59 protein-coding genes (1 of these 59 running past the window's edge) are annotated in these 54,062 nt (G+C 69.0%); 37 read left to right on the top strand and 22 right to left on the bottom strand.

The annotated features are described in order from the left end of the window. The 5 genes from V6M51_RS18140 to V6M51_RS18120 all read right to left on the bottom strand — a co-directional run. On the bottom strand, positions 1-1,018 hold the 5' end (the start) of the coding sequence (locus tag V6M51_RS18140; RefSeq protein WP_332769407.1) for a TonB-dependent receptor plug domain-containing protein. Its footprint begins 1,463 nt before the window's first position; only the first 1,018 of its 2,481 coding nucleotides appear in the window; the start codon lies at positions 1,016-1,018; its stop codon lies beyond the left edge, outside the window. 232 nt (positions 1,019-1,250) lie between these two features. Next, positions 1,251-1,838 (bottom strand): 50S ribosomal protein L9, encoded by a 588-nt coding sequence (gene rplI, locus V6M51_RS18135; protein ID WP_332769406.1) that lies wholly within the window; start codon positions 1,836-1,838, stop codon positions 1,251-1,253. A 13-nt stretch (positions 1,839-1,851) separates the two neighbouring features. Next, positions 1,852-2,118 (bottom strand): 30S ribosomal protein S18, encoded by a 267-nt coding sequence (rpsR, locus tag V6M51_RS18130; RefSeq protein ID WP_254833425.1) that lies wholly within the window; start codon positions 2,116-2,118, stop codon positions 1,852-1,854. Then, positions 2,118-2,522, bottom strand: coding sequence for a 30S ribosomal protein S6 (gene rpsF, locus V6M51_RS18125; RefSeq protein ID WP_332769405.1), 405 nt, complete (start codon positions 2,520-2,522; stop codon positions 2,118-2,120). The genes rpsR and rpsF overlap by 1 nt, the downstream gene beginning before the upstream one ends. A gap of 320 nt (positions 2,523-2,842) precedes the next feature. Continuing rightward, the gene (locus tag V6M51_RS18120) at positions 2,843-3,391 is read right to left on the bottom strand and encodes a peroxiredoxin (protein WP_332769404.1); all 549 of its coding nucleotides are present in this window, start codon (positions 3,389-3,391) and stop codon (positions 2,843-2,845) included. 228 nt (positions 3,392-3,619) lie between these two features. Between V6M51_RS18120 and cpaB the strand changes: the two genes are divergently transcribed. From cpaB to V6M51_RS18085, 7 genes are read left to right on the top strand one after another with little or no spacing between them, the layout of a single operon-like run. Beyond that, a complete protein-coding gene (gene cpaB / locus V6M51_RS18115) occupies positions 3,620-4,438 on the top strand; it encodes a Flp pilus assembly protein CpaB (RefSeq protein ID WP_332769403.1) in 819 nt (272 codons plus the stop codon). Beyond that, positions 4,438-5,772, top strand: a complete 1,335-nt coding sequence (locus V6M51_RS18110; RefSeq protein WP_332769401.1) for a type II and III secretion system protein family protein — start codon at positions 4,438-4,440, stop codon at positions 5,770-5,772. Before cpaB ends, V6M51_RS18110 begins: the two co-directional genes overlap by 1 nt. 31 nt (positions 5,773-5,803) lie before the next feature. Beyond that, positions 5,804-6,979 (top strand): AAA family ATPase, encoded by a 1,176-nt coding sequence (locus tag V6M51_RS18105; RefSeq protein ID WP_305676320.1) that lies wholly within the window; start codon positions 5,804-5,806, stop codon positions 6,977-6,979. Continuing rightward, positions 6,979-8,358, top strand: a complete 1,380-nt coding sequence (locus tag V6M51_RS18100; protein WP_332769400.1) for a CpaF family protein — start codon at positions 6,979-6,981, stop codon at positions 8,356-8,358. The genes V6M51_RS18105 and V6M51_RS18100 overlap by 1 nt, the downstream gene beginning before the upstream one ends. After that, complete coding sequence (locus tag V6M51_RS18095) at positions 8,358-9,317, top strand: type II secretion system F family protein (protein WP_332769399.1); 960 nt, start codon at positions 8,358-8,360, stop codon at positions 9,315-9,317. Before V6M51_RS18100 ends, V6M51_RS18095 begins: the two co-directional genes overlap by 1 nt. 2 nt (positions 9,318-9,319) lie before the next feature. After that, entirely contained in the window at positions 9,320-10,279 is a 960-nt protein-coding gene (locus V6M51_RS18090; protein ID WP_332769398.1) for a type II secretion system F family protein, read from the top strand. Between the two features lie 56 nt (positions 10,280-10,335). After that, positions 10,336-11,280: a phosphoribosylaminoimidazolesuccinocarboxamide synthase gene (locus tag V6M51_RS18085; RefSeq protein WP_332769396.1), complete on the top strand. Its 945-nt coding sequence runs from the start codon at positions 10,336-10,338 to the stop codon at positions 11,278-11,280. Positions 11,281-11,290: 10 nt separating this feature from the next. Here the strand turns inward: V6M51_RS18085 and V6M51_RS18080 are convergent, their stop codons facing one another. Both V6M51_RS18080 and V6M51_RS18075 read right to left on the bottom strand, forming a co-directional pair. Continuing rightward, positions 11,291-13,648 (bottom strand): TonB-dependent receptor, encoded by a 2,358-nt coding sequence (locus V6M51_RS18080; protein ID WP_332769394.1) that lies wholly within the window; start codon positions 13,646-13,648, stop codon positions 11,291-11,293. A 266-nt stretch (positions 13,649-13,914) separates the two neighbouring features. After that, a complete protein-coding gene (locus tag V6M51_RS18075; protein ID WP_332769392.1) occupies positions 13,915-15,036 on the bottom strand; it encodes a DUF3667 domain-containing protein in 1,122 nt (373 codons plus the stop codon). Between the two features lie 98 nt (positions 15,037-15,134). Here V6M51_RS18075 and V6M51_RS18070 point away from each other — a divergent pair, with 98 nt between their 5' ends. Beyond that, positions 15,135-15,713: a pyridoxamine 5'-phosphate oxidase family protein gene (locus V6M51_RS18070; RefSeq protein ID WP_332769390.1), complete on the top strand. Its 579-nt coding sequence runs from the start codon at positions 15,135-15,137 to the stop codon at positions 15,711-15,713. Positions 15,714-15,720: 7 nt separating this feature from the next. On the opposite strand, the gene V6M51_RS18065 is transcribed toward V6M51_RS18070, so the two are convergent. Beyond that, positions 15,721-15,996: a hypothetical protein gene (locus V6M51_RS18065; protein WP_305676328.1), complete on the bottom strand. Its 276-nt coding sequence runs from the start codon at positions 15,994-15,996 to the stop codon at positions 15,721-15,723. A 40-nt stretch (positions 15,997-16,036) separates the two neighbouring features. Beyond that, on the bottom strand, positions 16,037-16,252 hold the full coding sequence (locus tag V6M51_RS18060) for a DUF2188 domain-containing protein (RefSeq protein ID WP_254833411.1): 216 nt from the start codon (positions 16,250-16,252) through the stop codon (positions 16,037-16,039). A gap of 86 nt (positions 16,253-16,338) precedes the next feature. Between V6M51_RS18060 and V6M51_RS18055 the strand changes: the two genes are divergently transcribed. Continuing rightward, entirely contained in the window at positions 16,339-16,677 is a 339-nt protein-coding gene (locus tag V6M51_RS18055; protein WP_332769387.1) for a hypothetical protein, read from the top strand. Positions 16,678-16,766: 89 nt separating this feature from the next. After that, positions 16,767-17,825, top strand: coding sequence for a sensor histidine kinase (locus V6M51_RS18050; protein WP_332769386.1), 1,059 nt, complete (start codon positions 16,767-16,769; stop codon positions 17,823-17,825). An 18-nt stretch (positions 17,826-17,843) separates the two neighbouring features. On the opposite strand, the gene V6M51_RS18045 is transcribed toward V6M51_RS18050, so the two are convergent. Further along, the gene (locus V6M51_RS18045; protein ID WP_442957867.1) at positions 17,844-19,919 is read right to left on the bottom strand and encodes a prolyl oligopeptidase family serine peptidase; all 2,076 of its coding nucleotides are present in this window, start codon (positions 19,917-19,919) and stop codon (positions 17,844-17,846) included. A gap of 109 nt (positions 19,920-20,028) precedes the next feature. Between V6M51_RS18045 and V6M51_RS18040 the strand changes: the two genes are divergently transcribed. Genes V6M51_RS18040 through V6M51_RS18010 form a run of 7 tightly spaced genes read left to right on the top strand, consistent with a single transcriptional unit; the run spans position 20,029 to position 26,464 of the window. Further along, positions 20,029-20,439 carry a globin gene (locus tag V6M51_RS18040; RefSeq protein WP_332769384.1) on the top strand — a complete coding sequence of 137 codons (411 nt, stop codon included), beginning with the start codon at positions 20,029-20,031 and terminating at the stop codon, positions 20,437-20,439. A gap of 34 nt (positions 20,440-20,473) precedes the next feature. After that, positions 20,474-21,286 carry an acyl-CoA thioesterase domain-containing protein gene (locus V6M51_RS18035; RefSeq protein ID WP_332769382.1) on the top strand — a complete coding sequence of 271 codons (813 nt, stop codon included), beginning with the start codon at positions 20,474-20,476 and terminating at the stop codon, positions 21,284-21,286. Beyond that, positions 21,283-21,870 (top strand): histidine phosphatase family protein, encoded by a 588-nt coding sequence (locus tag V6M51_RS18030; protein ID WP_332769381.1) that lies wholly within the window; start codon positions 21,283-21,285, stop codon positions 21,868-21,870. The genes V6M51_RS18035 and V6M51_RS18030 overlap by 4 nt, the downstream gene beginning before the upstream one ends. A gap of 18 nt (positions 21,871-21,888) precedes the next feature. Then, positions 21,889-22,575: an ABC transporter ATP-binding protein gene (locus V6M51_RS18025; RefSeq protein ID WP_332769380.1), complete on the top strand. Its 687-nt coding sequence runs from the start codon at positions 21,889-21,891 to the stop codon at positions 22,573-22,575. Then, positions 22,565-25,096 carry an ABC transporter permease gene (locus tag V6M51_RS18020; protein WP_332769378.1) on the top strand — a complete coding sequence of 844 codons (2,532 nt, stop codon included), beginning with the start codon at positions 22,565-22,567 and terminating at the stop codon, positions 25,094-25,096. Before V6M51_RS18025 ends, V6M51_RS18020 begins: the two co-directional genes overlap by 11 nt. After that, a complete protein-coding gene (locus tag V6M51_RS18015; protein WP_332769376.1) occupies positions 25,096-26,178 on the top strand; it encodes a lipocalin-like domain-containing protein in 1,083 nt (360 codons plus the stop codon). The genes V6M51_RS18020 and V6M51_RS18015 overlap by 1 nt, the downstream gene beginning before the upstream one ends. Positions 26,179-26,200: 22 nt before the next feature. Further along, positions 26,201-26,464, top strand: coding sequence for a hypothetical protein (locus V6M51_RS18010; RefSeq protein ID WP_332769374.1), 264 nt, complete (start codon positions 26,201-26,203; stop codon positions 26,462-26,464). A 6-nt stretch (positions 26,465-26,470) separates the two neighbouring features. On the opposite strand, the gene V6M51_RS18005 is transcribed toward V6M51_RS18010, so the two are convergent. After that, a complete protein-coding gene (locus tag V6M51_RS18005) occupies positions 26,471-27,559 on the bottom strand; it encodes a zinc-binding dehydrogenase (protein WP_332769372.1) in 1,089 nt (362 codons plus the stop codon). A gap of 257 nt (positions 27,560-27,816) precedes the next feature. Between V6M51_RS18005 and fabD the strand changes: the two genes are divergently transcribed. The 9 genes from fabD (at position 27,817) to V6M51_RS17960 (ending at position 34,700) form a co-directional block, all read left to right on the top strand. Beyond that, positions 27,817-28,761, top strand: coding sequence for an ACP S-malonyltransferase (gene fabD / locus V6M51_RS18000; protein WP_332769370.1), 945 nt, complete (start codon positions 27,817-27,819; stop codon positions 28,759-28,761). Position 28,762: 1 nt separating this feature from the next. Then, positions 28,763-29,503 (top strand): 3-oxoacyl-[acyl-carrier-protein] reductase, encoded by a 741-nt coding sequence (gene fabG, locus V6M51_RS17995; protein WP_332769368.1) that lies wholly within the window; start codon positions 28,763-28,765, stop codon positions 29,501-29,503. A gap of 139 nt (positions 29,504-29,642) precedes the next feature. After that, positions 29,643-29,882 (top strand): acyl carrier protein, encoded by a 240-nt coding sequence (locus tag V6M51_RS17990; RefSeq protein ID WP_056019455.1) that lies wholly within the window; start codon positions 29,643-29,645, stop codon positions 29,880-29,882. Between the two features lie 76 nt (positions 29,883-29,958). Continuing rightward, the gene (gene fabF / locus V6M51_RS17985) at positions 29,959-31,242 is read left to right on the top strand and encodes a beta-ketoacyl-ACP synthase II (RefSeq protein WP_332769363.1); all 1,284 of its coding nucleotides are present in this window, start codon (positions 29,959-29,961) and stop codon (positions 31,240-31,242) included. Next, entirely contained in the window at positions 31,239-32,300 is a 1,062-nt protein-coding gene (gene mltG, locus V6M51_RS17980; RefSeq protein ID WP_332769361.1) for an endolytic transglycosylase MltG, read from the top strand. Before fabF ends, mltG begins: the two co-directional genes overlap by 4 nt. 2 nt (positions 32,301-32,302) lie before the next feature. Further along, positions 32,303-33,184, top strand: a complete 882-nt coding sequence (locus V6M51_RS17975) for a YicC/YloC family endoribonuclease (RefSeq protein WP_332769359.1) — start codon at positions 32,303-32,305, stop codon at positions 33,182-33,184. Further along, positions 33,174-33,827, top strand: coding sequence for a guanylate kinase (gene gmk / locus V6M51_RS17970; RefSeq protein WP_332769357.1), 654 nt, complete (start codon positions 33,174-33,176; stop codon positions 33,825-33,827). Before V6M51_RS17975 ends, gmk begins: the two co-directional genes overlap by 11 nt. Before the next feature lie 12 nt (positions 33,828-33,839). Further along, positions 33,840-34,280: an SRPBCC domain-containing protein gene (locus tag V6M51_RS17965; RefSeq protein WP_332769355.1), complete on the top strand. Its 441-nt coding sequence runs from the start codon at positions 33,840-33,842 to the stop codon at positions 34,278-34,280. Positions 34,281-34,334: 54 nt separating this feature from the next. Continuing rightward, positions 34,335-34,700, top strand: coding sequence for a YbaN family protein (locus V6M51_RS17960; RefSeq protein ID WP_332769354.1), 366 nt, complete (start codon positions 34,335-34,337; stop codon positions 34,698-34,700). On the opposite strand, the gene V6M51_RS17955 is transcribed toward V6M51_RS17960, so the two are convergent. Next, entirely contained in the window at positions 34,678-35,460 is a 783-nt protein-coding gene (locus V6M51_RS17955) for a TetR/AcrR family transcriptional regulator (RefSeq protein WP_332769352.1), read from the bottom strand. The genes V6M51_RS17960 and V6M51_RS17955 overlap by 23 nt on opposite strands. A 73-nt stretch (positions 35,461-35,533) precedes the next feature. On the opposite strand from V6M51_RS17955, the gene V6M51_RS17950 reads away from it, so the two are divergent. Genes V6M51_RS17950 through V6M51_RS17935 form a run of 4 tightly spaced genes read left to right on the top strand, consistent with a single transcriptional unit; the run spans position 35,534 to position 37,415 of the window. Then, a complete protein-coding gene (locus V6M51_RS17950; protein WP_332769351.1) occupies positions 35,534-36,232 on the top strand; it encodes a glutathione S-transferase family protein in 699 nt (232 codons plus the stop codon). Then, a complete protein-coding gene (locus V6M51_RS17945) occupies positions 36,225-36,407 on the top strand; it encodes a DUF3606 domain-containing protein (RefSeq protein WP_254833387.1) in 183 nt (60 codons plus the stop codon). The genes V6M51_RS17950 and V6M51_RS17945 overlap by 8 nt, the downstream gene beginning before the upstream one ends. A 25-nt stretch (positions 36,408-36,432) precedes the next feature. Beyond that, positions 36,433-37,209 (top strand): sulfite exporter TauE/SafE family protein, encoded by a 777-nt coding sequence (locus V6M51_RS17940; protein WP_332769524.1) that lies wholly within the window; start codon positions 36,433-36,435, stop codon positions 37,207-37,209. Continuing rightward, complete coding sequence (locus V6M51_RS17935; protein WP_332769349.1) at positions 37,206-37,415, top strand: hypothetical protein; 210 nt, start codon at positions 37,206-37,208, stop codon at positions 37,413-37,415. The genes V6M51_RS17940 and V6M51_RS17935 overlap by 4 nt, the downstream gene beginning before the upstream one ends. On the opposite strand, the gene rsmA is transcribed toward V6M51_RS17935, so the two are convergent. Then, positions 37,412-38,179, bottom strand: a complete 768-nt coding sequence (rsmA, locus tag V6M51_RS17930; RefSeq protein ID WP_332769523.1) for a 16S rRNA (adenine(1518)-N(6)/adenine(1519)-N(6))-dimethyltransferase RsmA — start codon at positions 38,177-38,179, stop codon at positions 37,412-37,414. The genes V6M51_RS17935 and rsmA overlap by 4 nt on opposite strands. A gap of 150 nt (positions 38,180-38,329) precedes the next feature. On the opposite strand from rsmA, the gene fliK reads away from it, so the two are divergent. Continuing rightward, complete coding sequence (fliK, locus tag V6M51_RS17925; protein ID WP_332769347.1) at positions 38,330-39,358, top strand: flagellar hook-length control protein FliK; 1,029 nt, start codon at positions 38,330-38,332, stop codon at positions 39,356-39,358. Then, a complete protein-coding gene (locus V6M51_RS17920; RefSeq protein ID WP_332769345.1) occupies positions 39,355-39,621 on the top strand; it encodes an EscU/YscU/HrcU family type III secretion system export apparatus switch protein in 267 nt (88 codons plus the stop codon). Before fliK ends, V6M51_RS17920 begins: the two co-directional genes overlap by 4 nt. Here V6M51_RS17920 and greA read toward each other — a convergent pair. The 4 genes from greA to V6M51_RS17900 all read right to left on the bottom strand — a co-directional run bounded on the left by greA (position 39,618) and on the right by V6M51_RS17900 (position 43,186). Further along, the gene (gene greA, locus V6M51_RS17915) at positions 39,618-40,097 is read right to left on the bottom strand and encodes a transcription elongation factor GreA (RefSeq protein ID WP_332769343.1); all 480 of its coding nucleotides are present in this window, start codon (positions 40,095-40,097) and stop codon (positions 39,618-39,620) included. The genes V6M51_RS17920 and greA overlap by 4 nt on opposite strands. Positions 40,098-40,177: 80 nt before the next feature. Continuing rightward, positions 40,178-40,933, bottom strand: a complete 756-nt coding sequence (locus V6M51_RS17910; RefSeq protein WP_332769342.1) for a hypothetical protein — start codon at positions 40,931-40,933, stop codon at positions 40,178-40,180. A gap of 79 nt (positions 40,934-41,012) precedes the next feature. Continuing rightward, complete coding sequence (locus V6M51_RS17905; protein WP_332769341.1) at positions 41,013-41,297, bottom strand: hypothetical protein; 285 nt, start codon at positions 41,295-41,297, stop codon at positions 41,013-41,015. Between the two features lie 65 nt (positions 41,298-41,362). Then, on the bottom strand, positions 41,363-43,186 hold the full coding sequence (locus V6M51_RS17900) for a DUF885 domain-containing protein (protein WP_332769340.1): 1,824 nt from the start codon (positions 43,184-43,186) through the stop codon (positions 41,363-41,365). A gap of 109 nt (positions 43,187-43,295) precedes the next feature. Here V6M51_RS17900 and V6M51_RS17895 point away from each other — a divergent pair, with 109 nt between their 5' ends. Further along, positions 43,296-43,694: a hypothetical protein gene (locus V6M51_RS17895; RefSeq protein WP_332769339.1), complete on the top strand. Its 399-nt coding sequence runs from the start codon at positions 43,296-43,298 to the stop codon at positions 43,692-43,694. On the opposite strand, the gene pdxA is transcribed toward V6M51_RS17895, so the two are convergent. The 5 genes from pdxA to lptF all read right to left on the bottom strand — a co-directional run bounded on the left by pdxA (position 43,691) and on the right by lptF (position 50,699). Next, positions 43,691-44,692, bottom strand: coding sequence for a 4-hydroxythreonine-4-phosphate dehydrogenase PdxA (gene pdxA, locus V6M51_RS17890; protein WP_332769337.1), 1,002 nt, complete (start codon positions 44,690-44,692; stop codon positions 43,691-43,693). The genes V6M51_RS17895 and pdxA overlap by 4 nt on opposite strands. Then, entirely contained in the window at positions 44,689-46,044 is a 1,356-nt protein-coding gene (locus tag V6M51_RS17885; RefSeq protein ID WP_332769335.1) for a peptidylprolyl isomerase, read from the bottom strand. Before V6M51_RS17885 ends, pdxA begins: the two co-directional genes overlap by 4 nt. A 67-nt stretch (positions 46,045-46,111) precedes the next feature. Next, positions 46,112-48,394, bottom strand: a complete 2,283-nt coding sequence (locus V6M51_RS17880; protein ID WP_332769333.1) for an LPS-assembly protein LptD — start codon at positions 48,392-48,394, stop codon at positions 46,112-46,114. Between the two features lie 59 nt (positions 48,395-48,453). Beyond that, positions 48,454-49,557: an LptF/LptG family permease gene (locus V6M51_RS17875; RefSeq protein ID WP_332769331.1), complete on the bottom strand. Its 1,104-nt coding sequence runs from the start codon at positions 49,555-49,557 to the stop codon at positions 48,454-48,456. Continuing rightward, a complete protein-coding gene (gene lptF / locus V6M51_RS17870; protein WP_332769330.1) occupies positions 49,554-50,699 on the bottom strand; it encodes an LPS export ABC transporter permease LptF in 1,146 nt (381 codons plus the stop codon). The genes V6M51_RS17875 and lptF overlap by 4 nt, the downstream gene beginning before the upstream one ends. 153 nt (positions 50,700-50,852) lie before the next feature. On the opposite strand from lptF, the gene V6M51_RS17865 reads away from it, so the two are divergent. The 4 genes from V6M51_RS17865 (at position 50,853) to V6M51_RS17850 (ending at position 53,996) form a co-directional block, all read left to right on the top strand. Then, positions 50,853-52,334 carry a leucyl aminopeptidase gene (locus V6M51_RS17865; protein ID WP_332769329.1) on the top strand — a complete coding sequence of 494 codons (1,482 nt, stop codon included), beginning with the start codon at positions 50,853-50,855 and terminating at the stop codon, positions 52,332-52,334. Positions 52,335-52,447: 113 nt separating this feature from the next. Further along, positions 52,448-52,870 carry an endonuclease domain-containing protein gene (locus V6M51_RS17860; protein WP_332769328.1) on the top strand — a complete coding sequence of 141 codons (423 nt, stop codon included), beginning with the start codon at positions 52,448-52,450 and terminating at the stop codon, positions 52,868-52,870. After that, complete coding sequence (locus V6M51_RS17855; protein ID WP_332769327.1) at positions 52,861-53,541, top strand: hypothetical protein; 681 nt, start codon at positions 52,861-52,863, stop codon at positions 53,539-53,541. The genes V6M51_RS17860 and V6M51_RS17855 overlap by 10 nt, the downstream gene beginning before the upstream one ends. After that, positions 53,538-53,996, top strand: coding sequence for a DNA polymerase III subunit chi (locus V6M51_RS17850; RefSeq protein WP_332769521.1), 459 nt, complete (start codon positions 53,538-53,540; stop codon positions 53,994-53,996). Before V6M51_RS17855 ends, V6M51_RS17850 begins: the two co-directional genes overlap by 4 nt. Positions 53,997-54,062: the final 66 nt, after the last annotated feature.

Raw genomic sequence — 54,062 nt, 5'->3', positions numbered from 1 at the left:
CGTTCGGGTAGATGGAAGTGATGTTACGGTCGTCGAGCGCGCGGCGGAAGAAGCCGGCCGAAAGCGCCTCGCGGTTCTGGTAGCTGGCCCAGCCATACAGGCTGGTGGTGTCGCTGACGTCGTATCCGGCGTTGGCGAACAGCGAGTACTGTTTGACGTCCGGCTCGCCGAACCAGGCGTTGTAGCGGTCGAAACTCGCCTCGCGCGGATCGAAGGCGCCGGCCACCAGGGGGTACTGCTGGCGCCAGTCGGGGGCGGTGCGGATGGTCTTGTTCTGGTCGAGGTACTCGGCGGCCAGGGTCAGGAAGCCGGACTCACCCAGGGGCAGGCCGATCCAGCCCGAGAGATTGATGGTCTCGCCATCGGTGCGGTCGTACTTGGCCTTGTCGGCCACGGTCCAGTTGGCGCCGGCCGGCGGTGACGCGACCAGGGTCTTCACGGTGGTGACTCGCGCGCCGTAGGTGGCCGTCAGCCCGCCGCCGCTGTTGGCTTCGCGCAGGCGCAGGTTCAGCACGCCGGCGATGGCGTCGGAGCCGTATTGCGCCGAGGCCCCGTCACGCAGCACCTCGATCGAGGAGACCATGGCCGAGGGGATGGTGTTCAGGTCGACCGACGAGGCGCCGCGGCCGATGGTGCCGTTCACGTTCACCAGCGAGGCCGAGTGGCGGCGCTTGGAGTTCACCAGGACCAGGGTCTGGTCGGGGGCGAGGCCGCGCAGGGTGGCCGGGCGGATGGTGTCGGTGCCGTCGGCCAGGCCAGGCCGCGGGAAGTTGAACGAGGGCAGGGACACCGAGAGCGCCTGATTGACCTCGGTCACGCCGAGCTGGTTCAGCTCGGCGGCGCTGATCACGTCGACGGGCGCGGCGGTGTCGAGCACGGTGCGGTTGGCCGCCCGGGTGCCGGTGACGATGAATTCCTCAAGCTCGGTCGCCGAGGCCGGTGTCTGGGCCATCGCTTGGCCGCCGGCGAACAGGGTCGCGGCGGAAGCCGTCGCGAGCAGGATATGTCGAGTGTTCATGAGTCCCCCAGGAATGCCCGCGGGTCCTTCGGCCTCGCGTCGGCGTCTAGGGTTTTGAAACTAGGGGTGTTTGCGCCCGTCCGGTATGGCAAAACTGTCACAAAACTACGCAAACGCAACACGTGGCTGCTCAGTTACTCGGCATCTAGGGGCCGGTATCCGTCCCGCGCAAAGAAAACGGCGCGGAACCCGGGGGTTCCGCGCCGCGGTCTTGGGTCTGGAAGGCGTCGACCTAGTGGTCGGCGCCGAAGTCCACGTCGTGCGAACCGGCGCCGCCGGCCGCCATGTCGGCGGCGGCTTCCTCGTCGGCGATCCGGTCTTCCTCGAACTGCGAGGTGATGACGTTCTCGCCGCGGGCTTGGCGTTCGGCCTCGTCCTGGCTGCGGGCGATGTTGATCGTCACCGTCACGACCACTTCGGCGTGCAGGCGGATCTTCACCGGGTGCATGCCCAGGGTCTTGATCGGCTTGTCGAGGGACACCATCGAGCGGTCAACCTTGCCACCGGCGCCGTTGACGATGTCGGCCACGTCGCGACCGCTGACCGAGCCGTAGAGCTGGCCGGTCTCGCCCGCCTGACGGATCAGGATGTAGGCCGTGCCGTCGAGGGACTCGCCGGCCTTGCCGGCCTGGTCCTTGGCCTTGAGGTTGCGCGCCTCGATATCGGCGCGCTGGGCGTCGAAGATCTTCTTGTTGGCGCTGGTGGCCCGCAGGGCCTTGTGGCGCGGCAGCAGGTAGTTGCGAGCGTAGCCGTCCTTGACGGTGACTTCGTCGCCCAGGCCGCCACGGCCTTCGACTCGTTCGAGCAGAATGACTTTCATGTGCCTGGCTCCCTTACTTCACGACATAGGGGAGGAGGGCCAGGAAGCGGGCGCGCTTGATGGCCTTGGCCAGTTCACGTTGCTTCTTGGCCGACACCGCGGTGATGCGCGAAGGCACGATCTTGCCGCGTTCGGAGACGTAACGCTGCAGCAGCTTCACGTCCTTGTAGTCGATCTTCGGGGCGTTGGCGCCGGAGAACGGGCAGACCTTGCGGCGGCGGAAGAAGGGACGGCGCGCGGCGCCGGCGGCCGCGGGGGCCGTTGCGGTTTCGTCAGTCATCAGAAGCCCCCTTCTTTCGGAGCAAAGCCGCCGTCCTTCGAGCCGAAGTCGTCGCGGCGCGGTTCGCGTTCACGATCACGGTCGCGACGGGCGAGAACCGGGGAGAGCTCCAGGTCGAGTTCGTCGACGCGGACGGTCAGGTGGCGCAGGACGTCTTCGTTCAGCGACAGCTGGCGCTCCATCTCCTTCACCGCCGGCGCCGGGGCGTCGATGGAGAGCAGGGAGTAGTGGCCCTTGCGGTTCTTCTTGATGCGATAGGTGAGGTTGCGAAGGCCCCAGTACTCGATCTTGGCGACGGATCCGCCGCCTTCTTCGATCAGGTGCTTCAGGGTGTCGTTGAGGGCTTCGGCTTGTTGCGGCGAGATATCCTGCCGCGAGATGACGACGTGCTCGTAGAGCGCCATGGTTTCCTTTTCCCATTTGGAGGGCGGCGCGTCCGGCGGCGGGTGACCGTCGGAAACGATGGATCTCAGGCGCGGCGGCCGGGAGTTTCCCGACCCTTTCGCGTTCCGGCTTGAGACCGCCTTCCGTGAAGAGGCGCGCTAGTACGGGAAAACCGCTGTTTCGGCAAGGGATTTCGCTCTTGTCCCTCCTCCTTGTGGGGAGGGACGGCGGCGCAGCCGCCAGGGTGGGGAAGCCCGGCGGCCTCATCGAAGCTTCGGAAAGCCCCACCCTCGACCGCTAACGCGGTCTGCCCTCCCCACAAGGGGGAGGGAGAAGGGCGCTATTTCTTAGGATGCTTCGCGCGCCAGGCCTTCACGGCCGTCATCGTCTCGGTGACGTGATCATTGGCGTTCAGGTTCGAATAGGCGTGCACCACCTCGCCGGCGGGTGAGATCACGTAGGAGGTGCGGTCCGACAGGCCGGGCCGGATGGCCAGCTTGGAGTCGTACTGGCCGGCGATCGCCGCATTGGGGTCGGCCGCGACCGGGAACTTGCCCGAGCACTTCTCGGTGTCGGCGGAGAAGGCGGCGAGCTTGTCGAGATTGCCCGATGTGACGCCGATCACGGTCGCGCCCTGGGCCTTGAAGCCATCGGTGGCCTCGGCGAACAGCCGGGCTTCCAGGTTGCAGCCGGCGGTGTCGGCGGCAGGGAAGAAGTACAGCACCACCGGCCCCTTCTTGCGCGCCTCGGCCAGGGAGAAGGTGATCGGCTTGCCGGCCTGATAGCCCTGGGCCGTGAAGTCCGGCGCCTTGGCGCCTTGCTTGAGCGCGGCGAGGGCCGGGGTGGCGGCGAGGGCGGTGAGCGCGGCGACGAGGGCGAGACGGTGCATGCGATTTTCTCCCAGTTGCCGGGATCATACGGCCGGCGGCCGGCTTTGTCTTCGTTGCGGGCGCGGGGATTTTCGTCCCCTGGCGCGCGCCAGCGCCTCGGCCAAGGTTGTTAACCTTTCTGAACATTCACTTACTTCGTTGAGGTTATCGCAATCGCTGCTCCGCTAACCCTCTGAATGTACGAAGCATCCAGGGGTGGGGCGTTGCGGGTAGTCACGATCGCAAGTTTGGGCGCTTCGGCGGCCCTCGGCCTCGGGGCCCTGGTGGTCGCCAAGGTGATGCTGCCGGCCCAGGGAAATGTCGCCCAGGCCTCGCCTCGGTCGCCGATGGCCAACGCCGTCTCGGTGGTCGTCGCCTCCCGCGCCATCAAGTACGGCGAGCGGCTGGACGCGGCGCGCCTGACCGTGGTGCGCATGCCGCGCGACGCCGCGCCGGCTGGAGCTTTCGCCACTGTGGCGCAGGTGCTGGCCCAGGATCACGGGGGCGCGCCGGTGGCGCTGACCCCGATCGCCATCCGCGAGGCGGTGCTGCCCGCCAAGCTTTCCGGCCCCGGCGCGCGGCCCTCGGTCGCCGCCGAGATCGCCGATGGACTTCGCGCCTATACGATCAAGGTCTCCGACGTCTCGGGCGTGGGCGGCCACGCCCTGCCGGGCGACCGGGTCGACGTGGTGCTGATGCGCGATCTGTCGACCGACGACACCCACAAGGTCATCCAGTCCGAGGTGGTCATCCAGAACGCCCGCGTCCTCGGGGTCGACCTCAACGCCGATCCCACCTCCAACAAGCCGGCCAGTCCGAACACCGCCACCCTCGAGGTGAGCGTCAAGGACGCCCAGAAGCTGGCGGTCGCCGCCAGTCTCGGCGAGCTGTCCCTGGCCCTGCGCGCCTCCGGCCAGGCCGCGATCGAGGCCATCGCCCCACTCTCGACGCGAGACGTCGTCGGCGGCGCCGCCCAAGGCGCGTCGAGCGCGGCCCGTCCGCGCCGCGCGGCGGCCCCGTCCGCGCCGCGCTCGATCATCCAGATCGTTGAAGGAGAGGGCGCGTGATGCCGCGATCCAAGACCCCGGCCCGCGTGTTCTGCGCCGTGGCCGCCCTCCTGACGGCCGTCCCGGCCCCAGCCTCGGCCGCGGAGTCGTTCGTCAGCGAGTCAGCCCGCAGCCGCATCATCAACGTTCCTCGTAACAAGTCGCTGTCCTTCCGCCTGGACAGTCCGGCTTCCAAGATCGTGGTGGCCCAGCCCGAAACCGCCCAAATCGTCGCCACCACGGACCGCAGCTTCTATGTGCGCGGCAAGGCGCTGGGCTCCACGAACCTGCTGATCTACGGCGGCGGCGGCCAGCTGCAGGAAGTGATCGACGTGCGCGTCGGCTACGACGCCGAGTCGCTCGAGGCCGATCTCGCCGCGGCCCTGCCTGGCGAGGGCGTGCGGGTGCGCAACCTGGGAGAGGGCCTGCTGCTCACGGGGGAGGTTTCGACCACCGCCGCGGCCGCGCGCGCCAAGACCCTGGCCGACAAGTTCGCTCCCGAGGCGGTGACCACCGCCCTGACCGTCCGGGCCTCGCAGCAGGTGATCCTCGAGGTCCGCATCCTGGAGGCCAGCCGCTCGGCCCTGAAGGACGTGGGCTTCAACCTCACGGCGTCCAATGGGTCCTTCGCCCTGGCCACCGGCAATGGCCTCATCGGCAACACGGCGCCACAGGGGGCGCTGCGGCTCTCGGGCTCGATCGGGTCGGCCAATGTCGACCTGACCCTGGCGGCCCTGGAGGAGAAGGGCGTGATCCGCACGCTCGCCCGACCGAACCTGGTGGCCTTGTCCGGCCAGAAGGCGAGTTTCCTGGCCGGCGGTGAGTTCCCGTTCCCGGTGCCCGCCGGCCTCAACACGGTCAGCATCGAGTTCCGCGAGTTCGGGGTGAAGCTGAACTTCCTGCCGACCGTCCAGGACAACGGCCTGATCCGTCTGCAAGTGGCCCCCGAGGTCAGCCAGCTCGACCACAACAACAATCTGCGTATCCAGGGCTTCGAAATTCCCAGCCTGGTGGTCCGCCGCACCGACACCACCATCGAGCTTAAGGACGGCGAGGCTTTCGCGGTCGCCGGCCTGTTCCAGCAGGACTATGTCAACCAGGTCCGCCAACTTCCCGGCGTCGGCGAGGTGCCGGTTCTGGGGGCGCTGTTCCGCTCGGCGCGTTGGCGCCGCGCCGAGACCGAGCTGGTGATCATCGTCACGCCGAGACTGGCCACCGCCGCCGACCTGGCGCCCGCCAACCAGCCCGATCCCTTCACCGGGCAAGAGGCCAGCGCGATCGACCTGATCCTGGACGGCAAGGCCCTGGACCAGCCGATGACGGCGCCGGTCAGCGCCAAGTCGCCCCGCGGATGAGCCCTGTGCAGCCTGTAGCGAGACCTCGCGGATGACCCACTGGAGCCTGCTTGGCCGTCGCGTCCTGGCCATCGGGACGACCCTGGCGCCCCTGGCGCGCGGGCCGCTGTTCGGCGCGGCCTTCGAATTGGCCGGCGTGGAGCGGCTGGTCGACCTCCAGCCGGCCACGGTCGACCTGATCTTGATTGACGCGGACGCCGCCGACCCCGCGATCCTGGGCGAGGCCATAGCCGGCCTCGCGGCCATGGCCGGGGCGCCGCCGACCTTGCTCGTGGGCCAACGCCTGCCCGCCAACCTGGTTCGCGCTCTCATGCGGATCAAACACTCCGACGTGCTGGAGGAGCCATTCTCCGACGAGCAGCTGCAGGCGGCCGTCTACGGCCTGCTCGACGGCGCGGCGTCGGAACCGGCCCTGTCCTCCGGCCAGGGCTCGCGCTGCTGGGCGGTGGTCGGGGCGGTCGGAGGCGCCGGAGCCACGACGCTCGCCATCGAGATCGCCAGCGCGCTCGCCGGCCGGACCACCAAGGAGCAGGGGGTCTGCCTGATCGACCTGCACCTCGCCGATGGCGCGGCCTCTGCCTATCTGGCGGCCTCGCCGGCCATGGGCCTGGCCCAGTTCGGCCCCGCCGCCGAGCGGATGGACGCGGCCCTGCTCGCGGCCTTCACCACCCCGGTCGCCAAGGGCCTAGACCTGCTGGCCTGTCCGCGCGACCCGCTAGCCTTCGACCAGATCTCCCGCGAGGCGGTGCTGCGCATCCTCGAGATCGCGTGCGAGGCCTATGAGTTCGTGATCATCGACATGCCGCGCCATCGGCGATCCTGGTCGCTGGAGGTGCTGTCGGGCGCCGACGAAGTGCTGGTGATCTCCGAGCTCACCGTGCCGGCCCTGCTGGCGGCCCGGTCGCTGTCGGAGGAGATCGAGACGGCCCTGCCGGTGGGCCGCAAGACCCGCATCGTGCTGAACCGCCTGGCCGGCCGCATGTTCGGTCCCACGCCCTCGACGGCCGAGGCCGAGCGCGCCCTGGAGCGCAAGACCGAGGCCAGCATCAGCTCAGACTGGGAGGCCGCCGCCGCCTCGGTCAATCTGGGCGGGCCGATCAGCCAGTATCGGCCCAAGTCCAAGATCGTGCGGGACGTGGCCGTCCTCATCGACCGACTGCTGGGCGTGGCCGACCGCCGCGCCGGCTGGTCCCGGAGAGCCGCCTGATGGGCCGCTTCAACCTCACCCGTCCCGCGGCCCCGGTCGCGGCCGACCCGGATCTTCCCGAGCCGCCACCGCCGCGCCCCGAACCCTCCGCCCAGCGGGTCTCGGAAAACAAGATGCTGGACGTGAAGATGAAGCTTCACGCCCGGCTGATCGAGGAGCTGGACCTCTCGAAGCTGGAGAAGCTGGCCGACGGAGAGCTGCGCAGGCAGGTGATGTCCCTGGTCGCCGATTTCGCCCGCGACGAGCGCCTGGTGCTCAACACCGTCGAGTTGGAGGAACTGGGCGCCTCGGTGCACGACGAGATGGTGGGCCTTGGCCCCATCGAGCCGCTGCTCAAGGACGACAGCGTCAACGACATCCTGATCAACGGACCGTTCCAGGTCTATGTGGAGCGGCGCGGCGAGCTGGAGCCGACCCCCGTCAGGTTCCGTGACAACGACCACCTGCTGCGCATCGTCAACCGCATCGTCGCCGGCGTCGGTCGCCGGATCGACGAGAGCTCGCCCATGGTGGACGCCCGTCTGCCGGACGGCAGCCGGGTCAACGCCGCCATCTTCCCGGTGGCCATCGACGGCGCCTGCGTCTCGATCCGGAAGTTCTCCAAAAAGCCCTACACCCTGGAGAAGCTGGTTGATGTCGGGGCCATGCCCCAGTGCGTCGCCGACTTCCTGCACGGGGCGATCAAGGCGCGGGTCTCGACGGTGATCTCGGGCGGCACGGGGTCGGGCAAGACCACCATGCTCAACGCGCTTTCCGCCGCGATCAGCCACGGGGAGCGCCTGATCACCATCGAGGACGCCGCGGAACTGCAGATGCAGCAGCCCCACGTCGTGCGGATGGAGACCCGGCCGCCGAACATCGAGGGCAAGGGCGAGATCCGCCAGCGTGAATTGGTCAAGAACGCCCTGCGGATGCGGCCCGACCGGGTGATCCTGGGCGAGGTCCGCGGCGAGGAAGCTTTCGACATGCTCCAGGCCATGAACACCGGCCACGAGGGCTCGATGGCCACCATCCACGCCAACACCCCGCGCGACGCCATCACCCGCCTGGAGCAGATGGTCGCCATGTCCGGCATGCGGCTGACGCCCGAAAGCATGCGCGGCCAGATCGCCTCGGCCATCGGCATGATCGTCCAGGTGATGCGCCTGTCCGACGGCAAGCGGAAGGTGATGGCCGTCACCGAGATCACCGGCATGGAAGGCCAGGTGGTCCAGATGCAGGATATCTTCGTCTTCAATCGCACCCACACCACAGCCGACGGGATGGTGCATGGCGAGTTCCGCGCCACGGGCCTGCGCCCCAAGTGCCTGGACGAGATGATCCGCCGCGGTATCGCCTATGACGTGGCCTACTTCGATCCATCCCGGGCGCTGAGCTGATGGAAGTCGACGTTTCCTGGGTCTATCTGATCCTGGTGTTCGCCGCGGTTTTCGCCGCGGCCCAGGCGACCATCGGCCTGGTCCGTACCGCGCAGCAGAAGCGAAAGGTGAACCGCCGCTTGCTGATCGCCGAGCGCACCGCGGGCATCGCCGAGTTGGTGGTCGAGCTTCGCAAGCAGCGGGGCCTGAACGCCTCGGGCGACGCCAAGGGCGGCTGGGTCTGGCTGGGCGCCCTGATCGTCCGCTCCGGCGTGCCCTATGACGCCCGCCGCTGGCTTCTGGCGACCCTGGTCGCCGCCTTGGTCGGCGCGGCCCTGGGCTTCCTGGCGACCAAGAGCCTCATCGCCCTGCCGGTCGGCGCCGTGCTGGCAGGCGTGGGCGGGCCGATCATGTTCCTCAAGGTCATGGCCGGCCGCCGATCGAAGGCGCTGGGCGAGCAGCTGCCGCAAGGCCTGGAAATCATTGTCCGCAGCCTGGAGGCGGGCCATCCGGTGCCTACCGCCATCTCCCTGGTCGGCCGGGAGATGTCCGACCCCATCGGCTCGGAGTTCGGCATGGCCGCCGACGAGATCGCCTATGGCGCCACCCTGGAGCAGGCGGTCGAGCGCATGTCCGTGCGTTGCCAGCATCCTGACGTCGACCTGTTCGCCGCCACCGTGCGTCTGCAGGAACGGGCGGGGGGCAACCTGACGGGTCTCCTGAAGCTCAACGCCAATACGGTGCGCGAGCGCCAGCGGATGCGACTGAAGATCAAGGCGGCCACCTCCGAGGGCCGGGTCTCGGCCATGATCCTCAGCGCCGCGCCGCTCGTGGCCGGAGGCGCCATCACCGTCATGGCGCCGGACTTCTATGGCGACGTGATCGACGAGCCGGTGGTGCAGTTCGCCCTGGCCGGCTTCGCCGTCTGGCTGGGCATCGGCAACCTCGTCATGCGCAAGATGGTCGCGATGCGGATCTAGCCATGGACACGCTTCAGCTGCAGAATCTGATCACCGGTGTCGCCCTGGTCCTGCTCTCGGGCGCCGGGGTCGGCGGGCTGCTCGTGCTGGCCGGCGAGGTGCGGGTGCGCTCGCAGCGCCGCGCCCGGTTCGAGGGGCCGGACGGCGGGGCGCGGCCGGCCTCGCCGCACGGCGAGGTGCGCATCTTCGGCCACGTGATCGCCGGCGTGCGCCGCTTGGGCCAGCAAGCCGCCGTGAGCGACCCGTCCAAGGTCTCCGACGTGCGCATGCGGCTGATGCGGGCCGGCTACTTCAACCGGGACGCCGCCGTCTATTATCTGGGCGCCCGCGCCATTTCCCTGGCGCTCGCCACCATCGGCACGATCCTGCTGCTGCCGTTCGCCATGAAGGGCGGCGGCACGGGCCCCCTCAGCGTGGCCGGGGCGCTGTCGCTGGTCGCCCTGCTGGGGCCCGACCGGTTCCTGAAGATGCGCCAGAAGGACCGGGAGCTGGAATATTCCGACGGCTTTCCCGACCTGCTCGACCTGCTGGTCGCGTCGGTGGAGGCCGGCCTCTCCCTGGACGCCGCGGTGTCGCGGGTCTGCGACGAGCTCGCACGGCGCTATCCGCGCCTGACCGTCCACCTGCGGATGCTGACCCTGGAACTGCGGGCGGGCAAGTCGCGCAAGGAGGCCTGGCTGACCTTCGCCGATCGCTTGGGCATCGACGACGCCCGGGCGCTGGCCACCATGCTGCGCCAGGCCGAGGACATGGGCACCAGCCTGGGCGAGACGCTCACCATCTTCTCCACTGACATGCGCCAAAAGCGGATGCTGCGGGCCGAGGAGAAGGCCCTGGCCCTGCCGGTCAAGCTGACCATCCCGCTGATCCTGTTCATCTTCCCCTGCCTGCTCGGCGTGCTGCTGCTGCCCGCGGTGGTCCGCCTGTCCCAGACCTTCGGCAATGGCGGTCCGGTGAACTAGCACTTGTGGGCCGGGGCGGCCCCGGACGATAAGCTCGCCCGATGGATTCCTCCGCCTTGCGCCACGTCCTTCGCGACGCCGTCATCCCCGAACTGCCGAACGCCTATTTCGGCAAGGTGCGGGACAATTACGACCTGCCGGACGGCCGGCGGATCATCATCGCCTCGGACCGGCTGAGCGCCTTCGACAGGATCCTGGCGGCCATCCCCTATAAGGGCCAGGTCCTGACCCAGACCGCCCGGTTCTGGTTCGAGCAGACTGCCGATATCTGTCCCAATCACGTGCTCAGCTATCCCGATCCGAACGTGGTGGTCGGCAAGCGGCTGGACATCCTGCCGGTGGAGATCGTGGTTCGCGACTACCTGGCCGGAACCACCGGCACCTCGATCCTGACCCTTTACAAGCAGGGCCAGCGGGAGATGTACGGTCACCGCCTGCCGGACGGCCTCCGCGACAACCAGAAACTGCCTCGGCCGATCATCACGCCGACCTCCAAGGCCTTCGACGGGGGGCATGACGAGCCGCTGACGCCGGAGGCGATCGTGGCCCAGGGCCTGCTCACCCAGGCCCAGTGGGACCAGCTCTCGGCCTATGCCCTGGCTCTGTTCGCCCGTGGCCAGGAGATCGCCGCGCGGCGGGGCCTGATCCTGGTCGACACCAAGTACGAGTTCGGGACCGACGCCGAGGGGACCATCATCCTGGCCGACGAGATCCATACGCCCGACTCCAGCCGCTACTGGATCGCGGGGAGCTACGACCAGCGCTTCGCCGCCGGCCAGCGGCCGGAGAGCTTCGACAAGGACTTCGTCCGCGCCTGGGTGGCCGAGCGCTGTGATCCCTACAAGGACCCGATCCCGGAAATCCCGGCGGCGATGATCCTGGAGACGGCGGCGGTCTATATCCGCGCCTTCGAGACCATCACCGGCCAGGCGTTCGAAGCGCCGAAGGGCGACGAACCCGTCCTGGAACGGATCCGCCGCAACCTCGCGCAGTTCTTCTAGCCAGCGCCTCCTAGAACGTCTGGCGCAGGGTCACGCCCACCGTCCGCGGCTGGTTGGTCTGGTAGCCGTAGCGGGCGCGCAGGCCGCGTTCCCGGTCGATGGAGAGCATGGCCCGTTCGTCGGTGAGGTTCTGCACGAAGACGGCGGCCTCGAAATTGCCGAAGCGCGCGCCGCCGCGCAGATTCACCACCTGATAGTCCGGCAGTTCCAGCGGGAAGCTCAGGGTCGAAACCGTGGGCGCGCCGGTGGTGAACAGGGTGACGGTCCGCGGGTTGTTCTCCTGGTCGGAGATCTGGGTGAAGCGGTCGCCGACATACTGCCAGGTGAGGTTGGCGAAGGGGGTCCAGCCACCTTCCAGTTCGTGGGCGTAGTTCAGGCTGAAGGCGGCCTGGAACTTCGGCACGGTGGGCAGGCGGTTGCCGTCCCGCAGGCCCTGGATCGGGGCGCCGGTCGCGTCATTAACGCTCGACTTGAGCTTGGCGCTGTTCCAGGAGGCCGAGGCCGCCAGGTCGAAATCGTCGGTGAGCCGCATGGCGAACTCCGCCTCGAGGCCGCTGGACTTGGCCTTCGGAACGTTGACGATCACCCGCGACGAGCAGCTGCCGGCGTCGATGGTGGCCTGCAGGTTCTCGATGTCGGAATAGAAGGCCGCGAAGGTGAGCGACCCACGCCGTTCGGCGAATTCCGCCTTCATACCCGCCTCGTAGTTCCAGACGGTCTCGTTGTCGAAGCTGGGCTTGGAGAGCGCATTGAAGGTGGCGAAGTCGGCCGCGCTGCAGAGCGGGCGGTTCAGCGGATCGTTGATGCCGCCCAGCCGGAAGCCCTTGGAGGCCTGGGCGTTGAAGGTGATGTCGTCGGTGGCCTTGTAGGCGACGATGACCCGCGGGGCGAAGTCGTCGGCCTCGGTGCTGCCCGGCACGCCGATCGTGGTGTCGGCGAAGATGCCGTCGAAGGTGAGGATCCGGTTTTCCTCATAGCTGGCGTAGCGGACGCCGGCCGTGACATCCAAACGCTCGTTCACCGTCCAGGTGGCTTCCCCGAACACCGCGTACTGCTTCTGCTTGTAGGGCACGGTCGAATAGTAGAGCGCGTCCTTCGGCGCGCGAGCGCCCGCGGTCGGGATGCCGGTCGCCGCCTCGAAGCCGGCGACGTCCAGGATCTGGGAGTAGTCGCGGTCGACGTTGGAATAGAAGCCGCCGACCACCCACTGGAACGGACCGTCGCCATCGGAGGCCAGGCGGAGTTCCTGGGTGAACGACTTCACATTGGTTTCGTCATAGAGCGGCGCGTCCAGGGTGAAGACGGCTTCCGGCAGACCGATGGAGCCGCCGGTGATCGAGCCCGTGAGGGCGGTGGCGTCGCGCACCACCAGGACGTCGCGATCCTGGAAGGTGGAGATCGAGGTCAGGGCCACGCCGCCGAAGTCGTATCGGACGGTGACGTCGCCTAGCCGGAACTCGTCCTTGAACTTCTCCTGGAGCTGGGTGAACTGCTCGAGGTCGCCCAGCGTCACCTTCGGCCGGGTCGTGGTGTATTGGTTGCCCAGGTAGTTGTAGATATCGACGCGGTTGAAGCCGTCGACGTCGATGGTCTGATAGATGATCCTCGGCGTGATGGTGAGGTTCTCGGTCGGCTGGAACAGCAGCGAGGCCCGGAAGCCGAGGCGGCTGCCGCCGTTGACGTCTTCATTGACCGATCCGCCGGGCTGCACCGCGTCGATGAAGCCGGGGAAGTCCGTGGCGTAGCCGACGATGCGCAAGGCCGCCTGTTCGGTCAGGGGGATGTTGACCATGCCCTTCAGTTCGCCGCCGACCTCACCGTGCCTCACGCTGTTGACGGTGACTTCCGCCGCGCCTTGCATCTCGGCGGTGTTGGGCTGGTTGGTGATGTAACGCACCGTGCCCGACAGGGAGCCGGAGCCGTAGAGCGTCCCCTGCGGCCCGCGCAGCACCTCGACCCGGTTCAGATCGAACAGGTCGACGTCCGGGGTGAACAGCGACAGCGAGATCACCGACTCGTCGAGATAGACCCCAACCTGTTCCTTCACGCCGGGCTGGTCGCGGACGATCTGGCCGGCGGAAATCCCGCGGATGGCCACCTGGCTCTGGCCGGGGCCGAGGTTCTGCACCGTGAAGCCGGCGATGTTGCGCGACAGCTCCTCGATATTGGTCGCGCCGCGCTCGCGCATCTTGGCTTCGCTGAGCGCATTGATCGAGAACGGAACGTCGATCAGGGCTTCGTCGCGTTTCCGCGCGGTGACGATCACCTCTTCGATTTCGGTCTGGGCCATCGCGGCGGTCGCCGGCATGGCCATGATGATCGCGAGCAGGCTCGCCTGAGCCGCCGCGCGCTTGCGGTTGTACGCCATGGTCGTTTTCTCCCGTGTTCACCCCTGTCTCGGTGCGTCGCTGTGGATGCACGGCATGGGTGTTATGAGGGCAGGTAATCCTGCTGCGACGGGGACTGTCCAGCGTGATTCCGCCTTATGTGCCGCAGGGTGAAATCGTCCGAAGTGGGAGTATTTTGCGCTCGATTACGCCTGCGAAGCGTTGTCCCAGCGGGCGTTGGCGCCTTCCATCCTACGGCCGGGGACCATCCCGACCCCTGTGGCGCCAAAACCCCAGCGCGCCGCCATCAACCGGTGAAGCCCAGCATGATCACCGTGAACAGGAACAACAGCAGGGTCACGAAACAGAAATTCAGCAGCATGAAGGTCCGCCAAAGCGCGGAAAACACGCTCAGGCTGTAGGCGCCCTTGAGCTGGGCGAACATGTGCGCCGGGATGATGAACCACAGACCGACCGCCACCGCGCCACCGCCCGCCGAACCGCCCCAGCGGACGACCGCCGCCGCGACCATGGTCAGCATCGCCATGAAGGTCAGCGAATAGAGGACGAAGACCCCGTGGTCGTAGAAGGTGAAGCCCCGCTTCCACAGGAACAGCGCCGCCACGAAGGGCAGGGAGATCGGCACCAGCAGGAATGAGAATTTGTAGAAGGTCTGCTGGATCTTGTAGAGCGCCAGGGCCGGGTTCTCGAGCTTCTTCCGGAGTTTCTTGTCGAGCTCCTTGTTGCCGGTGTTGACCTTGAACTCCCCTGAAATTGTTTTGGCCCGGACCTCTTCCTCCCAGCCCCGGCCCCCGATCACCGAGAGCGGGGTGCTGTCCAGGGCGGTCACGGCCTCCTTGGTGTCGGCCACCAGTTCGCGGGCGTCCTTCACGGCGCCTTCCAGCTCCTTGCGCCTGTCCTTGGAGTCCCCGTCGTCTCCCGCCGGCGCCTTGGCGAGCGCCCCCTCGGCCTCGGTGAGACGGGCCTGATCGGCCGCAAGCCGGTTCGCCAGCGCCGTCCGCTGCAGCGCCATGTCGACCGGCAGTTCGGCCTTCACCGGCATGAAGCTCAGCAGCATGAACATGACGAAGACGGTGAACAGGAACATGGCCAGGGGCGAGACGTAGCGCGTGCGTTTGCCGAACACCCAGTCGCGGGTCAGCTTGCCGGGGTTGAAGACCAGTAGCGGCAGGGTCCGCCAGATGCGGCTGTCGAAGTGCATCACCCCGTGCAGCAGCTCTTCGCCCAGGTGCAGCAGGGTGCGGTGGACGTGGGTGGGCTGGCCGCAGTTCTGGCAGAAGCGTCCGGAGACCTCGGCGCCGCAGTCGGCGCAGGCCTTGGCATGTTCGCCGGCCTGGCCAGTCGGCTTTTCGATGGCCGCGCCAATCAAACCGCCCGTGGCCGCGCCGCCGACTGCATCCAATTCCATGGGCGACCCCCGTCACGAAAACGGTGGGATTGTTACAGGCGTTCGCCGCGCCGGCCAACGGGCGTAGGATGGCGTGGAGCCGGCGAGGAGAGGGTTTCATGTACCATCAGGGAAATCGCGATCTGCAGGACGCTTTCGGCAGCCGGGCCCTGGCCGACCGGCTGGAAGAGACCCTGCGCCGGACGACTTTCAACGAGGCTGACGGCGCCTTCATCGCGGCGCAAAGCTTCTTCTTCCTGGCCACGGCCGACACGGAAGGCCGGCCTGACTGCTCGTTCAAGGGCGGCCCTGCCGGCTTCGTCCAGGTGACCGCGCCGGACGAGCTGATCTTCCCGGACTATGACGGCAACGGGATGTTCAAGAGCCTCGGCAATATCGCCGCCAATCCCCATGTGGGCCTGCTGTTCATCGCCATGGGCGAGAAGCCGCAGCGTCTGCGGGTGAACGGGACGGCCAGCGTCTCGCACGATGACCCGCGCATCGCGGCCATCCCCGGCGCCCAACTTTTGGTAAGGGTCCGGCCAGCGGACATCTTCCCGAACTGCCCGCGCTACATCCCGTCGCTGCAGGTGATCGAGCCGTCGGTCTACACGCCGAAGGCCGACGCGCCGCCTGTCGAGCCGGCATGGAAGAGCTTCCAGGCCTTCGCCGACGTGGTGCCCCCGCGCCGGCGGTAGCGGCCGATCAGGCCGCGCCGAGGTCCAGCTTGCTGACGTCGACGCCGCCGGTCACGACCTTCACCTTCAGCAGGCGCATCTCGCCATTGGCGAAGCTCAGGTCGGACACCGGAATGCGGTTGTCGCGGCGGATGTTGGAGGCGTCCCGCAGGGTCAGGTGCAGGGTCATGTCGTCGCGCGAGGTGCCGGACTGTTCCGCGGCCTCGATCGCCTTGCGGAAGGTCTCCGCCATCGACTTCGGCGCCACGAAGGCGGGGCGCTGCAGCGGAATGTCTTGGCTCATGGTCTGGCTCATCGGGCTAGGTCTCGGTTGAAAGGGCGGGTCAGGCTGCAGCGAAGAAGCCGTGTTCGCCGGTGACCCGGACCTGGCAGGGCCGGCCAGCGTCCTGTGCGGCGCGCGCGCGGCGGTTGGCGGCGGCCTTGGCCTCTTCCTTGTCGATGGAGTGGTCGAAGTACTGGCCCTCGTGTTCCACGGCCCACTTGTCGTCATGGCGCGCCACGGTGAAGACGGCTCGGATGAAAGCGTCGCGGGTTGCCATGGGGGCTGCTCCTTGTCGAGACGGGCTTGTGGAATGGGGGTGCGACCGGCGGACAGCGCCGGCGCGAGAATCCACAGACCTCGAGTGTGACAAGTTATCTACAGGCAAAGGGCCTGAATGTCCGCCTTATTCTGGAAATTGCTCATTTTTTCGAAACTTTCGACGACTCTCGTTTTACGGGTTTCACCGTTCATCATGAGTCTTCGATGACGTATCGGCGGTCCGAAGACACCAGAGTCCCGGACCCGGGCCGTCCGAAGAATTTCCACTCAACCTTGGCTTTGTCCTGCCAGCCGCGCAAATATTGTCGCTCAATTACGCGCGCGCTGCTGGAGGCCACCAAGGCCGGGGCCGAGTTGATGGCCATCTTTTTCGTCGGCGAGGAGATGTTCTTCGGCGAGGAACGCCTGGGCGCGGCGGAATAGGCGCGGCTGCCTGGTCCGTCTGTGCTAAGGTGGCGCCCGCGTCCATGAAGGCTTTCGCCTCGCGAGCCTGTGGTCGCCAAGGGGCCAAAGTGGCCGTCATCGAAAATCGGTCCGTGGCCGCCGGCAACCTGGCCGGCGCGCTCATCGACACCTCGCCCGTTCCGCTGCTGTTGTTCGACGCCGAGGCGCGGGTCGTGCGCGCCAGCCCGTCGTTCTGCACAGGCTTCGACATCCTGGCGGATGGCGCGGAAGGCTCCACCCTGGCCGAATTGGGCGGAGGCGAATGGGACATCGCCCAACTGCACATCCTGCTGGAGAACGCCCTCACCGACGGGCCGGTGTTATCCGACTACGAGACCGATCTCGTCCGGCCCGACCTTCCCGCACGGCGGCTGATCGTCAACGTCCAGAACCTCACCCACGGCGACGCCGAGCGTCACCGGGTGCTCATGGTGGTCAACGACGTCACGGACGTCCGGCGGGTCGAGCACCTGAACGTCGCGTTGTTGCTGGAGAAGGACACCCTGCTGCGGGAGCGCGCGGTCCTGATGCAGGAGATGCAGCACCGAATCGCCAACAGCCTGCAGATCATCGCCAGCGTCCTGCTTCTGAAGGCCAGGACCGTGAAGTCCGAGGAAACCCGCCAGCACCTGCGCGACGCCCATGACCGGGTCATGTCGGTCGCCGCCGTACAGCAGCACCTGCAGGCGAGCCTGGGCGAGGTGGAGGTCGGACCCTACCTGACCAAACTGTGCGAGAGCCTGGCCTCATCGATGATCCGCGAGTCACGGCCGCTGACGCTGAGCGTGCGATCCGACGCCGCCACGGTCACCTCGCAAGAAGCCGTCAGCCTCGGCCTGATCGTCACCGAACTGGTGATCAACGCCCTGAAGCACGCCTTCCCGGACGGGCGGAAGGGGAAGGTGCTCGTCGACTATGAGCTGACCCAGCCCGGATGGACTCTGTCGGTCTCGGATGACGGGATCGGCAAGCCGCCGACCTCGCCCAATATACGCGTCGGCCTGGGCACCAGCGTCGTAGAGGCCCTGGGCAAGCAGCTTCGCGCCGAGGTGACGGCCTCGGACGCCGGGCCTGGCGCCAGGATCGCGCTGGTCAACATCGACCCATCGCCGTCCAACGACGACTGAGGACGCTGGGCGCGCCCTTCAGTCCATCAGCTGTTGCGTCAGGTAGGTGTATTCCAGGGCCTGGCGCTTGGCTGTTTCGTTGAGATTGGCCGCGGCGGCGTGACCGCCATCGATGTTCTCGTAATAGAGGTAGTCGTAACCCAGCGCCTTGAGGCGCGCGGCGGCCTTGCGGGCGTGGGCCGGGTGGACCCGGTCGTCCTTGGTCGAGGTCTCCAGGAACACCTTCGGATAGGGTTTGCCCTTGGCCAGGAGCTGGTAGGGCGAATAGGTGTCGATGACCTTGCGCTCTTCCGGATCGGCGGGATCGCCGTATTCGCCGACCCAGGACGCCCCGGCGCCGATGTGGGTGTAGCCGATCATGTCGAACAGCGGCACCTGCACGACGATGGCCTTATAGAGCTCCGGCCGCAGGGTGAGCGCCACGCCCATCAGTAGGCCGCCGTTGGAGCCGCCCATGATCCCCAGTTTGGCGGGGCTGGTGATCTTGCGCGCGATCAGATCCTCGGAGACGGCGAAGAAGTCGTCATAGACCCGCATGCGGTTCAGCTTCAGGCCCGCCTCGTGCCAGCGCGGTCCGAACTCGCCGCCGCCGCGGATGTTGGCGATCACATAGACCCCGCCGCGCTCCAGCCAGAGCTTGCCCACCGAGGCCGCGTAGCCCGGCGTCTGGGACACCTGGAAGCCGCCATAGGCGTAGAGCAGGGTGGGCGCCGATCCGTCGGGCTTCATGTCCTTGGGCCGGACCACGAAATAGGGGACCTTCGTGCCGTCCTTCGACGTCGCCCAGTGCTGTTCGACCAGGTGATTGGACGCGTCGAAGCGGGCCGGCAGGGTGCGCAGGGTCTCGGTGGTTCCGCTCGCCGCGTCGGCCAGGACCTGGGTCGAGGGCATGAGGAAGCTCGCCACGCCCAGCAGCAGCTTGTCGTCGCGATCGGAGGTCGAGGCGATGCCGACCGAGGCGTCCTTGGGCAGGGCGAGCTTGGTCGAGATCCAGCCCTTGGGGCCGTGACTGAAGCTGAGGATCCCGCCCTTCACATTGTCATAGAGAGCGACGACCAGGCGATTGCGGGTGGTGGCCACCTGTTCGATCGCCTGGCTCTGCGACGGCCGCAGGACCAAGGTCGGATGGGTGTTGGCCGGATCGATCTTGAGTTTCTGAAGGTCGAGCGCCAGCAGGTCGCCCGACTTCTCCCCATGCGTGGCCCAGTCCTGCTCCAGGGTCAGCAGCACCTGACCGTCGATCAGGCCCTGGATGGACGACTTGAGCGGGAAGGGCAGCTTCATCGCCCCGGCGTTCCCGAGCAGGTGATGCTCGGCGTTGAAGGTGTCGAGCGGCCGGAAGGCGATCAGGGCCTGCAGCTTGCCGTCGGCGTCGCGCAGGCCGATGGGCGAGACCCCGTAGCCGCCGTCTTCGGCCTTGCCGCGGAACACCTCGGTCGCGGCGGCGAGCGGCTGGCCGCGCTTCACCAGCTTGACGATGTAGGGATAGCCGGAGGTCGTGACCTCGCCCTTGGCCCACTCGGTGGCCACCGCCAGGGTGTCGACGTCGACCCAGGTGAAGCGGTGCTTGCCCTGCGGCAGGAAGAAGCCGTCCTTCACGAACTGGCCGGTCGCCGTGTCGAATTCACGGACCTCCACGGCGTCCTTGCCGCCGTCCGAGAGCGAGATCAGGCAGATGCGGTCGTCCGGCGCCAGGCAGGCCGCGCCCTTCCAGACCCAGTTCTTGCCCTCGGTCTTGGCGAGCGCGTCGAGGTCGAGGATCGTCTTCCAGCCAGGCTTGCCGGTCCGGTAACTGTCGAGGTCGGTCGAACGCCAGACCCCGCGGACGTGCTCGGCGTCCTGCCAATAGTTGCGCAGGCTCCCGTCGCCGGCGAAGCCCATGCCCGGGATGCGGTCCTTGGCCGTCGCGATGGCGAGCGCGTCGGCATAGAGTTTGGAATAGCGCGGATCGTTCTGCAGCAAGGGCAGGGAGCGATCGTTTTCGGCGCGCGCGAAGTCCATCGCTCTCGCGCCCTCGATCTCCTCCATATAGACGTACGGGTCGTTGGGATCGGGCAGGGCGAGCGCTGGGAAGGCTGACATGGTGCACAACATGGCGCTTGCGGCCAGCTTTCCAAGGAACGAAAGACGCATCAACGGTGCTTTCAAAGGCTGAAACTCGCGAACCGGGACCTTAGTCTGAGCAGATCGAGCCGCGCAAATCATGACCGACGAAACAAATCTCATCGCCTGGAGCCTCGAGGAGGTCGCCGAGCGCCACGGCGATCCGACAGCCGCCGTCTATGAGCGGCTGTTCGCCAAGAGTCCGGAAATGGCCGCGCTGTTCATCGGCGACAAGACCGGCGCCGCGCGGGGCGAGATGCTGGCCGTCGTCTTCCAGACCTTGCTGGACTTCTCCGGCGAGGGGGCGTTCGGCGCCAATATGGTTCGCGCCGAGATCGTCAACCACGAGGGCCTGGGCGTGCCGCCGCAGGTGTTCACCACCTTCTTCGCCACGGTCATGGAGACCGTACGCGACCTGCTGGGCGACGACTGGACGCCCTCCGTAGCCGCGGCCTGGGAAGACCTGCTGGCCGGGCTGGAGGCCGCGATTCACAACGAAGCGACGGTCTAGTTCTAGGATCGGGAATCCGTCATGGTCCCGCGCCATGAAGAACGAACCCTTTTTCAAACGAGACGGGGACCATTACGTCCCCACCGCCGCCGGCCGAGGCCCCTGGAACCCGAACTCCCTGCACGGCCGCGTCATCGTCGGCCTGTTGGGCTTCGAGCTCGAACGCAAGCACGGCGACCCGGACTTCCTGCCGGCCCGACTGACGGTCGACATGTACCGGCTGCCGGGCTTCGATCCCGTCGAGGTGACCACCCGGTTGATCCGTGAGGGCGGCCGTATCCGGGTCGCCGAGGCGGAGTTCATCTCCGGCGGGGTCAGCATGGCCAAGGCGACCTGCCAGTTCCTGCGCCGTACCGAGAATCCCGAGGGCAAGGTCTGGAAGGCGCCCGAGTGGGACGTCCCCAAGCCCGCGGCCATCCCGGCGCCGGATCCTTCGAGCGGGCCCATGGGCCGGATGTGGTCGACCCGCCCGATCAGCGGCGGCTTCGGCCAGGGCGGCCAGCGTCGCATGTGGATGAGCGAGGTCCGCGACATCGTCGAGGATGAGCCGCTCACCCCGTTCCAGCGCGTCGCTGTCGCCGCCGACTTCGCCAGCCCCGCCGCCCACGCGTCGGACCAGGGGCTGGCCTTCATCAATTCCGACGTCACCGTCTATCTGCACCGCCTGCCGCGCACCGAATGGATCGGCTTCGAAAGCGCCTATCACGACGCCACCGAGGGCGTGGCGGTGGGCGAATGCCGTCTCTATGACGAACAGGGCTCAATCGGCTTCGCCTCCTGCGCGGCCCTGGCCCAGAAGCGTCCGGCGCGGCCCGCCCCGGCCGAGGCGGCGAAGGCGGAGGCATGATCCTCTTCGTCACCCATCCCGAGGTGGTGATCGATCCAGCCGTCCCGGTCCCCGACTGGCCGCTATCGGAGGTCGGCCGCGCGCGAATGGAAGCCTTCGCCGAGGTTCTGGCTAGAGGGCCGACACCGGTCGTCGGCGTCTGGTCCAGCGGGGAGCGGAAGGCGCGCGACGGCGCGGAGATCGTGGCCGCACACCTCGGCCTGACCGCGCGGATCGAGCCGGACCTCCACGAGAACGACCGCTCGGCCACCGGCTATATCGCTCCGCCCGAGTTCTGGGAGATCGTCGAGCGGTTCTTCGCCCAGCCCTATGAGAGCGTCCGCGGCTGGGAGACGGCGGCCCACGCCCAGGCGAGGATCGTGGCTGCTGTCGCTCGGGTCGCGGCGGCCGAGGCCGCGCCCGGCCTGGTGGTTGTGGTGTCCCATGGCGGGGTTGGCGCGCTGCTGATGGCCCATCTCCAAGGCGTCGCGATCGGCCAGGAGGACCGCCCCGCCCATCCCGGTGGCGGCTGCTGGATCGCCATCCGGCGCGAAGACCTCGCGGTCCAGGGCGGCTGGCGAAACGTCGAGGACTACGGACGCTAGGCCGGGTTAGATAGGCCGATGGCCGCCGAATCCCCGATCCTGTCGCTGCGTTCCCTGGCCAAGTCGGTCCCCGGCGGCCGGGTGCTGTTCGAGGGCCTGAACCTGGACTTGGCGGCCGGCGAGTTCGTGGCGGTCATGGGCGAGTCCGGGGTCGGCAAGTCCACCCTGCTCAACTTGATCGCCGGGCTGGACGGCGCCGACGCGGGGCAGGTGGCCATCGACGGCGTCGGGCTGGAGACCCTGGACGACGACGCCCGCACGGGCCTGCGCCGCGATCGGATCGGCTTCGTGTTCCAGGCCTTCCACATCCTGCCGCACCTGACGCTTGGCCAGAATGTGGCCCTGCCGCTGGTCCTGCAACGGGCCCCAGGCGCGGAAGCGCTCGAGCGAGCCGGCGCCATGCTGGACTCCGTGGGCCTGCCGGGCCGGGCGGGGGACTTTCCCCACCAACTCTCGGGCGGCGAGATGCAGCGGGTGGCGATCGCCCGCGCCCTGGTCCATCGCCCCGGCCTGATCCTGGCCGACGAGCCCACCGGCAACCTCGATCCCGAGACCGCCGGCCGGGTGCTTGCGCTGTTTGCCGACCAGGTGCGCCAGTCGGGCGCCGCGGCCCTGCTGGTCACCCATTCCGACGTCGCGGCCGCGGCGGCCGACCGGGTCCTGACCCTGACCCGCACCGGCCTCGTCGAGCGTCATGGCGGCTGACCGTCCCTGGGCGCTGGCCGCGCGCTGGATGATCCTCGGCGAGTGGCGGGCCCATCCCATGCGGGCGGTCACCGCCGCCGTGGCCATCGCCGTCGGCGTGGCCCTCGGCCTGGCGGTGCACCTGGTCAACGCCTCTGCGCTCAACGAATTCTCTCAAGCCGTCTCGACGGTCAATGGCGACGCCGAGCTGCAGGTGCGCGGGGTCTCGCCGGCAGGCTTCGGCGAGGCGCTCTACCCGACCCTGGCCCGGCTGCCGGGCGTGGCGGCGGCGAGCCCGGTGGTGGAGTTGAGCGCCAGCGCAAAGGGGGTGGGGGAACCTGTGACCTTGATCGGCCTGGACGTCCTGCGCGCCGCCTATGTGACGCCCAGCCTGCTAGGACGGCCCGTCGGCGCCGACGCTGCGCACGGTCCCACCAGCGAGGCGGCCTTCGACGACAACGCCGTGCTGCTCTCGCAGGCCGCCCTGGAGGCGCTGCACGTGAGGCCGGGAGACCCGCTCGAGCTAACCGCCGCCGGCCGCGCCGTGTCCCTGCGGGTGGCCGGAGTCCTGCCGGGCGTGGCCGAGGGTCAGCAGATCGCCGTCATGGACATCGCCGCGGCCCAATGGCGGTTCGGCCAGGTCGGCAAGCTGCAGCGCATCGACCTGCGCCTGGACCAGGGCGCCGACTCCGGCCGGGTGCGCGCGGCCATCGCCAGGGTCCTGCCGGCCGACGCCCAGCTGGTCAGCCGCGAGAGCGAGGCCCGGCGCAGCGACGCGCTCAGCCGCGCCTACCGGGTCAATCTGGACATGCTGGCCCTGATGGCCCTGCTGACCGGCGGCTTCCTGGTCTATTCGGCCCAGTCCCTGGCGGTGGCGCGGCGTCGGGCGCAGTTCGCCCTGCTGCGGGTGCTGGGGGTACGCCGCCGCGCCCTGCTGGGTCAGGTCTTGGCCGAGGGCGCCGTGGTCGGGCTGGCGGGCGGTGTCGCGGGGCTAGGTCTCGGCCTCGGCCTGGCGAGCGGAGCCCTGGCCCTGCTGGGCGGCGACCTCGGCGGCGGCTATTTCGGCGGGGTGGAGCCGGAGCTGGCCTTCGCGCCGGCGGCGGCCCTGGTGTTCCTGGTCCTGGGCCTGCTCACCGCCATGGGCGGCAGCCTGATCCCCGCGCGGGAAGCGGCTCGCGCCCAGCCCGCCGTGGCGCTCAAGAACGTCGGCGACTCCGTCGACCCGCGGGTCGCGCCGCGGATCTGGCCCTCGGTGCTGCTGCTGGCGGCCGGCGCGGCGGCGGCCTTCGCCCCGGCGGTCGGGGGCATTCCGCTGTTCGGCTACGGCGCCATGGCCTTGCTGCTGGCCGGCGGCGTGGCGGCCATGCCCTGGATCGCCCGGACCCTGCTGACGCCCCTGCAGCGCCTTCAGGTGGCCGGCGCGGCGGTCGACCTGGCCTTCAAGCGCCTATGGGGCGCGCCGTCCCAGGCGGCGGTGGCGCTCTGCGGCATCGTGGCCAGCACCAGCCTGATGGTGGCCATGGCGGTGATGGTGTCGAGCTTCCGCGGCTCCGTGGACGACTGGCTGGGCCAGGTCCTGGCCGACGACCTCTATGTCCGCGCCGAGGCCTCCGGCGGCGGCTTCGATCCGGCGACCCAGGCGGCCCTGGCGCGGACCCCCGGCGTGGCGCGGATGGTCTTCCAGACCTCCACCAGCCTTCGCCTCTCCGCCGACCAGCCGCCGCTGGCGGTGCTGATCCGCCCCTTCGACGCGGGCCGGATGCCGATGATCGCCAGCGCGACCCCGCCCGCGGGCGCCACGCCGGTCTGGGTCTCCGAGCCCGCCGCCTGGCTCTATGGCTGGAAGCCGGGGGACCGGATCGACCTGCCGTTGGGGGGCAAGGCCGCGCCGTTCTTCGTGGCCGGGATCTGGCGCGACTATTCCCGCCAGCACGGGGCCGTGGCCGTGGACGCCGACGACTACACCCGCCTGACCGGAGACTCCTGGCGCACGGAGGCGGCGGTGGACGTGGCGCCTGACGCCAAGCCCCAGGCGGTGATCGCCGCGCTCAGGGCGCGCCTGCCGGCCGGGCTCTCAGCCGACTTCGCCGAGCCCAAGACCCTGCGCGCCTTCGCGCTACGCCTGTTCGACCGCAGCTTCGCGGTGACCTACGGCCTGGAAGCCATCGCCATCCTGGTGGGGCTGGCGGGGGTGGCGGCCACGGTCTCGGCACAGACCCTGGCGAGGACCAAGGAGTTCGGCATGCTGCGCCACCTGGGAGTCACCCGCGCGCAGATCGTCGCCATGCTGGCCACCGAGGGCGCGGTCCTGGGGGCGGTGGGCGTGCTGGCGGGGATCGGGCTGGGCCTGGTGATGAGCCAGGTGCTGATCCACGTGGTCAATCCGCAGTCCTTCCACTGGACCATGGAGACGCAGCTGCCCTGGACCCTGCTTGCCAGTGTCGCGGCGTCCCTGGTGGCGGCGGCGGCGGGCACGGCCCTGCTGGCCGGCCGCCGGGCGCTCTCGGCCGACGCCGTGCGCGCCGTGCGGGAGGACTGGTGATGGGCCGGCTCATCGCCATCCTCTCGGCCCTGTTGGTCCTGGCGAGCCCGGCCGCCACCCAGACCGGGCCGCTCCTGCCGCTCTATCCGCAGGTGACGCCGGGCGTGGGCTTGAGCTTCCCCGCCGACCACGGGGCGCACCCTGAGTTCCGCACCGAGTGGTGGTACGTCACCGGCTGGCTGAAGACCGCCGACGGCCAGGACCTGGGCTTCCAGGTGACCTTCTTCCGCTCGCGGCCCAGCGTCGACCAACGCAACCCCAGCGCCTTCGCCGCCAAGCAGATCCTGTTCGCCCACGCGGCGCTGTCGGACCCCAAGCTGGGCAAGCTCCTGCACGACCAGCGCATGGCGCGCGCGGGCTTCGGCCTGGCCGAGGCCGCGGTCGGCGACGCCAATCTGATCATCGACGACTGGACGATGCGCCGCGCCGCCGACGGCCGGTTCGTGACCAAGGTCGGCGGCAAGGCCTTCGCCCTCGACCTGGCCTTCCGTCCCACCCAGCCACCGCTGGCCCAGGGGGAGGGCGGCTATAGTCGCAAGGGCCCGCAGCCCAGCCAGGCCAGCCACTATTACAGCCTGCCGCAGATGGTTGTGTCGGGGACGGTGACGCGCGGCGGCAAGGCGGTGCGGGTGACGGGATCGGCCTGGCTCGACCGCGAATGGTCCTCGACCCTGCTCGACCCCAAGGCTGTCGGCTGGGACTGGGTCGGCCTCAACCTCGACGACGGGAGCGCGCTCATGGCCTTCCAGGTCCGTGACGCGGCCGGCAAGGCGCTCTGGGCGGGGGGGGCGTTGCGGGGCAAGGACGGCGCGGTGACCAGATTCACGCCAGACATGGTGCGCTTCGGCGCCGAACGCCTCTGGCGCTCGCCGAGGACCGGCGGCCGTTATCCGGTGGAACGCTCGTTGTCGGTGCGCCTGCCGCAGGGCGAGCGACGCTGGATGCTCAAGCCCTTGTTCGACGACCAGGAACTCGACAGCCGCGCTGCTGGTGGGCCGATCTACTGGGAAGGCGCTGTGACCACCCAAGGCGGGCGGGGCTATCTGGAGCTCACGGGATATGTCGGGAAGTTGAGGCTATGACGTGATCTCACCGGAAGCACTCATGAAAGCCCCACGCGCCTTGCAGTTGCGCGTGCTGGCGGAGCTCATCACGGAGCTGACCTTGCTGGCCCGCTACCGATACGCCGAGGGTGAGAGCGCGGACCGGATGCTTGAAGTGAACGACGCCATTCACCGGGTGGCGGGGCATCTGCAACACATCGTTGATCCTGGAGCGCCGTTAGTTGCCAGCCGCGCCGTTGGTCTAATCGAGCAGATGGGACATTTGCCTGACCAGGCGAGGTCGAGGATCGCGGGGCTATTGTAGCGTTGACTAAACCCGCCCAGGTTCCACCAGGATCTTCACGTGCGCTTCCGGGTCGCCCAGCGTCACGAACGCCTCGGCCACGCCGCCTAGCCCCACCTTGCCCGTCACCACGCCGCTGACGTCGATCACGCCCTCCGCGATGTCGTGCAGGGTCTGGGCGAATTCCTCGGGGCTGTAGCCGAACACGAAGGTGAGCTCGATCTCCTTCGTAATGGCGATGGCGGGCTCGATCTTGTCGGTCTCCATGCAGACCCCGGCCACCACGATCTGGGCGCCGGCGGGGGAGGCCTCGATCAGGCTCTGGACGATGCCGGGCGAGCCGACGCATTCGAAGACCACCGGCCGGCCGAAGTTGCCGCCCATCATCTTGATCATGCTCTGGGCGGCCCGCGCCGTCGGCACGCCGAAGCCCTCCCAGCGGGCGTGCGGGCTTTCCTTGGCCGGGTCGATGACCACGTCGGCGCCCAGCATCTCGGCGGCGGCGCGGCGGCGGGGGGAATAGTCGGCGGCGATGACCGGGCCGTGGCCGCGCGCCTTCAGCCCCGCGATCACCGCCAGGCCGACCGGGCCGCAGCCCACCACCAGGCAGACGCTATTGGGGTCGAGCCGGGCCTTGGCCACCGCATGGGCGCCGACCGCGAAGGGCTCGGTGAGCGCCGCCTGGTCGGTGGGCAGGCCGTTGGGCACCTCCAGCAGCAGGGCTTCCGAGAGGATCATCCGCTCGGCGAAGCCGCCGGGCAGCCGGTTGGAGAAGCCCAGCATCTCCATGCCGCCCGCCGGGGTCATGGTGACCGGCAGGGAGACGATCCGGGTCCCGGCCTTCAGCGCCCCGGTCGTGCCGGGGCCGTGGTCGAGGATCTCGGCGCAGAACTCGTGGCCGAACACGGTGTCGGCGCGGGGATCGAAGCCGTTGGTCATGCCGCCGCTGGCCCGGCTGGTCAGCTCGATCATGTGCTCCATGTGGTGCAGGGCGTGCAGGTCCGAGCCGCAGATGCCGCAGGCGAGGGTCTTGACCAGCACCTGGCCGCTGTCGGGCTTCAGGTCCTCGATCTCGTCGCAGACCAGGACCTTGTTCCGCCGAATGACCGCTCGCATGTCGCTCTCCCCACAAGCTGTCATCCCGGAAGACGCGCAGCGGCTATCCGGGACCCATAGACGCCGTCCCATCCGGCTCGATCAGGAGCGTATGGGTCCCGGTCTTGCTTCGCAAACCGGGATGACAGCGAAGGGGAATTGACCCTCGGTAAGGAAAGCGCCTTCATCGCGCCGCCTTGCCGCCGCTGGGCATATCCCCTAACCCTCCCGGCTCGGAATCGTGAGAGCGCGACAGCGCCGCAAGACGGGAGAGCCCCATGAGCCTCGCCTTCCTTTTTCCCGGCCAGGGCAGCCAGGCGCTCGGCATGGGCGCCGATCTGGCGGAGGCCTTCGGGTCGGCCCGCGAGGTGTTCCAGGAGGTCGATGACGCGCTCGGCCAGAAGCTGTTCAAGCTGATGCGCGAGGGGCCGGAAGACCAGCTCACCCTGACAGAGAACGCTCAGCCGGCCCTGATGGCGGTGTCCCTGGCCGTTATGCGCACCCTGGAGAAGGAGTTCTCCATCGGTGTCGAGAAGGCCGCCTTCGTGGCCGGCCACAGCCTCGGTGAATATTCCGCCCTTGCGGCGGCGGGCGCGATCAGCCTGGCCGACACCGCGCGCCTGCTCAAACTGCGCGGCCAGGCCATGCAGCGGGCCGTGCCGGTGGGCGAGGGGGCCATGGCCTCGCTGATCGGGCCGAAGTCCGACGTGGCCCTGGCCGAAGCCGCCGCCGAGGCGGGTTCGGCCGTGGGCGTCTGCGTCGTGGCCAACGACAACAACAACGGCAATGTGGTGATCTCCGGCGCCAAGGCCGCCGTGGACCTGGCCATCGAGAAGGCCAAGGAACTGGGCGCGCGGGCCATCCCGCTGAACGTCTCGGCGCCCTTCCACTGCCCGCTGATGCAGCCGGCGGCCGACGAGATGGCCGAGGCGCTCGGCAAGGCGACCATCCTGGCGCCGCGCGCGCCGCTGGTGGCCAATGTCACCGCCCGGCCGACCCTCGACCCCGAGGAGATTCGCCGCCTGCTGGTGGACCAGGTCACCGGCCGGGTGCGCTGGCGCGAGAGCATGCTCTGGCTGGCCAATGACGCGGGGATCACCCGTTTCGCCGAGGCCGGATCGGGTAAGGTGCTGTCGGGCATGGCCAAGCGGATCGCGCCCGACTCCGAAGCCACGCCGCTCAACACCCCCGCCGACCTCGAAGCCTTCGCGAAGAGCCTCTGACATGTTCGATCTGACCGGAAAGACCGCCCTCGTCACCGGCGCCACGGGCGGCATCGGCGGCGCTATCGCCAAGGCCCTGCACGCGTCGGGCGCCCATGTGGTGCTGTCGGGCACCCGCGAGGCGGTGCTGGCCGAGCTCGCCAAGGAACTCGGTGACCGCACCTCGGTGGCCGCCGCGAACCTCGCCGACGCCGAATCGGTCGATGGGCTGATTGGCCGCGCCGAGGAAGCCGCGGGTAACGGCCTCGACATCCTGGTGGCCAACGCCGGCATCACCAAGGACGGCCTCTTGATGCGGATGAAGGACGAGGACTGGGAGTCCGTCCTCAAGATCAATCTCGAGAGCTATTTCCGTCTCAGCCGCGCGGCCATGCGCGGCATGATGAAGCGGCGCGCCGGCCGGATCATCGGCATCACCTCGGTGGTGGGCGTCATGGGCAATCCGGGCCAGGCCAACTATGCCGCCTCCAAGGCCGGAATGATCGGCTTTTCCAAGGCCTTGGCCCAGGAAGTGGCCACGCGCGGCATCACCGTGAACTGCGTCGCCCCGGGCTTCATCGAGAGCCCGATGACCGATGCGCTCACCGAAGCCCAAAAGGCCCAGATCCTCGGGACCATTCCCGCGGGCCGGCTGGGCCTGGGAAGCGACGTGGCCGCGGCCTGTGTTTATCTGGCCAGCGACGAGGCTGGCTACATGACGGGACAGACCCTGCACGTGAACGGCGGCATGGCCATGATCTGACCGGTTGGCGCCGACGTGGCGATCATGCTACGGCGACGCCCGAACCGGCGAGGCGAAGGTCTCGAAGCCCAGTTCCGTTGCGGTTGACAACTCGTCGGCCGTCACGGATGGATCAGTTGAACAACAGGGACTTAAGCGAATGTCCGACATCCTCGAGCGCGTGCGCAAGATCGTCATCGAACACCTCGACGCCGATCCGGAGAAGGTCACCGAGAAGGCGAGCTTTATCGACGACCTGGGCGCTGACAGCCTCGACAACGTCGAACTCGTCATGGCCTTCGAAGAAGAGTTCGATATCGAAATTCCCGACGACGCGGCGGAGCATATCCAGACCGTTGGCGACGCGGTGAAGTTCATCGGTGAGCGCCTGGGCGCTTAAGCTCAGCAATCATTGAAGTTTCGGCCGCCGCGTCGCTCCCCGGAGCTCGCGGCGGTCTGCGTTTGGAGGCTCGCCCATGCGTCGTGTCGTCGTCACCGGAATCGGTCTTCTGACCCCTCTCGGCCAGGGCGTCGACGTGACCTGGGCCGCAATCCTGGCCGGCAAGTCAGGCGCGGGGCGGATCTCCACCTTCGATCCGGCCGAATATGCCTGCCAGGTGGCTTGCGAAGTGCCGCGGGTGGACGGCCGGGGCGGCGGCGGGCCCGATGTGGCCGGCTCCTTCGATCCCGACCAGACCATGGCCCCCAAGGACCAGCGCCGGGTCGACGACTTCATCCTCTACGCCATGGCCGCGGCCGACGAGGCGGTGAAGGATTCGGGCTGGGTCCCGGAGACCGACGACGACAAGGAACGCACCGGGGTCATCATCGGCTCGGGGATCGGCGGCCTGGGGACCATCGAGCGCACCTCCGTCGAACTGTTCCAGAAGGGCCCGCGGCGGATCAGCCCGTTCTTCATCCCCTCGGCCCTGATCAACCTGGCCTCGGGCCAGGTCTCGATCCGCTACGGCTTCAAGGGCCCGAACCATTCGGTGGTCACCGCCTGCGCCACCGGGGCCCACGCGGTCGGCGACGCCGCGCGGATGATCAAGTACGGCGACGCCGACGTGATGGTGGCCGGCGGGGCCGAGGCGGCGATCTGCCCGGTGGGCGTCGCGGGCTTCATCGCCTGCCGCGCCATGTCGACCAATTTCAACGAGACCCCTGAGAAGGCCAGCCGGCCCTATGACAAGGACCGCGACGGCTTCGTCATGGGCGAGGGCGCCGGCGTCCTGGTGCTGGAAGAGTACGAACACGCCAAGGCGCGCGGGGCCAAGATCTACGCCGAGGTGCTGGGCTACGGCCTGGCCGGAGACGCCTACCACATCACCGCCCCGGCCGAGGACGGCGACGGCGGCTTCCGGGCGATGCGGGCGGCGATCAAGGACGCCGGCATCGATCCCTCGGAGATCGACTACATCAACGCCCACGGCACCTCCACGCCTCTGGGCGATGAGATCGAGCTGGGCGCCGTGGCCCGGATCCTGGGGAACGCCGCCAAGACCGTGACCATGTCCTCGACCAAGTCGGCCACCGGCCACCTGCTGGGCGCGGCTGGGGCCATCGAGGCGATCTTCTCCTGCCTGGCGATCCGCGACCAGATCGCGCCCCCGACCATCAATCTGGACAGTCCGTCCGTGGTCACCGAGATCGACCTGGTTCCCAACACGGCCAAGCCGATGGCCATCGAGGTGGTGCTCTCCAACAGCTTCGGCTTTGGCGGGACCAACGCCTCGGTGGTGTTCAAGAAGGTCTCGTGAGCCCGCGCGCCCGTCGCGGCGGCCTGTCGCCCGCGCGACGCCTGATCATCATCCTCGCCAGCGCGGCGGCCACCCTGGCCGCCGCCGTGGTGTTGTTCCTGGCCTGGGCGGTCTGGTCCTACCAGGGCCCGGGACCGGCGGCGAAATCGGGCGACGTCACCGTGGTCATGCTGCGCAAGGGCGCCGGCGTCTCCGAGATCGCCTCGACCCTGGAGCGCGCCGGCGTGGTGCGCTCCGACGCCATCTTCGCCGCCGCCGCCCAGATCACCGGCGCGGCGCGGACGCTGAAGGCCGGCGAATACGAGTTCAAGAGCCGCGCCTCCATGGCCAGCATCCTGGACGACATCCGCGACGGCCGCATCGTGGTCCACCAGATCACCGTGCCGGAAGGCATGACCTCCGAGGCCGTTGTCGAGGCCCTGGCCGCCAAGTCCGAGCTGACGGGCGACGCCCCGGCCCCGCCCGAGGGCTCGATCCTGCCCGAGACCTATCAGTTCGAGCGCGGCGAGGACCGCGCCGCGGTGCTGAAGCGGATGATGGACGCCCGCGAGGAGCTGCTGGGCCTGCTTTGGTCCAAGCGCCAGCCCGACCTGCCCATCGCCACGCCGGACGAGGCCGTGACGCTGGCCTCCATCGTCGAGAAGGAGACCGGCGTCGCCTCGGAGCGGCCGAGGGTGGCGGCGGTGTTCGTCAATCGCCTGCGCGCCGGCATGCGGCTGGAGAGCGATCCGACCATCATCTACGGCCTGACCGGCGGCAAGCCGCTGGGCCGGGGCCTGCGCGCCTCGGAACTGGCCGTGCCCAACCCCTACAACACCTACCAGATCGACGGCCTGCCCCCGACGCCGATCGCCAATCCGGGCCGCGCGGCCCTGGCCGCCGTGTTGGATCCGCCCAGGTCCGACGCCCTCTTCTTCGTCGCCGACGGTACGGGCGGTCATGTCTTCGCGGCGACCTATGAAGAGCACCTGAAGAACGTCGAGCGCTGGCGCGCTATCGAGCGCAAGCGCGAGGTCGAGGCGCTGAAGGACCGGGCCGAGGCCCTGAAGGAGCGCTAGCCATGCCACTGAACGGAATGACCGGGTTCGGCCGGGCCGAGGGCGCGGCGGGGGACTGGAGCTGGTCGGCGGAGGCCCGCTCGGTCAACGGCCGCAACCTGGAGGTCCGGTTCCGCGGCCCGCCGGGTTTCGACACCCTGGAGCGCGTGGCGCGCGACGGGACCCAGGCTCGATTCGCCCGTGGCCAGGTCACCATCGGCGTGCAGGCCAAGCGCAGCGAGGGCGGCGCCCAGGTCCGGATCAATCTCGACCAGATCGAGCGCTATCTTGAGGCCGGCGCCGGCCTGGTGGCGGCCGGCAAGGCCGCCCCGCCCAGCCTGGACGGCCTGCTGGCCCTGCGTGGGGTCGTGGAAGCCGCCGAGACCCTGGACGATCCCGACGCCCAGGCCTCCATCGAGGCGGCCATGGCGCTTTCCATCGGGGCGGCGCTGGAAGGTCTGGCCGAGGCGCGGCGCGAGGAGGGGTTCGCGCTGACCGGCGTGCTGATCACTCTCGTCGACCGCATCGAGCTGCTGGTCCGCCAGGCGGGCGAGACGGCGGCCGGCCAGCCTGCGGCGATCAAGGCGCGCTTCGAGGCGAGGATGACCGAGCTGCTGGGCGAGGCCGCCCCGGCCGACCGCATCGTCACCGAGGCCGCCGCCATGGCCGTGAAGGCCGATGTCCGAGAGGAGCTGGACCGCCTGGCCGGCCACATCGACGGCGCCCGTTCCCTGATCGCCGGGGAGGGGCCTGCGGGCCGTCGGCTGGATTTCCTGACCCAGGAATTCATGCGCGAGGCCAACACCCTCTGTTCGAAATCGGCGCTGTCGGCCTTGACCAATATCGGCCTGGACCTCAAGGCCACCATCGAGCAGTTCCGAGAGCAGGTGCAGAATGTCGAGTGACGGCGACGCCAAGCCCTGGGAGACCCAGCGCCGCGGCCTGCTGCTGCTGGTCTCCAGCCCGGCCGGCGCGGGCAAGACCTCGCTGTCGCGGCGGCTGGTGGCCGACCATGCCGACATGACCCTCTCGATCTCCTGGACCACCCGGGCGGCGCGGCCGGGCGAGGAGGAGGGCCGGGAGTACTTCTTCGTCGACCGCGCGGCCTTCGAGGCCAAGATCGCCGAGGGCGGGTTCCTGGAGTGGGCCGAGGTCAACGGCAACCTCTACGGCACGCCTGGCGCCGCCGTGATGGAGGCCCTGCTGGACGGCAAGGACGTCCTGTTCGACATCGACTGGCAGGGCGCCAAGCAGGTCGCCGAGAAGGCGCCCGACGACAGCGTCCGCGTCTTCATCCTGCCCCCCTCGTGGGAAGACCTGTCGCGCCGGCTGCACGCCCGCGCTCAGGACAGCGAGGAGGTGATCGCCCAGCGCCTCTTGCTCGGCAAGGAAGAGATCGCCCACTGGGGTCTCTACGACTACGTCATCGTGAACAAGAACTTCGACCGGGCCTATGCGGACCTCGGACACATCTACCGGGCCGAGCGAATGAAGCCCGGCCGCAACACCTGGCTGCCGGAATTCGTCGAGGGTCTGCTGAGCGAATAGGCCCGGATAGGCATGCACAGAATCCACACCGAAGCCTTGATCCCAGCCGGTCCCGACCGGGTCTACGCGGTGCTGGCCGACTTCGCGCGCTATCCCGAGTGGAATCCGCTGAACCTGGAGGCGCGCGGCGAGGCGCGGCTGGGCGCACGGGTCCCGATGGTGTTCCGCGATCTCCCCGGCAAGCCGGGCGCGGTGATCCGCCAGACCGTCCTTATCGTGGCCGCCGAGCCGGGGCGGGAGCTGGCCTGGGCTGGACACGTGCCGCTGATCTTCAAGGGCCGGCATGGCTTCCTGCTGACGCCGGAGGGCGCTGGAACCCGCCTGGTCCACACCGAAGTGCTCTCCGGCCTGCTGCCCGCCACCTGGAACGCCGCGCGCGTCGCCCGCGACTTCGTCCCGGCCTACGAGGCGGTGAACAGGGCCCTGGCCGCCCGGGTCGCGAGCCTGGGCTGAAATCGCAATTGCGGGTCTTTCGCAACTTGCGTTTCTCGTAGAGGGTCGGGCGGTATGACGCGGACCTTCTTCCTGGTGCTTGGACTGATCTTCTCGGCGCTCGGCGTCGTGGGCGCTTTCCTGCCGCTGATGCCCACGACCGTCTTCCTGATCCTGGCCGCTGGCTGTTTCGCCAGGTCCTCGCCACGGCTGGAGGCCTGGCTGATGAATCATGCGCGGTTCGGCTCGACCCTGCGGGCGTGGCGCGAGAACGGGGCCATTCCACGTCCGGCCAAGGTGATGGCGTGCGCGGGGATGGTCTTCGGCTTCGTGGTCTTCTTCCTGACCGCCCATCCGCAAGCATGGCTGGCCCTCACGGTGGCCGCGGCGCTGGCCGCTTGCGCGGTCTTCGTGGTCTCTAGGCCGAGCGCCTCGCGATAAAAGCCTCGATCCCGTCCAGCACCCGCTCAAGCCCGAAAGCGAAGGCCCGCTCTGGATCGCCGACGGCCTCATAGGCCTCGCCTGCCGCGGCCCCGACCCTTGCGGCGGTGGGAAACTGCGCCGGATCGAACACCTTCTCCAGCAGCGGCCCGCTGATCTCCCACCACTGCGCGTCGCTGAGCCCGGTGCGGCTCTCGGCCTGCATGGCCTCCACGGCGCTGCGCACCGCGCCGTGCACATAGTTGGAGACCAGGCTGATCACCTGGTCCATTTCCAGATCGGTGAGGCCCTCGCCGTCAACGGCGCGCAGTTCGAAGTCGAACTTGGCGATCATGTTGGGGCCCAGCACCGGGCGGTGCATCACCACCTGCAGCATCCAGGGATGGCGGTGGTAGAGGTCCCAATTGTCGCGCGCCACCTGCTCCAGCCGCGCGCGCCAGCCGGCGCCCTTGGCATAGGTCTTGGGCGTCTCGCCATAGACCCGGTCCAGCATGACGTCGATCAGCTCGGCCTTGGAGGGCACGTAGGTGTAGAGCGACATGGTGGCGACCTTCAGCCGGTCGGCGACCCGCCGCATGGAGAGCGCCGACAGCCCCTCGGCGTCGGCCAATTCGATGGCGGCGACGGCGATCTCCTCCACGCTGTGGCGCGGGCGCGGCCCGCGGCGGCGGGCGGGGGCGAGACCCCAGAGCAGTTCGAGGCTGCGTCTGGGATCGCCGGCGGAGGACGAGTCGGCGGTCATGGCGTTCGACCTAAACATAGGAAACGCCGCACGTCGTACGATAACGGCGGCGTGCGAAAATCGAACCCGGAATCGCGCTAGGGCTGGGGCCATGTACGAGCTGCACATCGCCAATAAGAACTATTCGTCCTGGTCGCTACGGCCCTGGGTGCTGATGCGCGAACTAGGCATACCGTTCGACGAGCGCCTGACGCCGTTCGACCCCGGTTCGAACTGGCAAGCCTTTCGCGGGTTCTCGCCCACCGGTCTGGTCCCGGCGCTCCGGGATGGCCATCGGTCGGTCTGGGAGTCCCTGGCCATCGTCGAATACCTGGCCGAACGCCACGAGGGGGTCTGGCCCAAGGACCCCGACGCCCGGGCCTGGGCGCGCAGCGCCGCCGCCGAGATGCATGCCGGGTTCTCCGCCCTGCGCGAAGCCTGTACCATGAATGTCGGCGTCCGGGTGCGGCTGGGCGAGCGGTCGCCCAGGCTGGAGCAGAACCTGGCGCGCATCGACGAGCTGTGGCGCGAGGGCCTCGACCAGTTCGGCGGTCCGTTCTTGGCGGGCCGAGCGTTCGGGGCGGTGGACGCCTTCTTCGCGCCGGTGGCCTTCCGACTGCAGACCTACGGCCTGGTCTTGTCGCCGCCGGCCCAGGCTTACGCCGAGCGGCTGCTGGCGCTACCCTCGATGCAGGCGTGGCAGGCCGCCGCCCTGGCCGAGACCTGGCGCGAGCCCGGCCACGAGGCCGAGGCGCAGGCGGCGGGCGAATGGCTGCGGGACCTGAGGGCGAGCGGAGGCGATCATGGCTGAACCCAAGGGCAAGCGGGACTTCCGCGACCGGCCCCGCATCGACATCCGTGAGCGCCATGAGGTGGCGTTCTGGGCCAAGCGCTGGGGCGTGACGCCCGAGCAGATCGCCGCGGCGCACAAGAAGGTCGGCCACAACGTCAAGGACATCGCCACCGAGCTGGGCAAGCGCCGGTGAGCGCGTGACGGTCGCGAACCTGCCGATCCTCACCGATCCGTTCTTCTACCTGGTCGCCATCCCGGCGGTGATCTTGCTGGGCCTGGCCAAGGGCGGCTTCTCCGGCATGGGTGTGATCGCCGTGCCGCTGATGGCGCTGGCGATCTCGCCGGTGCTGGCGGCCTCCATCACCCTGCCGATCCTGATCGTCCAGGACGTGGTCAGCGTCTCGGCCTTCCGAAAGACCTGGGACAGGGGCGTGCTGCTGCTGATGCTGCCCAGCGCCGCGATCGGGATCGGCCTAGGCTATGCGCTGGCGGCCTTCGTGCGCCCCGGTGCGGTGGAACTGGCGGTCGGCGTGATCGCCGTGGTCTTCTCCCTGCAGCGCCTGTGGGTGGACCGGGCCGGCGCGCCGGTCCTGGAGGTTCGGCCTGAACGCGTTCCTTGGCGGGGCGTGCTGGCCGGGATCACGGCGGGCTTCACCAGCCAGCTCGCCCATGCCGGCGGACCGCCGTTCCAGATCTATGTCATGCCCAAGCGGCTGCCCCGCGACGTGTTCGTCGGCACCAGCGCCATCTTCTTCGCCGTGGTCAACTGGATGAAGGTCCCGGCCTATTGGGCGCTCGGGCAGTTCACCCCCCAGGCCTTGAGCACGGCCCTCATCCTGCTGCCCCTGGCCATCGCCTCGACCTGGGCCGGGGTCTGGCTGGTGCGGCGGATCCCAGCCGAGCGGTTCTACCAGATCGTCTATGGCCTGTTGATCGTGGTTGGGGCCAAGCTGGCCTGGGACGGGGCGTCGGCCCTGGCGGGGGGAATGTCATGATCATCAAGGTGCTCGGGGCCGTGCTGTGCGGCGTCGGCCTCATCTGGATCCTGCAAGGGGTCGGCGTCCTGCCAGGCAGCTTCATGACCGGCCAGATCGTATGGGCCGCCATCGGTGGCTTCGCCCTGATCGTGGGACTGATGATGCTCGCCGTGGGCCGGCGAAACCGGCGTCGTAACGGGTCGGACGACGGCGGCGGCGACTAGGTCCGCCAGGCGTCGGCCAGCGCCAGGAACCCCTCGACGGAAATGGTCTCCGCGCGCGCCTCGGGCGCGATGCCGACCTTGGCGCACAGGGCCTCGCCGCCCAGCACCTTGAGGCTGGAGCGCAGCATCTTGCGGCGCTGGCCGAAGGCCGCCGCGGTAATGGTCTGCAGGGCCGCGAGCCGCTCGGGCGCGGGACGATCGGCTCGCGGGCTCAGGTGGACGACGGCGGAGGACACCTTGGGTGGCGGGGTGAAGGCGCGGGGGCCGACATCCATGACCAGGGCCGCGTTGGCCGTGGTCTGCGCCAGCACCGCCAGCCGGCCATAGGCGTCGTCGCCTGGCTGGGCGACGATCCGCTCGGCCACTTCCTTCTGGAACATCAAGGTCATGGAGGCGGGTGTGAATGCTCCGGTCAGCCACTTGATCAGCAAGGCTGTGCCGACATTGTAGGGCAGGTTGGAGACCACGTGGGCCGGGGCGCCGGCCGCCAGGGCCGCTTCGTCGGCGCCGAGCGCGTCCTCCACCCGGATGGCCAGGGCGCCGTCGGCCGCCGCCGCCAGTTCCTCCAGCAGGGGTAGGAAGCGCGGGTCCTTCTCGATGGCGGTCACCCGCGCGCCGGTTTCCAGCAGGGCCCGCGTCAGGCCTCCGGGACCTGGGCCCACCTCGATCACATGGTCGCCGTCGCCCACCTGGGCCAATCTGGCGATCTTGCGGGTGATGTTGAGGTCCAGCAGGAAGTGCTGGCCGAAGCTCTTCTTGGCCATCAAGCCGTGCTCGGCCAGGGTCTCGCGGAGCGGGGGGAGGTCAGCCAGGGGGTGTGTCACAGCTCTCCCTAGCACCGGAATATCAAGTCCTTAAGCCCCGCTTCACCCCATGAATCTATAGTGCGGCTGGATTAACCTGGCGGGTCCCTCGTGACGATCGCACCGATCTCGGGCGTATCGCTGCCCACCCTGACCATTCCGGTGACGCCGGTCCGCGCCGTCGCCGCGACCGTGCACGCCAATACGCCGCTGCCGGAACTCAATCCCGCCCAGATCCAGGCCCTCGCCGTGGCCGAAGTGACCCGGGGCGCCGCGGTGCGTCAGGGCGGCCTGGCGCCTCTGATCGCCGACCTCTCCCAGGCCGCCCAGGACCAGGCCCTGCCGAGCCCGGTGCGCGACGCCGCCGTCCGGGTCCTGGCCCATGCTCCGCCGCTCGCCAGCAACCTCACCGGGCTCGACGTGGCCAAGGCCATGGCCCGCTCGGGCCTATTCCTCGAGGCCAATCTGGCCGCCGCGCCCCTGGCCTCTCCGGTGGGGCACGACCTCAAGGCCAGCCTGCTGATGTTGCGCCAGGCCCTGTCGACTTGGCTCGCCGCCGCGCCGGCGCCCCAGGGCCCCAGGTCCGCCGCCGTGCCGCCGCCGCCCTACCGGGCCGGCGGAACCCGCGCCCAACCTCCAGCCGTCAGCAAGCTGTCGCCGGGCGGCCCGCCCCAGGTCATGGGCCAGGAGCTGGCCCGCGAGACCGAGGCGGCGCTGGGACGCGTGGAGCTTCTGCAAATCGCGTCGCTGCCGGCCGAGACGGGCCCCGAGGCCCAGGTCACCCGCTGGATGTTCGAGATGCCCTTTGTCACGCCGCAGGGCGCGAGTGTCGCCCAGTTCGAGGTCAGCCGCGACGGACGCGGCGAGGCCGGCGAGCTCGAACCCGTCTGGCGGGCCGCCTTCTCCCTGGATGCCGAGCCCTTGGGCCCGATCCACGCCCGCGTCAGCCTCACGGGCGCCCAGGCCGGCGTCAGCCTGTGGGCCGAACGCGCCGAGGGGCTGGACCGCCTGCGCGCCGACCAGGGCCTGCTCAGCGCCGCGCTCGCCGCCGTCCAGCTGCGCGCCGAGATCGCCGTCCACGCCGGCGCTCCGCCCAGCCGCGCGCCGGAAGCCGGCCGCCTAGTGGACCAGACCTCATGAGCGGGCCGCTCAAGGACCGGCTGGCGGTGGCGCTCAAGTACGAAGGGCAGGGGGCTCCGACCGTGGTCGCCACCGGCCGGGGCCTGATCGGCCAACGGATCGTCGAGACCGCCCAGGCCCATGGCGTGCCCCTCGAGCGCAACGCGCCGCTCGCCCAGGCGCTCTCCACCATCGAGCTGGAGACTGAGATTCCCGAGCGGCTGTACGTGGCGGTGGCCGAGATCCTGGCCTTCGTCCTGCGCGCAGCCGAGGACCGGCGTTAGCCGACCCCCACCACCTCGACCTCGGCGCCGGCCAGCTTGGCGATGTCGCCCACCGACTTGCCCAGCAGGGCCTGGGCGAGCGGCGAGATGTAGGACACCGAGCCCTTGGCCGGATCGGCCTCGTCCTCGCCGACGATGGCGTAGGTCTGGCGCCGGCCGTCCTCGCGCTCGAAGGTCACCTTGCGGCCGAACTGGACCGTGTCGCTGGCCGGATCGGGCTCGACGAGCTGCGCATTGCCACGGCGGGCGGAGAAGTAGCGCAGGTCGCGGGTCGCCCGCGCCATGGCCGTGCGGTCGGCCTGGACCTCGCCCCCGGCCTGGGCGGCGGAATAGGCGGCGCGCGCGGCGGCCAGAGCCTTGTCCAGGGCGGCCAAGCCCTTGGCTGTGACCAGGTTCGGGTGAGACGAGATGGGACGGTCGGGCAGGTCCGCCGCGGCCGCCTCGTGGTCGCCTTCCTTGGTGAAGGCGACGCTCATCGGGAAGTCCGTTCCATGGCCAGGTCTCCTGCGCGGTCACCCTATATGGGAACGCGGACGATCTGGCGCGGTTCGAAAACTCAGCCGGCCAGGGACTCGACCCAGGTCGCGATCGCCATCCAGCCGGCTGTGCCCGCGAAGACCAACGGCACGATCTCCTGCAGCAGGACGGCCGCCCCGCCCCAGACATAGACGGGGTGCGGTCGCCCGCGCGTGCGCCAGTCGTAGACCATGGCCGCGATCACCAGCAGGTTTACGAAGATGCTCGGCGCGATGGTGACTTGCACCGGCGGAGGCCCGACCGCGCCGGGCGGCGCAAGCAGGACCATGAACACCCGGGCGCTGGCCGCCTGCATCAGCGGGATCATGGCCAGCAGCATCAGCCGCTTATGCACGTCCGCTCGCCGGTTGTTGGCGATGGCGGTCCCGAACAGTCCGGCGAACAGCACTACCGCGGATAGCGAGACGATGGAGAACTGCCGCGCCTGGTCGCCCATGCCGATGGTCTCGGCGACCTTGATCGAATTGATCGCCGCCAGCACCACGGTGAAGCACATGGCCGTGGCGAGCGCGATCCCGGCCAGGCCCCAGTTCCGGTGATCATAGGTGCGGCCCACGGCGACCAGAGAGGTCTGGACCAGGTAGAACAGGGTCCAGGTGAAGAAGATCAGCCCGTGGATGTGCAGGATCGGCGCGCCGCCGAACGTGCCCGTGGCGACCTTGGACCAATAGGTCGGGATGAAGCCCCCGAAGGCGATGACGGCGAAGACCGCCGCCATGCCTACATAGAACCAGCGTGTCTCGGCGCGCTCGGCGCCCATTGTCGTCGCAACCATGCAAACCCCCATCCGCACATGCGCAATGAAGGAAGGTTGCCACGGGTCGGGACCCGTTCCCAGTAGCAGTTGTTAGGGTTTAGCGGGTCAGGCGGCGGCGGTTGGCGCGGATCTTCCGGCGGTAGTGGGTGACGGCGCGCGCCGGCGCCAGGTGACCCGTGCCCGACATGAGGGCGAGGGCCATGTCCGACTGCAGGGCCATCATGGACTCGGCCTTCTCGGAGATCATCAGGGCGGTCTCCTTGACGGCCGCCTCACCGCCGAACGCGAGCTTGGTCAGCCGCAGGGCGATGACCTGCTGGGCCTCCAGGCTCATCTGCCAGGCTGAGAGCGATAGGGAGAGCCACTGGGGGCTGCGTGTCATGTGCGGTTTCCAAGGGCGCGCAAAGCAACGCCGCGTCTGATCAATGGATGCGCCGGCCTCGCAGATCAAGCGCCCAGGCGCCGCCGCGTCCAATCGTCCACCACCCGCTCCAACACCGCCAGCGGCATGGCGCCGCCCAGCAGCACCAGGTCGTGGAAGGCCTTCAGGTCGAACCTGGCGCCCAGGGCCGCGCGGGCCTTGGTCCGCAGGCGGTCGATCTCGGTGTGGCCGATCTTGTAGCCGCAGGCCTGGCCCGGCCAGACCGCGTAGCGGTCGATCTCGTTCTCGGCGGCGCCCGCCGGCAGGCCGACGGTCTCGATCATATAGGCGACGGCCTTCTCCCGGCTCCAGCCCTGGGAGTGCATGCCGGTGTCCAGGACGATCCGCGCGGCGCGATAGAGGAAGGACTGCAGGTAACCGATCTTGCCGGCCGGATAGGCGTCATACATTCCAAGCTCGTCGCCGAGCTGCTCGGCATAGAGTCCCCAGCCCTCGCCATAGGCCGTGAAGCCCATGGTCTTCAGCAGCAGGGGCGCCCCGGGGGTCTCCAGCAGCACCGCGCCCTGGAACAGGTGGCCCGGGACGCTCTCGTGATAGGTCAGGCTGTTCAGCGACCATTTCGGCCAGTCGGCGGTGTCGCGCAGGTTGATGTAGAAGGTCCCGGGTCGCGAACCGTCCAGCGTCCCGCCCTCGGCGTAGCCGCGCGGCGCTCCCAGCTCGATGGCCGGTGGGACCCGGCGAATTTCCATACCGGCCCTGGGCAGGGTGGCGAACACTTGCGGCGCGCGGGCGCGGACGGCCTCCATGGTGCGGTTTAGGTCCGCCAGCAGGCTGGCGCGGCCGGCCTCCGTATTGGGATAGAGCTGGCTGGGGTCCTTGCCGAAGGCGGTGAGCCGCGCACCCACCGAGCCCTGGCTCAGGCCCTGGGCCCGCAGCAGGACGTCGGCCCGGGCCGACAGCTCGGCCACCTGGGCCAGGCCGACCTTGTGCGCCTCGGGCGGCGTCAGGTTGGTGGTGGTGTGGTAGCGCAGCCCGAGATCGTAGTAGCGGTCGCCGTCGGGGAGGCGACTCACCCCGGCCTCGTGGACGGCGGTGCGGCGGTGCTCGGTCAGCAGGGCGATCTGGTCGGCGAGCGCGCTCGCCAGCGGTCCGTCGACAATGGCCGCGGCCTTGGCGGCCCAGTCGGTCCCCAGGCCTTTCTCCGAGGCCCTGCGGCCCAGGGAGGCGGCGAGGCCCGAGGTCTCGCCCCTCTGATCGGCCAGGGACCGAAGTTGGCTCAGCACCTTGTCCAGCACGAAATCGGGCGGGACGACGCCCAGGGCCGCGTCGGCGCGCAGCCGGCCGTTCTCGTCGCGGATATTCTGGGCGAAGACGGTCAGGCGCGAGAGATAGGCCTCGGCGTCGGCCTTGGTCTCGACGACGTGCTTGGAGTCCAGGAAGTCGGGGATCTTCTGATAGGCGCCGGTGAGCTGGCTGACCACGTAGGGAACCGGATAGTCGTAGGAATCGACCCCGCCATAGGAGAAGCCGGCGGCTTCGGCGTCCCGATCGGCCAGCCAGACCACGGTGTCGTACCGGCTCGCGTCGAGCCCGGTCAGGGCCTGGCGATCGATGGCCGCGAGACGCGGCCGCGCGTCGACCAGCGGCTGGAAGACGTTCATCCTTCCGGCAGGCGAGCGGTCGTCCAGCTTCGACTTCAGCGCCGCGCGCGGCCCGGTGTCGAAGCCAAGGCCCGAGGCGGTGGTGGGAGAGGTCCGCAGGATCGATTCGAAGATCTCGTCATAGAGCGCCCTGGCCCTGGCGGCGGCCGGGCTCGCCTGGGCGCGGGCGGTGTTGGCGATGGCCAGCGAGGCGACGGCGCCGGCGAGGACGTGGCGGCGATTGAGCATGGGAGATCCCTCGACTGCGAACCGGGAAGAAGCCACGGCGACAGACGCTCGGCAAGCGCCCTCAACAGGCCGCAATCGGGAGCGACCTTCAGCATTGAGGAGACCGCTCATGCCCGTCTACGCGCCGCCCTTGATCTCGGCCCTGTTGCTGGCGCGCTGCGCCGCCCCCGCGATGGCGGAGGAGGCGATCTCCACGGCCGGCGCCGGCGCGCCGCCCAGCGCCGCGGCCGACACCGCCGCCCAGATCGACCGCTGGATCGCCGAGGCGCCTCAGCCGGTCGACGAGCCGACCGTCGACCAGCGCCGGCGGATCCACGGAGAGGTGGGTGTGGCGGTCGGGACCGGCGGCTATCGCAGCGGCTATCTGGTCAGCGTCATGCCGCTGGGCGAGACCGGCAGCCTCACCCTGGCGATCAGCCAGACCAAGAACGGGCGAGGCTATTATTACGACCACGGGCTGGGTCTCGGTCCGATCGGGCCGCGTCCGCTGCTCGGGCCGATGGACTAGGCTTCCCGGCGGGTGGCGATCTCGTCGGCCATGCGAATGGCGGCGATCAGGCTGTCGGGGCGGGCGTAGCCGCGGCCGGCGATGTCGAAGGCGGTGCCGTGGTCCGGCGAGGTCCGCACGATCGGCAGGCCCAGCGTCACGTTCACGCCGCCCCAGAAGTCCAGCATCTTGACCGGGATCAGGGCCTGGTCGTGGTACATGCAGACCGCCGCGTCGTAGCGGGCGCGGGCGGCTTCGTGGAAGAGGCTGTCGGCGGGCGTGGGGCCGACGGCGTCGACCCCAAGTTCGCGCAACGAGCGGACCGCCGGCGCGATAATCTCAATCTCCTCGCGACCGATGGCGCCGTCCTCGCCCGCGTGGGGGTTGAAGCCGGCCACCGCCAGGCGGGGCGCGGCGATCCCGAAATCGCTGCGCAGGGCCTGGGCGGTCACCAGTCCGGCGTTGACGACTTTCGCGATGGTGAGCTTGCCCCCGACCTGGGCGAGCGGCTCATGCACCGTGACCAGGGTCGTGCGCAGGCCATCCACGGCCAGCATCATGACCGGCCCCCTGGCGCCGTCGAAGCCGGCGCTGGCGGTGAGTTCGCCCAGGAATTCGGTGTGGCCGGCGAATGGGAAGCCCGCCTCATAGAGCGGCGCCTTGGCGATCGGGGCGGTGACCAGACCGCGCACGGCGCCCGACAGCGCCAGGCCCACCCCGGTCTCGATCCACTGGATGATGGCGCGCGCGGCGGTGGCGGAGGGCTGGCCCGCCACCACAGGGCTGCGCAGGGGCAGGTCGATGACGGGCAGGGCCTCGGAGAATACCCGGCCGCCCTCGTTCGGGGTGGTGACGCGGCGGACCGCGGTGGCGCCGGAGGCCGAGGCCAGGGATTGATAATCTCCGACCACGACGAACCCTGGCCCGTCGGCCCGGAGCTGGCTCCAGGCCTTGACGATGATCTCCGGGCCGATCCCGGCGGGATCGCCCAGGGTCAGCGCGAGGGGTCCGTTCTTCACCGCGTCTCGATCGTGGCCGATGTTCTCAAGTCGCGCATATAGCGCCTGGCGATCATACTCAGTTGCTGTCCGAACAGTCGACTTTCGATCTGTTCACTGGTCGCCGCGTCCGCGCCGCCGGCCCGCTTGGAGCAGACCGCCAGGATGTGCAAGCCCGCCGCCGTGCGGATCGGCTCGGAGAGCTGGCCCGGTTGCAGGGTCTCGGCGGCGCTGCGGAAGGCCGGCGCCAGGTCCTTGATCTCGGCTTCACCCAGGTCCCCGGCCACCACGCCGCTCACCGTGGCGGCCTTGGCTTCCAGGTCGCCGCAGCCGGTGACCTGGCCGCGCAGGGCGGTCAGGGTGGCGGTCGCCGTGCTGACCTGGGCCGCCGACGCGTCCTGGGGAAGGGCCAGGGCGGCCTGTTTCAGGTTGACGACGGCCGCGCCCGCGCCGGAACGCTTGTCGCGCAGATAGATGATGTAGACCCCGTCGCGCACCTGGATGGCGCGGGAGAGTTGGCCTGGACGCATCTGTTCCAGGGCGGCTTCCACCTCGGGCGCCATCTCGCCGGCCGCAACCCAGCCGGCGTCGCCGCCGGCGGCGGCCGTGGCCGAGGCGGAGAACTGGCGGGCCACGGCCTGGAACGGCGCGCCCTGCTGCATCTGGGCGATGAGCTGGGTCGCCCCGGTCATCGCCGTCTCCATGCCGCCCACCCGGTTGGCGTCGAGGAAGACCTCGCTGATCTGGTACTGCGGCTTGGAGGCCGAGGCCGCCAGGCGTTGCTGCTGGGCCTTGACCTGGTCCTCGCCGATGCGCAGGCGCGAGCCGTAGCGACCGCGGATCCAGCGCTGCCAGCTGGTCTGGGCGCGAATCTGCTCCTTCAGGGTGCCGATCCCGATCCCCTGGGCCTCCAGGGAGGCGATGAACTGCTCGGTGGGGACGTTGTTGTTCTTCGCCATGTCGGCGATCTCGGCGTTGAGTTCGGCCTCATCGGCGACGATCTCGATCTTCTGGTCCTTCTCCTGGCGCCGCAGCTCCTGGATCTGGAGCCGCTCGTCGACCAAGGAAATCAGCGCTTCGCGTTGGAATTGCTGGATATTCTGCTCGGTCGGCTGGATGCCGGATGTGGCGATCAGCAGGCGCATGCGCTGGGCCAGGTCGTAGGTCGAGATGATGTCGTCATTGACCACGGCGGCCACGGACTCGCTGAGCCCTTGGGGGGCGACGGGACGCGGGGCCTCGGCGGCCGGCGGCGCGGCGGCGGGCGCGGGGGTCTGGGCCCAGGCGATCGGCGGAGCGCCGACTGCGGCCAGGGCGGCCGCCAAGGCGACGCCGCGCGCCGCGAGGCCCGTGACTTTACGCGCGGGGATCATGGGTGAGGTCTTCCTTAGCGTGGCGCCGCAGCGTGCGGCCTCGTGGCCGCGGTTATCAGTTGCCATATTACTGTTCGCCTAGTGTGGCGAGGGTTAGGCGGAAGGTGAAGGACTCGGATGGGCCCAGGCGGCCGAGGATCGTGTCTTCCCGACGATAGATGAAGTCGAGCCGGGTGCATTCGTCGCGATAGACCACGCCCAGGTCGCGGATCACCCAGGCCTTCTGCACGAGGTCACGGTTGCCGTAGGCGGTCAGGCCCCAGTGCTTGCTCAGATAGACCTCGCCGCCCAGGTCGAGGTTCTCCACCTTGAGCCCGTTGGGATCGGCGCGGTCGCGCAGATAGCGGACATAGCCGTGGCCCCACTTGGAATTGACGTTGGCGCCGGTCTCGGCGCGGGCGATGTGCAGGTCGTCGGCGTCGAAGCGGGCGCGCCCGAAGAATGAGAGGCCGCGCAGGGGTTCGGCGGTGGCCGAGACGATCCAGTCCGAGGCCTTTGGCCGCAGGCCGCTCTGGGCGTTGAACACCTCGTTGCGCTCGGCGCGCAGGGAGCGGCCGACCAGGATGCTGGCCCGCCGTCCGTCGTCCCAGAACACCGAGGCCCGGCCGCCCACATTGGCCCGCAGCCCGTCCTCGTAGAGGTCATAGCCGGGGAATTTGTTGGCCCGGAACAGGTTGGTCTCGTCGAACTCGAAAGCGATGGAGTCCTCGTTCAGATAGACGGGCTGCCCCAGGGCGTTGCGGCCCAGTTCGATCTGCTTCAGGTCCGGCGACAGGGCGATCTGGGCGATCGGTTCAAGAATAACCGACAAGTCTTTGAAACGACGAATAAAAGGCCAAGATATATCGGCGCCGGCCACGGCGAGCCCGCGCGACAGGGTCTTGGATCTCGACCCGACCCCGACCACGCCGACGAAATTGTCGTCGAGGCTGTAGGCGTCGAAGCGCGCCTGGACATAGGGCGCGATCCGCAGGCCGGCGGTGGAGGTGTAGACGCTCCGCCAGTCGACCTCGCCGGTGGCGCGGCGGCTGTCGAGGCCGTCGAGGCGCAGGGGCGGGGCGTTGAGCGGCGACTGCTCGCGGGTGAGAGCCACGGCGCTGGCCCGGAACCGGAGGCGGCCGCCGGCGACCTTGCCGTCCGGCTCCCAACGGGATTCGATCAGCGGTCCGACGACCGGGAAGGTCCGCTCGTTGTCTCCGGGCCGCAGGCCCTGGATCGTGAACGCCGCGGCGGAGAAGTAGGAATTCGAGGTTTCGCGGGTCGTATACAGCTGCGAGATCAGCCGCCGGTCGTCGGCCACGTAGGGGCCGCGGTTCTCGTAGACGCCGCCGATCTCGTACTTGTCGAACAGCAGGTCGTCGGAGGTCCGCTCGGCGGTGAAGCCCCAGCGCCACTTGTCGTTGATGGCGAAGGCGCCGGACGCCAGGACATAGCTGCGCGAGGTCTTGTCCCCGAACGGGTCGCCCTTGCTGTCGAAGTCCTCGTCGTGGGTGTAGCCGAAGCGGGCGTCGAGGGCGCCGGAGTAGAAGCGCTTGCGATACCGGCCGTTAACGAAAGGGCTAACTTTCGTGTTGATTTGAGGACTTATGGTCAAATCTGAATGTGGCGACAGAACGATCAGATAGGGCTGTTCGTAGGACAGGCCCCGGCGGTCGGAGGCGGAGATCTCGGGCGGCAGCAGGCCGGACTTGCGGACCGCCTCGGGGTCCGGGTGCCAGAAGACCGGGAGGTAGACCAGCGGCACGCCGAAAATCTGGATCACGGCGTTGCGGTAGTAGACGAGCTGCCGGTCCTTGTCCTGAACCACCCGCTCGGCCTTGATCGACCAGGTGGGGGTCTTGGCCGTGGTCCCGTCCGGGGCGCAGATCTCGCACGGGGTGTAGATGGCCCGATTCAGCTCATTGATCCGGTCGGAGCGCCGCACGGCGCTGGCCGCGGCGATCTTGACGTTCTTCGGCATGCGGGCGGCGAAGCCGGTGGCGACGCCGGCCTTCATCTGGTCGTCCAGCACGATCTCGTCGGCGTATTCCACCGAGCCGTCGGCGTTGAGGATCGAGGTCTCGCCGCGGGCGCGCATGGTGCCCTTGGCCTCGTCATAGACCAGCTCCTGGGCGCGCAGCGTGCGGCCCTGATAACGGACCTCGACGTCGCCCGTGGCGGTGCTGACCTTGTTCTTGTCGTCGCGGACCACGAGGTCCGCTTCCATGTAGAGCTGATCCTCGGCCAGGCCGTCGGGCGAGGGGCCGGTCTTCGGCGCCTGGGCGTGCGCCTGCGTCGAGGACAGCACCAGGAGCGCCACGCCCGCGAGCAGGCCGCGCTTGGCCGAGGCTGAACGCCTGCGCAAACTCATGAAGCCAAGGATCCCCTCAACGCGGTGTGACCGGATGCATAACCGGGAACGCCGGCGATTCAACCATCTTCGGTGTAGCAGAGCAGGGCGAGCCCAGACAGCAGGGCGACGACCGGCGGCGCCCAGGCCGCCGCGAACAGCGGAATGATGTCGGCGTCGGCCAGGGCCCCGGAGAACTCGTTGAAGAAGAACACGACGAAACCAAGGCCGACCCCAGCCCCTGCAAGGCCTGCCAGGCCTCCAAGCCGGGCCAGGCGCAGGGAAAAGGCGGCCGCCAGGATCGACATGGCCGCGAACAGCACCGGCGTGGCCAGGAGCTGCTGGTGCCGCAGCCGGTAGCCGCCGGCCGAGAAACCGGCCTGCTCGGTCATGCGGATCGCCGCCGGCAGTCGCCAGAAGGCGACCGACTCGGGCGCGGCGAAGCGCTCCATGGCTGATTCGGCGTCGAGGGTTGAGCGGATGGACAGCGAGTCGGAGCGCACCGAGTTCTCGCCGGCCGAGGCCTCGCGCACGTCGGTGAGCCGCCAATAGCCGGGCAGCAGGCGCGCCTCGGCGGCCTCCAGCCGGCGCTTGAACGCCGGAACGCCGCGCTTGTCCTTCTGATAGACGAAGATCGACACCGCCTTCAGCCGCACCACGCCCTCGACCGTGTCGCGGGCCTTGGCGTGGATCACCATCTGGGTCCGCTCGTCGCCCTGGCGCAACCACACCTCCTTGGGCGCGTCGGTCAGATAGTTTTCCATCAAGTCGGCGCGGTCGGATTCGTATCGGGCGCTGAAGGCCGCGGCGAGCGGGTTGAACACCGTCACCGTGATCACGCCGATCACAAAGGCCGCTCCCGCCGAGGGCAGGATGAAACGCCAGGCCGAAATGCCCGCCGCGCGCATGGCCACCAGCTCGGAGCGGCGGTTCAGGCCCACATAGGCGGCGATCCCGCCGAACAGGAAGACGAACGGCGCCAGCAGCAGGATGGTGGCCGGCGCCTGCAGCAGGGTCAGGCCGAAGAGCTGGGCGACGCCGACATCGGCCCGCACCGCCACCTCCCGCGACAGGTTCACGAACGAGACCAGCAGGATCACCGCCGAGATGACCGCCAGGGCCGCGCCGACGCCCGCCAGGGTGCGGCCCATCACATAGCGCTCGAGGCGGCCCAGCCCGATCATGCCGCCGCTCCCGCGCGACGGGAGATGCGCGCCGGCTTCAGCTGCATGTCGATGAACCGCGAGACTTTCTGGCGGAAGATGCTGCGCAGGGCGAAGTAGGTCGCGGCCACCGGCACGAGGTATTGCAGGACGTTGAGCCAGGCCTCGGACTCGGCTCCCGCCTGGACCACGAAGCCCAGGATCCGCACGGTGACGGCCGCCGCCCCGACGATGGCGATCCGCCGGCCATAGCCCATGCGCGAGAAGCCGCCGCCGATGATCGCCGACAGGGCCATGGCCATCAGCGCGATGTTGTAGAGGGGACTCGCCAGGCGGTTATGGCCCTCGGCCAGCAGTTTCAGCCGGTTGCGCTTCTCCCAGTCCTGCTGGAGATCGGGGAACAGCAGCTCGTGCAGGTAACGGTCTGAGGGCTTGTAGTGGATCATCTCGCCGGTCGCCATGAACGGCGAGAGGTCGAAGATGTACTCGTCGAAGGACAGATAGTTCAGGACTCCGGCTTCGCTGAATTCCTGGTTGGAGCCCTTCTGCATGACCAGGACGGGCCGCTCGCCGCGCTTGGCCAGCCGGCCGGTGTCGGCGGTGTAGGTCGACGCGTCGCCGTCGTCCTTTTCCTGGTGGATGAACAGATTGTGGATCAGGCCGGTCCCGTCGACGGACTGGGCGTAGACGGTCAGGCCGGGGGCAGGGGCGGTGAACTCGCCCTCGCGGATCAGGGTGGAGGCCAAGTCCGTGCGCACGTTGAACAGGGTCTGGCGCATCTCCCGCGACGCGGCGGGCTGGATCCAGAGGTTCATGACCAGGGCCAGGACCATGATGATCGAGGCCAGCCGCAGGGCCGGCGAGATCACCCGCCAGCGGCTCATGCCGCCGGCGAAGCAGACCACGATCTCCTGCTCGGTGTGCAGCCGGTTCAACGCCACCAGTCCCGCAACGAACACCGCGATCGGCAGCACCATGTTAAGCAGCTGGGGCAAGGCCAGCACCGTGACCTTGGCGAAAACAAGCGCGCTCTGCCGCTGGCTGACGATGATGTCCAGCGCAGACAGGCTCTGGCTCAGCAGGGCGACAGCCGTCAGCGCCGCCGTGGCCAGCACGGTCGGTCCCAGGAGCTGGCGGAACAGATAGCGGTCGATCAGCGGCATTGAAGAAATGTAGGTTTCTGGGGGGATTTTGCGCGCCCCCACGCGGAAGCTGTTCTAAATCATGCGTCGCCGCGCCACACAACCGCCGCAGGGACGGTCACGGTTGTTGGCCTGTGCGGCGCACGCCCGCATTGTCTGGAGTTTGAGGGACTTATGGAGATCGAGTTCGTCGCGGCCCAAGCCGCTTTGGCTGACAAGACGGCCCTCGCCGTCATCGTGTTCGAGGGTGACGTCCTGGCCGGCGCGGCCGGCGAACTCGACGCCCAGGCGGGCGGCGCGCTGGGACGCGCCGTCGACGGCGGCCGGTTCACCGGCGCCAAGGGCCAGGTGCTCGACGTCCATGGCGCTCCCGGCGTCTCACCGCGCATCGTGCTGGTGGGCGCGGGCAAGGCTGAGGCCTTCGATGACCTGGCCGTGGAGAACGCCGCCGCCAGCGCCTACGGGGCGGTGAAGGCCTCGGGCCTGACCGTCCTGCGCCTTCGCCTGCCGAAGGACGGCGCCCACACGGCCGCCCAGGCGGCGCTTGGCGTGCGCCTGGCCGCTTACCGCTTCGACCGCTACCGCACCAAGGAGCCGGCCGAGAAGAAGCCGACCGTCATCAAGACCCAGATCGTCACCGGCGAGGCCGATGCGGCCCTGGCGGCCTTCCCGCCCTATGCGGCCCTGGCCGATGCGGTGGCCTTCTCCCGCGACCTCGTCTCCGAGCCGCCGAACGTCCTCTATCCGGAGGAATTCGCCCGCCGGGTGAAGGCTCTGGAGAGCCTGGGTCTCGAGGTCGAGATCCTGGGCGAGGCCGAGATGGCTAAGCTGGGCATGGGCAGCCTGCTGGGTGTCGGCCAGGGCAGCACCCGCGAGAGCCAGCTCGCCGTCATCAAGTGGTACGGCGCCAAGGACAAGAAAGCCCAGCCCATCGCCTTCGTCGGCAAGGGCGTCTGCTTCGACACCGGCGGCATCAGCCTCAAGCCCGCCGACGGCATGGAAGACATGAAGTGGGACATGGGCGGCGCGGGCGCCGTGGCGGGTCTCATGCACGTCCTGGCCGGCCGCAAGGCCAAGGTGAACGCCATCGGCATACTGGGCCTGGTGGAGAACATGCCCGACGGCAACGCCCAGCGCCCCGGCGACGTGGTCACCTCCATGTCCGGCCAGACCATCGAGATCATCAACACCGACGCCGAGGGCCGCCTCGTCCTGGCCGACGCCGTCTGGTACTGCCAGGACCGCTTCAAGCCGAAGTTCATGGTCGACCTGGCGACGCTCACCGGCGCGATCATCATCTCGCTCGGCAACGACTATGCCGGCCTGTTCTCCAACAATGACGAACTGTCGGCCAACCTGCTGGCAGCCTCGACCGCGGAGGGCGAGCCGCTGTGGCGGATGCCGCTTCCGCCGCAGTACGACAAGAACATCGACTCGGCGATCGCCGACATGAAGAACACCGGCGGCCGGCCGGGCGGCTCGATCACCGCGGCCCTGTTCATCCAGCGCTTCGTCAACAGCGTGCCCTGGGCCCACCTCGACATCGCCTCGACCGCCTGGAAGAAGCCCTCCAGCGTTCCGACCATCCCGGAGGGCGCCACCGGCTATGGCGTGCGCCTGCTGAACCGGATGGTCGCCGACAAGTACGAGAGCTGATCCCTCTTTTCCCTCCCCTTCATGGGGAGGGGCAGATCGCGAAGCGATCGGGGTAGGGAGGTCTTAGGGTGTCTCTCCGACCTTCACCCCGATCGTTTTTGACTCGGAGAGACATGAGAAGCGTGAATCGGCCTACCGCCAGGGCGCGCGATTTGCGGCGTTCGATGAGTGGTCCGGAGGTGATCCTCAGGAGCAGGCTGAAACGGCTGCGCGCCCGAGGATGGCACATCCGTCGCCAGGCGCCTTTTCGGGGCTATTTCCTCGACTTCGTATGCTTCGCGCGGCGGCTGGTGATCGAAGTCGACGGGAGCCAGCATGCGGAGGAGGCGCAGGCCGTCCATGACAGCGTGCGCGACAGGGTGCTTGCCCGCGAGGGTTTCGAGACCTTGCGCTTCTGGGCCGGTCAGGTTGCGAGAGACCTGGACGGGGTGATGGACACGATCGTCCTGGCGCTTGAGAGGCGGCCGGACTTCCCCACCCCGGCGGCTTCGCCGCCTGCCCCTCTCCATAAAGGGGAGGGAAAAGAATGCGCCTGATCCTAGTTCATAGTCCGTTGGTGGGGCCGGCCTCGTGGGGCGCGGTTCCGTCCGAACTGGCGAAGCGGGGTTATGAGTCGAAGGTCGTGGCCCTGCCGGCCTGGGGCGAGATCTCCAAGCCCTACTATCCAGCGCTCGCCTCGGCCGTGGCTGAGGCCATCGAGCCGGGCGACGTCCTGGTCGTCCATTCCGGAGCGGGTGGTCTGGCGGCCTCGGTGGCGGCCCTGGCGGAAGCGCGCCTGGCCGGCGTGGTCTTCGTCGACGCCATACTGCCCCATCCGGGCCGGTCCTGGTTCGACACGGCCTCCACCCAGCTCGGCGCCGCTCTGCGCGCCGCGGCGGACGAGGGCATGCTGCCGCCTTGGGATCAGTGGTTCCCGCCGGGCGCCATCGCGGCCCTCACCCCCGAGGGACCGGTCCGCGACGCCTTCCTCGGCGAGCTCGCCCCGGCTCCCCTGGCCTATTTCGACGAACCCGCGCCGGCCTTAGGTGTCCCGTCGGCCGTGGGCTGGAGCTACCTGCGGCTCTCCAAAGCCTATGAAGCCGAAGCCGCCCAGGCACGGGCGCTCGGCCAGCCGACCCTGCGGCTGGAGCTTTCGCATCTGGCCATGATGACCCACGCGGACGAGGTGGTATCGTCGCTGGCGCAATTGGTTCGGAGAGCCTGCTGATGGCCGCCCCCTGCGAGGTCTGGTTCTATCATCTGGAGCGCTCGGGCCTGGATCAGGTGTTGCCCGAGCTGCTGGAAAAGACCCTGGCCCGAGGCTGGAAGGCTGTCGTCCGCGCCCGCGAGCCCGAGCGGGTCGAGCACCTGGACGGCTGGCTGTGGAGTTATCGCGACGAGAGCTTCCTGCCGCACGCGCCCGCCGACGAGCCGGGCGCGGCGCGTCAGCCGGTGCTGCTGACCACCGCCTTCGACAATCAGAACGAGGCGGACGCCCTGTTCCTGGTCGACGGCGCCGAGCCCGGCGAACTGGAGGCCTATGAACGGTGCGTCGTGCTGTTCGACGGCCGCGACGAGACGCAACTGGCTGTGGCGCGCAGCCAGTGGAGCGCGCTCAAGGCCAAGGGCCATCCGGCCTCCTACTGGAAACAACAGACTCGCGGCTGGGAGAAGCAGGCATGAAGGCGCTCACCGTCCTGCTGGCCACCGCCGGCCTCCTGACGCTCGCCGCCTGCGCCGAACCGCCGC

This window comes from Phenylobacterium sp. (assembly GCF_036677185.1).
In the GTDB taxonomy this organism is placed as follows: Bacteria; Pseudomonadota; Alphaproteobacteria; order Caulobacterales; family Caulobacteraceae; genus Phenylobacterium.
Note: the sequence above shows the minus strand (reverse complement) of the source record. Positions and strands in the feature narration are given on the sequence as shown.

Excerpts from the sequence above, each read along its gene's own strand:
- rplI (WP_332769406.1), bottom strand. The coding sequence starts at position 1,838 with ATGAAAGTCATTCTGCTCGAACGAGTCGAAGGCCGTGGCGGCCTGGGC.
- rpsR (WP_254833425.1), bottom strand. The coding sequence starts at position 2,118 with ATGACTGACGAAACCGCAACGGCCCCCGCGGCCGCCGGCGCCGCGCGC.
- rpsF (WP_332769405.1), bottom strand. The coding sequence starts at position 2,522 with ATGGCGCTCTACGAGCACGTCGTCATCTCGCGGCAGGATATCTCGCCG.
- V6M51_RS18120 (WP_332769404.1), bottom strand. The coding sequence starts at position 3,391 with ATGCACCGTCTCGCCCTCGTCGCCGCGCTCACCGCCCTCGCCGCCACC.
- V6M51_RS18110 (WP_332769401.1), top strand. The coding sequence starts at position 4,438 with ATGCCGCGATCCAAGACCCCGGCCCGCGTGTTCTGCGCCGTGGCCGCC.
- V6M51_RS18105 (WP_305676320.1), top strand. The coding sequence starts at position 5,804 with ATGACCCACTGGAGCCTGCTTGGCCGTCGCGTCCTGGCCATCGGGACG.
- V6M51_RS18100 (WP_332769400.1), top strand. The coding sequence starts at position 6,979 with ATGGGCCGCTTCAACCTCACCCGTCCCGCGGCCCCGGTCGCGGCCGAC.
- V6M51_RS18095 (WP_332769399.1), top strand. The coding sequence starts at position 8,358 with ATGGAAGTCGACGTTTCCTGGGTCTATCTGATCCTGGTGTTCGCCGCG.
- V6M51_RS18090 (WP_332769398.1), top strand. The coding sequence starts at position 9,320 with ATGGACACGCTTCAGCTGCAGAATCTGATCACCGGTGTCGCCCTGGTC.
- V6M51_RS18080 (WP_332769394.1), bottom strand. The coding sequence starts at position 13,648 with ATGGCGTACAACCGCAAGCGCGCGGCGGCTCAGGCGAGCCTGCTCGCG.
- V6M51_RS18075 (WP_332769392.1), bottom strand. The coding sequence starts at position 15,036 with ATGGAATTGGATGCAGTCGGCGGCGCGGCCACGGGCGGTTTGATTGGC.
- V6M51_RS18070 (WP_332769390.1), top strand. The coding sequence starts at position 15,135 with ATGTACCATCAGGGAAATCGCGATCTGCAGGACGCTTTCGGCAGCCGG.
- V6M51_RS18065 (WP_305676328.1), bottom strand. The coding sequence starts at position 15,996 with ATGAGCCAAGACATTCCGCTGCAGCGCCCCGCCTTCGTGGCGCCGAAG.
- V6M51_RS18060 (WP_254833411.1), bottom strand. The coding sequence starts at position 16,252 with ATGGCAACCCGCGACGCTTTCATCCGAGCCGTCTTCACCGTGGCGCGC.
- V6M51_RS18045 (WP_442957867.1), bottom strand. The coding sequence starts at position 19,919 with ATGTTGTGCACCATGTCAGCCTTCCCAGCGCTCGCCCTGCCCGATCCC.
- V6M51_RS18040 (WP_332769384.1), top strand. The coding sequence starts at position 20,029 with ATGACCGACGAAACAAATCTCATCGCCTGGAGCCTCGAGGAGGTCGCC.
- V6M51_RS18035 (WP_332769382.1), top strand. The coding sequence starts at position 20,474 with ATGAAGAACGAACCCTTTTTCAAACGAGACGGGGACCATTACGTCCCC.
- V6M51_RS18030 (WP_332769381.1), top strand. The coding sequence starts at position 21,283 with ATGATCCTCTTCGTCACCCATCCCGAGGTGGTGATCGATCCAGCCGTC.
- V6M51_RS18025 (WP_332769380.1), top strand. The coding sequence starts at position 21,889 with ATGGCCGCCGAATCCCCGATCCTGTCGCTGCGTTCCCTGGCCAAGTCG.
- V6M51_RS18020 (WP_332769378.1), top strand. The coding sequence starts at position 22,565 with ATGGCGGCTGACCGTCCCTGGGCGCTGGCCGCGCGCTGGATGATCCTC.
- V6M51_RS18015 (WP_332769376.1), top strand. The coding sequence starts at position 25,096 with ATGGGCCGGCTCATCGCCATCCTCTCGGCCCTGTTGGTCCTGGCGAGC.
- V6M51_RS18010 (WP_332769374.1), top strand. The coding sequence starts at position 26,201 with ATGAAAGCCCCACGCGCCTTGCAGTTGCGCGTGCTGGCGGAGCTCATC.
- V6M51_RS18005 (WP_332769372.1), bottom strand. The coding sequence starts at position 27,559 with ATGCGAGCGGTCATTCGGCGGAACAAGGTCCTGGTCTGCGACGAGATC.
- fabD (WP_332769370.1), top strand. The coding sequence starts at position 27,817 with ATGAGCCTCGCCTTCCTTTTTCCCGGCCAGGGCAGCCAGGCGCTCGGC.
- fabG (WP_332769368.1), top strand. The coding sequence starts at position 28,763 with ATGTTCGATCTGACCGGAAAGACCGCCCTCGTCACCGGCGCCACGGGC.
- V6M51_RS17990 (WP_056019455.1), top strand. The coding sequence starts at position 29,643 with ATGTCCGACATCCTCGAGCGCGTGCGCAAGATCGTCATCGAACACCTC.
- fabF (WP_332769363.1), top strand. The coding sequence starts at position 29,959 with ATGCGTCGTGTCGTCGTCACCGGAATCGGTCTTCTGACCCCTCTCGGC.
- V6M51_RS17975 (WP_332769359.1), top strand. The coding sequence starts at position 32,303 with ATGCCACTGAACGGAATGACCGGGTTCGGCCGGGCCGAGGGCGCGGCG.
- gmk (WP_332769357.1), top strand. The coding sequence starts at position 33,174 with ATGTCGAGTGACGGCGACGCCAAGCCCTGGGAGACCCAGCGCCGCGGC.
- V6M51_RS17965 (WP_332769355.1), top strand. The coding sequence starts at position 33,840 with ATGCACAGAATCCACACCGAAGCCTTGATCCCAGCCGGTCCCGACCGG.
- V6M51_RS17960 (WP_332769354.1), top strand. The coding sequence starts at position 34,335 with ATGACGCGGACCTTCTTCCTGGTGCTTGGACTGATCTTCTCGGCGCTC.
- V6M51_RS17955 (WP_332769352.1), bottom strand. The coding sequence starts at position 35,460 with ATGTTTAGGTCGAACGCCATGACCGCCGACTCGTCCTCCGCCGGCGAT.
- V6M51_RS17950 (WP_332769351.1), top strand. The coding sequence starts at position 35,534 with ATGTACGAGCTGCACATCGCCAATAAGAACTATTCGTCCTGGTCGCTA.
- V6M51_RS17945 (WP_254833387.1), top strand. The coding sequence starts at position 36,225 with ATGGCTGAACCCAAGGGCAAGCGGGACTTCCGCGACCGGCCCCGCATC.
- V6M51_RS17935 (WP_332769349.1), top strand. The coding sequence starts at position 37,206 with ATGATCATCAAGGTGCTCGGGGCCGTGCTGTGCGGCGTCGGCCTCATC.
- rsmA (WP_332769523.1), bottom strand. The coding sequence starts at position 38,179 with ATGGCCAAGAAGAGCTTCGGCCAGCACTTCCTGCTGGACCTCAACATC.
- V6M51_RS17920 (WP_332769345.1), top strand. The coding sequence starts at position 39,355 with ATGAGCGGGCCGCTCAAGGACCGGCTGGCGGTGGCGCTCAAGTACGAA.
- greA (WP_332769343.1), bottom strand. The coding sequence starts at position 40,097 with ATGAGCGTCGCCTTCACCAAGGAAGGCGACCACGAGGCGGCCGCGGCG.
- V6M51_RS17910 (WP_332769342.1), bottom strand. The coding sequence starts at position 40,933 with ATGGTTGCGACGACAATGGGCGCCGAGCGCGCCGAGACACGCTGGTTC.
- V6M51_RS17905 (WP_332769341.1), bottom strand. The coding sequence starts at position 41,297 with ATGACACGCAGCCCCCAGTGGCTCTCCCTATCGCTCTCAGCCTGGCAG.
- V6M51_RS17900 (WP_332769340.1), bottom strand. The coding sequence starts at position 43,186 with ATGCTCAATCGCCGCCACGTCCTCGCCGGCGCCGTCGCCTCGCTGGCC.
- V6M51_RS17895 (WP_332769339.1), top strand. The coding sequence starts at position 43,296 with ATGCCCGTCTACGCGCCGCCCTTGATCTCGGCCCTGTTGCTGGCGCGC.
- V6M51_RS17885 (WP_332769335.1), bottom strand. The coding sequence starts at position 46,044 with ATGATCCCCGCGCGTAAAGTCACGGGCCTCGCGGCGCGCGGCGTCGCC.
- V6M51_RS17880 (WP_332769333.1), bottom strand. The coding sequence starts at position 48,394 with ATGAGTTTGCGCAGGCGTTCAGCCTCGGCCAAGCGCGGCCTGCTCGCG.
- V6M51_RS17875 (WP_332769331.1), bottom strand. The coding sequence starts at position 49,557 with ATGATCGGGCTGGGCCGCCTCGAGCGCTATGTGATGGGCCGCACCCTG.
- lptF (WP_332769330.1), bottom strand. The coding sequence starts at position 50,699 with ATGCCGCTGATCGACCGCTATCTGTTCCGCCAGCTCCTGGGACCGACC.
- V6M51_RS17865 (WP_332769329.1), top strand. The coding sequence starts at position 50,853 with ATGGAGATCGAGTTCGTCGCGGCCCAAGCCGCTTTGGCTGACAAGACG.
- V6M51_RS17860 (WP_332769328.1), top strand. The coding sequence starts at position 52,448 with ATGAGAAGCGTGAATCGGCCTACCGCCAGGGCGCGCGATTTGCGGCGT.
- V6M51_RS17855 (WP_332769327.1), top strand. The coding sequence starts at position 52,861 with ATGCGCCTGATCCTAGTTCATAGTCCGTTGGTGGGGCCGGCCTCGTGG.